Annotated in this window: 55 protein-coding genes; 25 read left to right on the top strand and 30 right to left on the bottom strand. The window is 66.9% G+C overall.

The genetic code is table 11. From position 1 onward, the window contains the following. Positions 1-406: 406 nt before the first annotated feature. The 5 genes from hisI to ACFWCF_RS23940 form a co-directional block, all read right to left on the bottom strand. Entirely contained in the window at positions 407-748 is a 342-nt protein-coding gene (hisI, locus tag ACFWCF_RS23960) for a phosphoribosyl-AMP cyclohydrolase (protein WP_378566980.1), read from the bottom strand. Next, positions 745-1,518, bottom strand: a complete 774-nt coding sequence (gene hisF / locus ACFWCF_RS23955) for an imidazole glycerol phosphate synthase subunit HisF (protein WP_378566977.1) — start codon at positions 1,516-1,518, stop codon at positions 745-747. The genes hisI and hisF overlap by 4 nt, the downstream gene beginning before the upstream one ends. Beyond that, positions 1,515-2,342: an inositol monophosphatase family protein gene (locus tag ACFWCF_RS23950; protein ID WP_378566974.1), complete on the bottom strand. Its 828-nt coding sequence runs from the start codon at positions 2,340-2,342 to the stop codon at positions 1,515-1,517. Before ACFWCF_RS23950 ends, hisF begins: the two co-directional genes overlap by 4 nt. 5 nt (positions 2,343-2,347) lie before the next feature. Then, positions 2,348-3,082 (bottom strand): bifunctional 1-(5-phosphoribosyl)-5-((5-phosphoribosylamino)methylideneamino)imidazole-4-carboxamide isomerase/phosphoribosylanthranilate isomerase PriA, encoded by a 735-nt coding sequence (gene priA / locus ACFWCF_RS23945; RefSeq protein WP_378566971.1) that lies wholly within the window; start codon positions 3,080-3,082, stop codon positions 2,348-2,350. A gap of 76 nt (positions 3,083-3,158) precedes the next feature. After that, on the bottom strand, positions 3,159-5,408 hold the full coding sequence (locus ACFWCF_RS23940; protein WP_378566968.1) for an ATP-binding cassette domain-containing protein: 2,250 nt from the start codon (positions 5,406-5,408) through the stop codon (positions 3,159-3,161). A 61-nt stretch (positions 5,409-5,469) separates the two neighbouring features. Here ACFWCF_RS23940 and ACFWCF_RS23935 point away from each other — a divergent pair, with 61 nt between their 5' ends. Genes ACFWCF_RS23935 through ACFWCF_RS23925 form a run of 3 tightly spaced genes read left to right on the top strand, consistent with a single transcriptional unit; the run spans position 5,470 to position 7,345 of the window. Then, positions 5,470-6,477, top strand: coding sequence for a helix-turn-helix transcriptional regulator (locus ACFWCF_RS23935; protein ID WP_378566965.1), 1,008 nt, complete (start codon positions 5,470-5,472; stop codon positions 6,475-6,477). Beyond that, on the top strand, positions 6,465-6,911 hold the full coding sequence (locus tag ACFWCF_RS23930; protein WP_378566962.1) for a MaoC family dehydratase N-terminal domain-containing protein: 447 nt from the start codon (positions 6,465-6,467) through the stop codon (positions 6,909-6,911). The genes ACFWCF_RS23935 and ACFWCF_RS23930 overlap by 13 nt, the downstream gene beginning before the upstream one ends. Beyond that, positions 6,908-7,345, top strand: coding sequence for a MaoC/PaaZ C-terminal domain-containing protein (locus tag ACFWCF_RS23925; protein WP_378566959.1), 438 nt, complete (start codon positions 6,908-6,910; stop codon positions 7,343-7,345). The genes ACFWCF_RS23930 and ACFWCF_RS23925 overlap by 4 nt, the downstream gene beginning before the upstream one ends. Positions 7,346-7,363: 18 nt before the next feature. Here the strand turns inward: ACFWCF_RS23925 and helR are convergent, their stop codons facing one another. The 8 genes from helR to hisD all read right to left on the bottom strand — a co-directional run bounded on the left by helR (position 7,364) and on the right by hisD (position 15,004). After that, positions 7,364-9,562: an RNA polymerase recycling motor ATPase HelR gene (helR, locus tag ACFWCF_RS23920; RefSeq protein ID WP_378566957.1), complete on the bottom strand. Its 2,199-nt coding sequence runs from the start codon at positions 9,560-9,562 to the stop codon at positions 7,364-7,366. A 151-nt stretch (positions 9,563-9,713) separates the two neighbouring features. Next, on the bottom strand, positions 9,714-9,956 hold the full coding sequence (locus ACFWCF_RS23915) for a hypothetical protein (RefSeq protein ID WP_378566955.1): 243 nt from the start codon (positions 9,954-9,956) through the stop codon (positions 9,714-9,716). A gap of 19 nt (positions 9,957-9,975) precedes the next feature. Continuing rightward, positions 9,976-10,611 carry an imidazole glycerol phosphate synthase subunit HisH gene (gene hisH, locus ACFWCF_RS23910; protein WP_378566953.1) on the bottom strand — a complete coding sequence of 212 codons (636 nt, stop codon included), beginning with the start codon at positions 10,609-10,611 and terminating at the stop codon, positions 9,976-9,978. Between the two features lie 11 nt (positions 10,612-10,622). Then, positions 10,623-11,753 carry an MFS transporter gene (locus ACFWCF_RS23905; protein ID WP_378567043.1) on the bottom strand — a complete coding sequence of 377 codons (1,131 nt, stop codon included), beginning with the start codon at positions 11,751-11,753 and terminating at the stop codon, positions 10,623-10,625. Between the two features lie 31 nt (positions 11,754-11,784). Next, complete coding sequence (locus tag ACFWCF_RS23900) at positions 11,785-11,940, bottom strand: hypothetical protein (RefSeq protein WP_378566950.1); 156 nt, start codon at positions 11,938-11,940, stop codon at positions 11,785-11,787. A 3-nt stretch (positions 11,941-11,943) separates the two neighbouring features. Then, the gene (gene hisB, locus ACFWCF_RS23895; protein ID WP_378566947.1) at positions 11,944-12,558 is read right to left on the bottom strand and encodes an imidazoleglycerol-phosphate dehydratase HisB; all 615 of its coding nucleotides are present in this window, start codon (positions 12,556-12,558) and stop codon (positions 11,944-11,946) included. Next, complete coding sequence (locus tag ACFWCF_RS23890) at positions 12,555-13,685, bottom strand: histidinol-phosphate transaminase (RefSeq protein ID WP_378566944.1); 1,131 nt, start codon at positions 13,683-13,685, stop codon at positions 12,555-12,557. Before ACFWCF_RS23890 ends, hisB begins: the two co-directional genes overlap by 4 nt. After that, positions 13,682-15,004 carry a histidinol dehydrogenase gene (gene hisD, locus ACFWCF_RS23885; RefSeq protein ID WP_378566941.1) on the bottom strand — a complete coding sequence of 441 codons (1,323 nt, stop codon included), beginning with the start codon at positions 15,002-15,004 and terminating at the stop codon, positions 13,682-13,684. The genes ACFWCF_RS23890 and hisD overlap by 4 nt, the downstream gene beginning before the upstream one ends. Before the next feature lie 152 nt (positions 15,005-15,156). Between hisD and ACFWCF_RS23880 the strand changes: the two genes are divergently transcribed. From ACFWCF_RS23880 to ACFWCF_RS23860, 5 genes are all read left to right on the top strand, one after another. Continuing rightward, entirely contained in the window at positions 15,157-15,543 is a 387-nt protein-coding gene (locus tag ACFWCF_RS23880) for a helix-turn-helix domain-containing protein (RefSeq protein WP_378566938.1), read from the top strand. 176 nt (positions 15,544-15,719) lie between these two features. Further along, entirely contained in the window at positions 15,720-17,408 is a 1,689-nt protein-coding gene (locus ACFWCF_RS23875; RefSeq protein WP_378566935.1) for a PHA/PHB synthase family protein, read from the top strand. Between the two features lie 105 nt (positions 17,409-17,513). Continuing rightward, positions 17,514-17,954 (top strand): hypothetical protein, encoded by a 441-nt coding sequence (locus ACFWCF_RS23870; RefSeq protein ID WP_378566932.1) that lies wholly within the window; start codon positions 17,514-17,516, stop codon positions 17,952-17,954. A 67-nt stretch (positions 17,955-18,021) separates the two neighbouring features. Continuing rightward, positions 18,022-19,143, top strand: coding sequence for an alpha/beta fold hydrolase (locus ACFWCF_RS23865; protein WP_378566929.1), 1,122 nt, complete (start codon positions 18,022-18,024; stop codon positions 19,141-19,143). Positions 19,144-19,150: 7 nt separating this feature from the next. Next, complete coding sequence (locus tag ACFWCF_RS23860; protein ID WP_378566926.1) at positions 19,151-20,344, top strand: glycoside hydrolase family 1 protein; 1,194 nt, start codon at positions 19,151-19,153, stop codon at positions 20,342-20,344. Positions 20,345-20,378: 34 nt separating this feature from the next. Here the strand turns inward: ACFWCF_RS23860 and ACFWCF_RS23855 are convergent, their stop codons facing one another. Then, the gene (locus ACFWCF_RS23855; RefSeq protein ID WP_378566923.1) at positions 20,379-20,825 is read right to left on the bottom strand and encodes an ArsI/CadI family heavy metal resistance metalloenzyme; all 447 of its coding nucleotides are present in this window, start codon (positions 20,823-20,825) and stop codon (positions 20,379-20,381) included. 94 nt (positions 20,826-20,919) lie between these two features. Between ACFWCF_RS23855 and ACFWCF_RS23850 the strand changes: the two genes are divergently transcribed. Beyond that, the gene (locus ACFWCF_RS23850) at positions 20,920-21,279 is read left to right on the top strand and encodes an Rv2640c family ArsR-like transcriptional regulator (protein ID WP_378566920.1); all 360 of its coding nucleotides are present in this window, start codon (positions 20,920-20,922) and stop codon (positions 21,277-21,279) included. Between the two features lie 9 nt (positions 21,280-21,288). Here the strand turns inward: ACFWCF_RS23850 and ACFWCF_RS23845 are convergent, their stop codons facing one another. The 4 genes from ACFWCF_RS23845 to nadA form a co-directional block, all read right to left on the bottom strand. Next, positions 21,289-22,713, bottom strand: a complete 1,425-nt coding sequence (locus ACFWCF_RS23845; RefSeq protein ID WP_378566917.1) for a wax ester/triacylglycerol synthase family O-acyltransferase — start codon at positions 22,711-22,713, stop codon at positions 21,289-21,291. Between the two features lie 215 nt (positions 22,714-22,928). Beyond that, complete coding sequence (nadC, locus tag ACFWCF_RS23840; RefSeq protein WP_378566914.1) at positions 22,929-23,795, bottom strand: carboxylating nicotinate-nucleotide diphosphorylase; 867 nt, start codon at positions 23,793-23,795, stop codon at positions 22,929-22,931. Position 23,796: 1 nt separating this feature from the next. Then, on the bottom strand, positions 23,797-25,371 hold the full coding sequence (locus ACFWCF_RS23835; RefSeq protein WP_378566911.1) for an L-aspartate oxidase: 1,575 nt from the start codon (positions 25,369-25,371) through the stop codon (positions 23,797-23,799). Continuing rightward, positions 25,368-26,399, bottom strand: a complete 1,032-nt coding sequence (gene nadA, locus ACFWCF_RS23830) for a quinolinate synthase NadA (RefSeq protein WP_378566908.1) — start codon at positions 26,397-26,399, stop codon at positions 25,368-25,370. The genes ACFWCF_RS23835 and nadA overlap by 4 nt, the downstream gene beginning before the upstream one ends. Before the next feature lie 83 nt (positions 26,400-26,482). On the opposite strand from nadA, the gene ACFWCF_RS23825 reads away from it, so the two are divergent. The 5 genes from ACFWCF_RS23825 (at position 26,483) to ACFWCF_RS23805 (ending at position 30,617) form a co-directional block, all read left to right on the top strand. Next, positions 26,483-27,193 carry an NUDIX domain-containing protein gene (locus tag ACFWCF_RS23825; RefSeq protein ID WP_378566905.1) on the top strand — a complete coding sequence of 237 codons (711 nt, stop codon included), beginning with the start codon at positions 26,483-26,485 and terminating at the stop codon, positions 27,191-27,193. A gap of 67 nt (positions 27,194-27,260) precedes the next feature. After that, positions 27,261-28,208, top strand: coding sequence for an aldo/keto reductase (locus ACFWCF_RS23820; RefSeq protein ID WP_378566902.1), 948 nt, complete (start codon positions 27,261-27,263; stop codon positions 28,206-28,208). A 339-nt stretch (positions 28,209-28,547) separates the two neighbouring features. Then, the gene (locus tag ACFWCF_RS23815; RefSeq protein ID WP_378566899.1) at positions 28,548-28,982 is read left to right on the top strand and encodes a nuclear transport factor 2 family protein; all 435 of its coding nucleotides are present in this window, start codon (positions 28,548-28,550) and stop codon (positions 28,980-28,982) included. Between the two features lie 208 nt (positions 28,983-29,190). After that, the gene (locus ACFWCF_RS23810) at positions 29,191-30,102 is read left to right on the top strand and encodes a TIGR03619 family F420-dependent LLM class oxidoreductase (RefSeq protein ID WP_378566896.1); all 912 of its coding nucleotides are present in this window, start codon (positions 29,191-29,193) and stop codon (positions 30,100-30,102) included. Further along, positions 30,099-30,617 carry a nuclear transport factor 2 family protein gene (locus ACFWCF_RS23805; protein ID WP_378491492.1) on the top strand — a complete coding sequence of 173 codons (519 nt, stop codon included), beginning with the start codon at positions 30,099-30,101 and terminating at the stop codon, positions 30,615-30,617. Before ACFWCF_RS23810 ends, ACFWCF_RS23805 begins: the two co-directional genes overlap by 4 nt. 48 nt (positions 30,618-30,665) lie before the next feature. Here ACFWCF_RS23805 and ACFWCF_RS23800 read toward each other — a convergent pair whose 3' ends face one another. Then, positions 30,666-30,866 (bottom strand): hypothetical protein, encoded by a 201-nt coding sequence (locus ACFWCF_RS23800; protein ID WP_378566893.1) that lies wholly within the window; start codon positions 30,864-30,866, stop codon positions 30,666-30,668. A 2-nt stretch (positions 30,867-30,868) separates the two neighbouring features. After that, positions 30,869-31,882, bottom strand: a complete 1,014-nt coding sequence (gene bioB, locus ACFWCF_RS23795; protein WP_378491494.1) for a biotin synthase BioB — start codon at positions 31,880-31,882, stop codon at positions 30,869-30,871. A gap of 113 nt (positions 31,883-31,995) precedes the next feature. On the opposite strand from bioB, the gene ACFWCF_RS23790 reads away from it, so the two are divergent. The 7 genes from ACFWCF_RS23790 to ACFWCF_RS23760 all read left to right on the top strand — a co-directional run bounded on the left by ACFWCF_RS23790 (position 31,996) and on the right by ACFWCF_RS23760 (position 40,986). Continuing rightward, the gene (locus tag ACFWCF_RS23790; protein ID WP_378566890.1) at positions 31,996-32,622 is read left to right on the top strand and encodes a TetR/AcrR family transcriptional regulator C-terminal domain-containing protein; all 627 of its coding nucleotides are present in this window, start codon (positions 31,996-31,998) and stop codon (positions 32,620-32,622) included. Between the two features lie 43 nt (positions 32,623-32,665). After that, positions 32,666-33,997: an SWIM zinc finger family protein gene (locus ACFWCF_RS23785; protein ID WP_378566887.1), complete on the top strand. Its 1,332-nt coding sequence runs from the start codon at positions 32,666-32,668 to the stop codon at positions 33,995-33,997. Then, positions 33,994-35,427, top strand: a complete 1,434-nt coding sequence (locus ACFWCF_RS23780; protein WP_378566884.1) for a DUF5691 domain-containing protein — start codon at positions 33,994-33,996, stop codon at positions 35,425-35,427. Before ACFWCF_RS23785 ends, ACFWCF_RS23780 begins: the two co-directional genes overlap by 4 nt. Beyond that, on the top strand, positions 35,424-36,527 hold the full coding sequence (locus tag ACFWCF_RS23775; protein WP_378566881.1) for an AAA family ATPase: 1,104 nt from the start codon (positions 35,424-35,426) through the stop codon (positions 36,525-36,527). The genes ACFWCF_RS23780 and ACFWCF_RS23775 overlap by 4 nt, the downstream gene beginning before the upstream one ends. After that, positions 36,506-38,719 (top strand): DUF5682 family protein, encoded by a 2,214-nt coding sequence (locus tag ACFWCF_RS23770; RefSeq protein WP_378567040.1) that lies wholly within the window; start codon positions 36,506-36,508, stop codon positions 38,717-38,719. The genes ACFWCF_RS23775 and ACFWCF_RS23770 overlap by 22 nt, the downstream gene beginning before the upstream one ends. Before the next feature lie 71 nt (positions 38,720-38,790). Then, positions 38,791-39,921 (top strand): VWA domain-containing protein, encoded by a 1,131-nt coding sequence (locus ACFWCF_RS23765; RefSeq protein ID WP_378567037.1) that lies wholly within the window; start codon positions 38,791-38,793, stop codon positions 39,919-39,921. Positions 39,922-40,002: 81 nt separating this feature from the next. Continuing rightward, positions 40,003-40,986, top strand: a complete 984-nt coding sequence (locus ACFWCF_RS23760) for an iron-siderophore ABC transporter substrate-binding protein (RefSeq protein ID WP_378566878.1) — start codon at positions 40,003-40,005, stop codon at positions 40,984-40,986. A 13-nt stretch (positions 40,987-40,999) separates the two neighbouring features. Here the strand turns inward: ACFWCF_RS23760 and ACFWCF_RS23755 are convergent, their stop codons facing one another. The 5 genes from ACFWCF_RS23755 to ACFWCF_RS23735 all read right to left on the bottom strand — a co-directional run bounded on the left by ACFWCF_RS23755 (position 41,000) and on the right by ACFWCF_RS23735 (position 45,513). Next, a complete protein-coding gene (locus tag ACFWCF_RS23755) occupies positions 41,000-41,638 on the bottom strand; it encodes an MSMEG_1061 family FMN-dependent PPOX-type flavoprotein (RefSeq protein ID WP_378566875.1) in 639 nt (212 codons plus the stop codon). Between the two features lie 61 nt (positions 41,639-41,699). After that, complete coding sequence (locus tag ACFWCF_RS23750; RefSeq protein ID WP_378566872.1) at positions 41,700-42,446, bottom strand: succinate dehydrogenase/fumarate reductase iron-sulfur subunit; 747 nt, start codon at positions 42,444-42,446, stop codon at positions 41,700-41,702. Between the two features lies 1 nt (position 42,447). Beyond that, entirely contained in the window at positions 42,448-44,379 is a 1,932-nt protein-coding gene (locus ACFWCF_RS23745; protein WP_378566869.1) for a fumarate reductase/succinate dehydrogenase flavoprotein subunit, read from the bottom strand. Between the two features lie 40 nt (positions 44,380-44,419). Next, a complete protein-coding gene (locus ACFWCF_RS23740; protein ID WP_378566866.1) occupies positions 44,420-45,229 on the bottom strand; it encodes a hypothetical protein in 810 nt (269 codons plus the stop codon). Beyond that, positions 45,226-45,513: a hypothetical protein gene (locus ACFWCF_RS23735; protein ID WP_378566863.1), complete on the bottom strand. Its 288-nt coding sequence runs from the start codon at positions 45,511-45,513 to the stop codon at positions 45,226-45,228. Before ACFWCF_RS23735 ends, ACFWCF_RS23740 begins: the two co-directional genes overlap by 4 nt. 121 nt (positions 45,514-45,634) lie before the next feature. Here ACFWCF_RS23735 and ACFWCF_RS23730 point away from each other — a divergent pair, with 121 nt between their 5' ends. Further along, positions 45,635-46,267 (top strand): class I SAM-dependent methyltransferase, encoded by a 633-nt coding sequence (locus ACFWCF_RS23730; protein ID WP_378566860.1) that lies wholly within the window; start codon positions 45,635-45,637, stop codon positions 46,265-46,267. Positions 46,268-46,282: 15 nt separating this feature from the next. Here ACFWCF_RS23730 and bioD read toward each other — a convergent pair whose 3' ends face one another. From bioD to ACFWCF_RS23715, 3 genes are all read right to left on the bottom strand, one after another. After that, the gene (bioD, locus tag ACFWCF_RS23725) at positions 46,283-46,987 is read right to left on the bottom strand and encodes a dethiobiotin synthase (RefSeq protein ID WP_378566857.1); all 705 of its coding nucleotides are present in this window, start codon (positions 46,985-46,987) and stop codon (positions 46,283-46,285) included. Further along, on the bottom strand, positions 46,984-48,123 hold the full coding sequence (locus ACFWCF_RS23720) for an 8-amino-7-oxononanoate synthase (protein ID WP_378566854.1): 1,140 nt from the start codon (positions 48,121-48,123) through the stop codon (positions 46,984-46,986). Before ACFWCF_RS23720 ends, bioD begins: the two co-directional genes overlap by 4 nt. A gap of 79 nt (positions 48,124-48,202) precedes the next feature. Beyond that, positions 48,203-49,477: an adenosylmethionine--8-amino-7-oxononanoate transaminase gene (locus ACFWCF_RS23715; protein WP_378567034.1), complete on the bottom strand. Its 1,275-nt coding sequence runs from the start codon at positions 49,475-49,477 to the stop codon at positions 48,203-48,205. Positions 49,478-49,625: 148 nt separating this feature from the next. Here ACFWCF_RS23715 and ACFWCF_RS23710 point away from each other — a divergent pair, with 148 nt between their 5' ends. From ACFWCF_RS23710 to treY, 3 genes are read left to right on the top strand one after another with little or no spacing between them, the layout of a single operon-like run. Then, a complete protein-coding gene (locus tag ACFWCF_RS23710; protein WP_378566851.1) occupies positions 49,626-51,692 on the top strand; it encodes an acyltransferase family protein in 2,067 nt (688 codons plus the stop codon). 53 nt (positions 51,693-51,745) lie between these two features. Then, entirely contained in the window at positions 51,746-54,052 is a 2,307-nt protein-coding gene (gene glgX / locus ACFWCF_RS23705; protein ID WP_378566848.1) for a glycogen debranching protein GlgX, read from the top strand. Next, the gene (gene treY / locus ACFWCF_RS23700; protein ID WP_378566845.1) at positions 54,049-56,415 is read left to right on the top strand and encodes a malto-oligosyltrehalose synthase; all 2,367 of its coding nucleotides are present in this window, start codon (positions 54,049-54,051) and stop codon (positions 56,413-56,415) included. Before glgX ends, treY begins: the two co-directional genes overlap by 4 nt. Before the next feature lie 4 nt (positions 56,416-56,419). On the opposite strand, the gene ACFWCF_RS23695 is transcribed toward treY, so the two are convergent. Then, complete coding sequence (locus ACFWCF_RS23695; protein WP_378566842.1) at positions 56,420-56,923, bottom strand: DUF2029 domain-containing protein; 504 nt, start codon at positions 56,921-56,923, stop codon at positions 56,420-56,422. Next, positions 56,923-57,141, bottom strand: a complete 219-nt coding sequence (locus ACFWCF_RS23690; protein WP_378566839.1) for a helix-turn-helix transcriptional regulator — start codon at positions 57,139-57,141, stop codon at positions 56,923-56,925. The genes ACFWCF_RS23695 and ACFWCF_RS23690 overlap by 1 nt, the downstream gene beginning before the upstream one ends. Between the last annotated feature and the right edge of the window lie 530 nt (positions 57,142-57,671).

Below are 57,671 nucleotides of genomic sequence, written 5' to 3'. Positions count from 1 at the left end.
GACTTCGGCAGCATCGTCCTCCGATCCCTGCCGCGGCAATCCTGCGCACCCGCACATCTGCACGGTATCGACTGAACCGAAGCGGGATATCGGCTGCACTACAACATGATTCAGAGTCAATTCCGGACGCGCCGGGACTTCCCGAGAGTCGGCCGCCGGGGTAATCCCGGAACGTTTCGCATACCGGCCCATCCAGCAAGAACTCCGACACCGCCGAGCCCCCTGTGGCGATATCGCGACTGGCCTGTGTCACATCACACAGATCAAGTACACATAACCATGATCCGTCACCACCGGAGGTATGACGTGCGGCGCGCCGGCTCAGCGGGCCGCCGCGCACGACGAACACGCCCGACCACCGCAGTGCGGACGGTCGGGCGTGATTCGCCGAGAAATCCTTCTCCGACTACAGCAGCACGTCGGTGTCGAAGCACGTATGCGTACCCGTGTGGCATGCCGCACCGACCTGGTCGACGACGAGCAACACGGTGTCGCCGTCGCAGTCGAGGCGCACCTCGTGCACGTATTGGGTGTGTCCCGATGTCTCGCCCTTGACCCAGTACTGGTTGCGGGACCGCGAGAAGTAGGTGGCCTTGCGGGTCGCGAGGGTGCGCGCGAGCGCCTCGTCGTCCATCCACGCCATCATCAGAACCGCGCCGGTGGCCTTCTCCTGCACGACCGCGGCGAACAGTCCGTCCTCGTTACGCTTGAGTCGGGCTGCGATCTCCGGCTTCAGGATGTTACTCATCGAACCACAATTCCTTCCGCGCGCATCGCGTCCTTGACCTGCCCGATCGTGAGTTCACGGAAGTGGAACACGCTCGCCGCGAGCACGGCGTCCGCACCTGCCTTCACTGCCGGCGCGAAGTGCTCCACGGCGCCGGCTCCGCCCGAGGCGATCACGGGGACATCTACCGCGGCGCGCACGGATTCGATCATCTTCAGGTCGAAACCGGCTTTGGTGCCGTCGGCATCCATCGAATTGAGAAGGATCTCCCCCACTCCGAGTTCCGCACCGCGTCGCGCCCATTCGACCGCGTCGATACCTGTACCGCGGCGACCACCGTGGGTGGTGACCTCCCAACCCGACGGGGTGGCTTCCTGCCCGTCCGGAACCGTGCGGGCGTCGACGGACAACACGATGCACTGGGAGCCGAACCGCTCCGACATCTCGCGCAGCACTTCGGGGCGCGCGATCGCGGCGGTGTTCACCGAGACCTTGTCGGCGCCCGCGCGCAGCAGCCGGTCGACGTCGTCGACGGTGCGAACCCCGCCGCCGACGGTGAGCGGGATGAAGACCTGCTCAGCAGTACGGGTGACGACGTCGAGCATCGTGCCGCGATCACCGCTCGAGGCGGTCACGTCGAGGAAGGTCAGTTCGTCGGCGCCCTGAGCGTCGTAGAGGGCAGCGAGCTCGACGGGGTCGCCGGCGTCGCGGAGGTTTTCGAAGTTGACTCCCTTGACGACCCGTCCGGCGTCGACGTCGAGGCAGGGGATCACTCGCACGGCGAGCGTCATCGGGATTCTCCTTCTGAACGAGACTCCGTCCTCACGGATCTCAGAATGTCCAATATTTCATCGTGGATTCCGGGCGCTGCAGCGAGTACGGATCCGCACCCGATACGCCACGGCTTGCCTTCGAAGTCGGTGGCGATCCCACCGGCTGCACGGACGAGCGCAACCCCCGCACAATTGTCCCAGGGATGGTGACCGAACACGACCGCGCCGCCGAGTGCCCCCGACGCGGTGTAGGCGAGGTCGATGCCTGTCGAGCCGTGCATGCGTAGCCGCGCAACCCGCCGGCTCAGTTCGGTGATCACGGACAAGCGGGTACGGCCGGGGACGCGGCCGCGACTGTCGACGTCGAAACTGCCGACGGCGACCATGTGGTCTTCGAGCCGCTGGGGCTCGAGCCGCTTGCGGGGCTCACCGTTGAACAACAGCGGACCGTCGACCACTGCGGAGAACTTGTGACCGATCAGCGGCATCCATGTCAGTCCCACCACCGGTTCGCCGTCCTGGACGAGCGAGAGCAGGATGCCCGCCGTCGGGAGTCCGGCCGAATAGTTGATGGTGCCGTCGATGGGGTCGAGCAGCCACACGGCTCCGCTGCTCGCCGACGGTCCTCCGAACTCTTCCCCGTGCACGGGGATACCTGTGCGGTCGGAGAGTTCACCGCCGATGCGACGTTCGAGTTCGAGGTCGAGTTCGGTGGCGAAGTCGTTGCGCCCCTTGTCTACCGACCGTGGCGCTCCGTGACCGGTGACGAACCGTTCGGACACACCGTCGAGTACCTCGCTCGCCACAGCGAGGAGGTGTTCGCGGTCCGTGTTCGCGGCCATCGACGTCAGCGTGAGACCGCGTCGAGTGCTTCGGGAAGAGTGAAACGGCCTGCGTAGAGGGCTTTGCCGATGATTGCGCCTTCGATGCCTTCGTCGACGAGCGTGGCGATCGCGCGCAGATCGTCGACGGTCGAGACGCCACCGGAGGCCACGACAGGGGCGTCGGTGGCGTTGCACACCGAGCCGAGCAGATCGAGGTTCGGTCCGCTGAGGGTGCCGTCCTTGGTGACGTCCGTGACGACGTAGCGGGAGCATCCTTCGCTGTTGAGGCGTTCGAGGGTCTCCCACAGGTCGCCGCCGTCGGACACCCAGCCGCGCCCGCGGAGGCGCCATTCGCCGTCGATGAGCTTGACGTCGAGGCCGACGGCGATGCGGTCGCCGTACTCGCCGATGACGCGTGCGCACCACTCGGGGTTCTCGATGGCGGCGGTGCCGAGATTCACCCGCGCGCAGCCGGTCGCGAGGGCCGCAGCGAGGGTGGCGTCGTCGCGGATGCCACCGGACAGTTCGACCTTGACGTCGAGTTCACCGACCACCTGCGCGATGAGTTCACGGTTGTCGCCGCGACCGAAGGCCGCGTCGAGATCGACCATATGTACCCATTCGGCACCGGCGTTCTGCCATTCGAAGGCGGCGTCGCGCGGGGAACCGTAGCCGGTTTCACTGCCCGCCTCTCCCTGGACGAGGCGAACTGCTTCACCGTTGGCAACGTCGACTGCAGGCAAAAGGACCAGGCTCACTGGGCCTACAGTAGTGCCTGCCTCGACGATGCCCGAAAACGGTGTCGTTCGCGCGGCGGGTCGGCGTGGTGCGGACTCACTCCACGCCGGCGTCGGCCAGCGCGCGACACGTGGGTGTGTCGTATCCGGTGTAGTCGGCGACACGTCCCTCGAACAGGATCGTCCCGCCGTGTCGGCCGGGTCCGGGGCCGAGATCGATCAGCCAGTCCGCTCGGCGGATGACGTCGAGGTTGTGCTCGATGACCACCACATCGTTCCCCTGTTCGACGAGTCTGTCGAGGACGTGCAGGAGCGCGTCGATGTCGCTCATGTGCAGCCCGGTGGTTGGTTCGTCGAGGACATAGGTGGTGGTCTGTTCCACCTGCCGCAGTTCCTTGGCGATCTTGACTCGCTGGCATTCTCCACCCGAGAGCGTGCTCAACGACTGTCCCAGACGCAGATAGTCCAGGCCGACCGCCGCGAGCTGCTCCAGCGCGCGGGCGATGCCCTTGTCGGGCAACCGGGCAACTGCCTGCTCGACGGTCAGATCGTCCACGTCCGCGATGGACAGCCCGTCGACGGTGCGCGCGAGGACCTCGGGTGTGAATCGACGTCCGTGGCACGTCTCGCACATGACTTCGCGCCCCTCCATGAACGCGAGGTCGGTGTAGATGACGCCGGTGCCCTTGCACTCCGGGCACCCGCCGTCGGAGTTGGCGCTGAACAGACTCGCCGGCACGTCGTTACGGCGCGCGAACAGTCTCCGGATCGCGGGTGCGATTCCGGTGTAGGTGATCGGGGTGGAGCGACGGTTGGTGCTCACCGGTTTCTGGTCGATGACGATGGCCTCGTGCTGTTCGACGAGTTCCGCAGCGAGACTGGACTTCCCGGACCCTGCAACACCCGTGAGCACCGTCATCACGCTCCTGGGGATCTGCACGGTGAGATGCTGCAGGTTGTTGCGTCGTGCGTCGGCGACGGTGAGATACCCGGTCTCGGGGCGGGGTGCACGCTCGGGCAGTGCGCGCCGACGCAGGGCACGTCCGGTCGGAGTGTCGCCGCGGCGCAGGTCGTCGAATGTCCCTTGGAACACGAGTCGACCACCGGCGGCGCCGGCGCCCGGGCCGATCTCGATCACCTCGTCTGCCCGGGCCATCACCGCGGGGTCGTGTTCGACGACCAGCACGCTGTTACCACTGCTACAGAGGTGTTCGAGCAATTCGACCATCGATTCGACATCACTCGGGTGCAGCCCCACCGTCGGTTCGTCGACCACGTAGGTCATCTCGGTCAGGCTCGATCCGAGATGCCGGACCGTCTTGATGCGCTGGGATTCGCCGCCGGACAGGCTCGTGGTCGGGCGGGCGAGCGTCAGGTATCCGAGTCCGATCCTCACCATCGCGTCGAGCCGTTCCGTCAGCGCGGCGACGACCGGCGCGACGCGGGCGGAGTCGAGCGTGCGGACGACGTCGAGGAGTTCGGCGATTTCGAGACGAGACATCTCACCGGGTGTGCGGCCGAGCACGACCGCGGTGCGGGCGGCTTTGTTCAGCCGGTCGCCGTCGCACTCGGGACAGGTCTGCGCGCTCGTGAAGCGGCGGATGGTGTCCTGTTTGCGTTCGGACAGATGGTCGGAGGTGTGCAGGTAGATGCGTTCGAATCGCGGGACGACGCCCTCGTACTCCTTCGGCGTCCTGCGGCCCAGTTTCGCCGCGGCCTCACCGCCGTACAAGAGTGCGTCGCGTTCGGCCTCGCTCCATTGCCGGAGCGGGGTATGAGCGTCGAACGTGCCGATGTCGGCGTACAACGAGTACCAGTATCCGCCGTGGCCGAAGCCCGGGAGCACGATGGCGCCGTCGGCAAGCGACTTGTCGAGGTCCAGGAAACGTTCGACTGCACTGGCGACGACTTCGCCCAGGCCCGAGCAGGTGGGGCACATTCCCGCGGGGTCGTTGAACGAGAAGCAATTCGATTCGCCCACGTGCGGTGTCCCGATGCGCGAGTACAGCAATCTCAGGTAGGTCCAGGTATCGGTGATGGTGCCGACGGTCGAACGGGCGTTTCCGCCGATCCTGCGCTGATCGATGACGATGACGGGGGTCAGACCCGCGATGCGTTCGGCGTCGGGCCGGCTCCATTTCGGCAGTCGGTTCCTGGTGAACGGCGGGAACGTCTCGCCCAGCTGGTAACCCGCCTCGGCCGCGATCGTGTCGAATACCAGCGACGATTTGCCCGAGCCGGACACCCCGACGACGACGACCAGCCGGTGGCGCGGGATGTCGAGGTCGAGGTCGACCAGGTTGTTGGTGTGTGCCCGGCGGACGGTGATGTGTCGCGTTGGTGCCATACGTCGACGGTATGGCCGGATGCGGCCGGATCCTGACCGCATTTTCGGGAAGAATCGGGGCATGGCCGATGTGACGGAACGGATGCTCGTGCTGTTGTCTGTCCTGCAGACCGGCCGCGCGATCGGTGGCGACGAACTCGCACGCCGGCTCGAAGTCGGTCCGCGGACGGTGCGCCGCGACATCGACCGTCTTCGCAGGTACGGGTACCCGGTCGAGACGCAGCCCGGCCCCGGCGGTTTCTACCGACTCGCCGCCGGGCGAACGATGCCACCGCTCGTTCTCGACGACGACGAGGCCGTCGCCACACTGCTGGCACTCGCCGCACTCGCCGCTTCGGGGCCCGCAGAAGGTGGCATCGACGATGCGGCGACCCGGGCGTACGGCAAACTCGACCAGTTCCTGCCCACCCGTCTCCGCCCGCTGCTCACCGCGATCCGTGCCGGACTGGAGACCAGCCCCCAGCAGGCACCGACGGTGACCGCACAGCACCTGAGCACCATCGCCGAGGCGATCGCGCACCGGGAGACGATCACCTTCCGCTATGTCGACGCAGCGGGGAACACCACCGAGCGACGCGTCGACCCGTACCGCCAGATCCACCACCTCCTGCGCTGGTACCTGATGGGCTGGGACACCCACCGCAAGGACTGGCGCGTCTTCCGGGTCGACCGCGTGCACGAACCGGTCCGTACCGGGCACCGCTACCCGGTACGGGATCTGCCTGCCGACTCGGCGTCGGCTTACCTTCGTCAGAACCTCCGCCGAGGCAAGGAACCGGTGGATCTGCTGGTCGACGCGCCGGTCGAGCACGTAGTCGACGCGCTGAAGTTCCAGGACGCCCGGATCCGCTCCGCGAACGACGATCGCACAGCTGTCGGCCTCGATGTGGACTCGTGGCAGTGGCTCGTCCTCATCCTCGCCTTCGTCGATGCCGACTTCAGGATCGATGGCAGCGAGGCGCTTCTACGTTCGTGCCGGCTGTTCGCGCAGCGATTGTCGGCCGCAACGGACGATTCCGGCACCGGCCCGGACTCACACCCCGATAAGCTCTGCGGATGGCACCCCTGAACCCTGATCTCGCAGGTCGGGTCTTCCCACCGACGAACTATCTCGTCGGCCGCGAGAAGATCCGTGAATTCGCCCGCGCCGTACGCTCGACGAACCCGCTCCATCACGACGTCGAGGCGTCCCGCGCAGCCGGGTTCACCGACGTGGTGGCACCACCGACCTTCAGCACCGTGGTATTGGGTCCTGCTGTGACCCAACTGATGGAGTCCCCCGACACCGGCATCGAGCTGCACCGGGTGGTCCACGGCTCGGAGAAGATCGAGTACTGCAGGCCCATCGTTGCCGGCGACGATCTGTCGACGACGTTGACCATCGTCGACGTCTCGGAGCGCGCGGGAAATTCGTTCCTCTCGACGATCTGTGAGGTCTGCGACGAGACCGGCGCGCTGGTTGCGACAGTGACCTCCAGTTTCCTGCATCGGGGTGACGCATGAGCCCGTTCCCCCGCTGCGAATTCGGCGACCTCGAGATCGGCGCGGTCGTCGCGAAGGCCCAGCCGAAGATCACCCGCGACGATCTGGTCCGCTACGCGGGTGCATCGGTCGACTTGAACCCGATCCACTACAACGACGTCACTGCCGCCGAGGTCGGCCTCCCAGGAGTGCTCGCGCACGGGATGCTCACCGCAGCCCTGGCACTGGAAGTCGTCGTGGAGTGGATCGGCGATCCCACCGCGGTGATCTCGTACGAGACGCGGTTCACCCGACCCGTCGTCGTCGATGCGGTCGACGGCGCGACCCTGTCGATCTCCGCCAAGGTCGCCCGCCTCGACCCCGCCGAGCGCACCGCACGGATCGACATCACGGTGAGCTACGAGGGACGCACCGTTCTCGGGAAGACCCAGGCGCAGGTCCGGTTCCCGTCCTGACCCGAGCGTCGGTCGCGGTCATGGCGTGAGTGGAGTCCTGTCCGCGAGTCCGGACAGAGCTTCCGGTAGCGGTCCGCGGTGCAGGACGCCGAGACGGTGGGTGGCTCGGGTCAGCGCGACATACAGTTCCGCTGGCCCGCGCGGACCGTCGGCGAGGATGCGGTCGGGTTCGACGACGAGGACCGCGTCGAACTCGAGGCCCTTGGTCTCCGATGGGGGCACCGCGCCGACGACGTCCGCTGGCCCGATCACGATGCTCGTGCCGTCCCGGCCGGCTTCGTCTCGCACGAACTCTTCTACAGCGGACCTCATTTCGCTGCCGCTCACGGACCTCGACCACGGCGTCACCCCTGATGCGCGCACCGATTCGGGCGGGACGATGCCGGGCGCGAACCCGGCGAGCACCCCGGCGGCGACCGCCATGATCTCGGCGGGCGTCCGGTAGTTGACGGTCAACGAGCGGTACATCCACCGACCGGGTACGTACGGGTCGAGCATCTCGCCCCACGATGCCGCGCCCGCAGCGGAGCGACGCTGCGCGAGATCGCCGACGATCGTGAAGGATCGTCCCGGGCAGCGCCGCATCAGCACGCGCCAGTCCATCTCGGACAGTTCCTGGGCTTCGTCGACGACGACGTGCCGGTAGGTCCACTCCCGGTCGGTGGCAGCACGCTCGGCGAGAGTCCGGGTGTCGCGCTCGACGAAGCGCCCCGCCAGGTCGGATCCGAAGAGCATGTCCTGGGCAAACAGGTGGTCCTCGTCGTCCATGTGGTCTTCGCGGTTCACCAGAACGTCCAGCACGCCCGCGGCGTACGCGGACTCGGCCGCGAGTTCGCGTTCCGCGGTGTCGTCGACGGGCCCGGTGCGTCCCAGCAGATCGACGAGTTCGTCGAGCAGGGGGACATCGGAGACCGTCCACGCGTCGCCGTCCGCCCGCCACAGGGCGGGCTCGGCGCCGGCCGCGCCGAGCCGTTCGCGCGAGGTGTAGAGCTGGGACAGCAATTCCTCCGGTGTCAGGATCGGCCAGAGTTCGTCGAGCGCCGCCGTGAATCGGTCGTGCTCGTCGAGTTCCGCGCTCAGGTCCGAGCGCATGTCCTCCCACGCCTGCGTGTCCGATCGATCCAGCCACCCGCGACCGATCCGTGCGATTGCCCGCTCGGTGAGTACCCACGTGATGATCTCGGTGAAGACCTCACGTGCCTCGTTGTGCGGGAGTCCACTCGCCCGGGCTTCCTCGATCGCCCATCGGACGGTCTCGGCATCGATCCGCACCGTGATGTCGGTCAACTCGATCCTGATCGGGTCGCGTGGCTGCCGCTGCCGGTCGGCGATCGCTGCCGCGAGCACATCGAGGATTGTCGATGCTCCCTTGAGCCGCGCCACGTCCGGCGCTTCCTCTGCCGTGACGTGCAACCCGGGGACGAGGTCGCCCGTGGTCGTGAACACCACATCGGTCTCACCGAGCGACGGCAGCACACGCCCGATGTGCTGCAAGAACGCCGAGTTGGGGCCGACGACGAGCACACCGTGGCGTTCCATCTGTTCACGCTGGGTGTAGAGAAGGTAGGCGACTCGGTGTAGCGCCACCACGGTCTTGCCGGTTCCGGGACCACCCTCGATCACCAGCACGCCCGCATGGTCGAGGCGGATGATCTCGTCCTGTTCGGCCTGGATGGTCGCCACGATGTCGCGCATGCCGTCGCCGCGCGGCGCGGTGACCGCGGCGAGCAGGGCCGCGTCTCGGGTCTCGTGGTCCGATGGCCGGCCGAGTGATTCATCGGTGAAGTCGACGAGATTCCTTCCACGGGTGTGGAACTGGCGGCGTCGGCTCATACCTTCGGGATTCGCGGCGGTGGCGACGTAGAACGGTCGCGCCGCCGGTGCACGCCAGTCGAGCAACAGCGACTCGTAGTCGTTCGCCTCGTCGAGGAGCCCTATCCGCCCGATGTAGGAGCATTCGCCCGAAGTCGCATCCAACCGCCCGAAACACAACCCGCTGTCGGCCACGTCCAGCCGCTCGACCGCTCGCGCCTGCAATCGCACCTCGATGTCGCGTTCCATCGGGGAGGTCCCGTTTCCGCGCATTGCCGCGACATAGCGGGCCTTCGCATCACTGCGCTCGGCGTCGAGCCGTGTGTAGAGGCTCGCGACGTAGCGTCGTTCGACCTCGAGTTCTTCCTCGTGCCGCTGATCAGTGTGTGGTCCGTCGACCGACATGTATCTCGCCCCTCTCCCGGCCGAACGATGCCGTGAGGTGCACAGCTTCGGCCCAGGACGACGAGTGTGGAGCATGCACGGGGGCTTGCCGCAAGCCCCGGTGTCGGATATACGTTGAAGGTGGAAGGAGCCGTTGACCTTCTCACGGCCGTCACTTCGAGCCCGGACCGAACGCCTTCCGGGTCATCCTCTTGGACACGATTCCCATCGCGACGATCGCGCCCACGACCCCGGCCAGTGCGACGATCAGGCCGATCACCGGTTCCGGTCGCAGCACCACGATGACGAGAGTCGCGACGAGCAGCACTGCCGCGGCCGAGCCGAGCGACGCCAGTGCAAGCTTGCCGATCGAGAGGTCCCCGGTCGGCTCATCCCTGTCCTCGGGTCTACTCACAAGCTCCCCTCGGGCTTGCTCACAAGGAGTCCACCCAATTCCTCAACAGGACAGCGCCGGCGTCACCGGACTTCTCGGGGTGGAACTGGGTCGCCGAGAGCGGTCCGTTCTCGACCGCGGCAAGGAACCGGCTGCCGTGTTCGGCCCAGGTCAGCCGAGGCGGAGCGATCCGTTCGGGTTCGGGCAGCTCCCAGGTCTGCGCCGCGTAGGTGTGGACGAAGTAGAAACGCGCATCGTCGTTCATTCCTCCGAACAGGACCGAGTCCTTCGGCGCCTCGACGGTGTTCCAGCCCATGTGGGGCAGGACGGACGCGTCGAGACGGTCGACGGTTCCGGGCCACTCACCGCAGCCTTCGGTCTCGATGCCGTGTTCGACGCCCTTCTCGAACAGGATCTGCATGCCGACGCAGATTCCGAGGACCGGGCGGCCACCGGCGAGCCGGGTGCCGATGATCTTCTCGCCGCCGACGCTGCGCAGGCCGCGCATGCACGCGTCGAATGCGCCCACACCGGGGACGACGAGGCCGTCCGCGGCGAGCGCGATCTTCGGATCGGACGTGACTTCGACGTGCGCGCCGGTGCGAGCAAGAGCCCGGGTCGCGGAGTGGAGATTGCCCGAGCCGTAGTCGAGGACGGCCACCGTGGTTGCGCTCATGGTTGTCGATTCTATGTGGAGGGACGGGGACGCTCGGATGGGCCGGCGAGCCGCGCGAGCAACGGAAGTGTGGGGACGAGCAGCGCCGCGACCGCGAAGGCCGCCGGATATCCGGCCGCAGCCGCGACGGCGCCGAGCGCGAAGGATCCGATGCCGGTGCCTGCGTCGAAGCCGATGTTCCAGGTTGCACTCGCAGACCCGATGTGCCCGGAACCTGCGCGGCGGAAGGCGATGAGCAGCGCTTCGTTCTGCACGATGCCGAAGCCGAGACCGAAGCACACCGAGGCGCCGAGCAGGGCACCGGTGCCTGCCCGGCCGTCGGCGATGAGTGCGAACGGCACCATCGCCACAGCGGCGAGACCGAGACCGACCGGCAGCATCCGGCCTGCACCGAACCGGTCGGCGAGAGCACCTGCACCGAAGCGCCCGACGAGGGTGGACGCGCTGAGCACGGCCAGTGCGGTCGGGACGGGAAGGTCGGCGACCGCAATGCGCAGGAGCGAGGTCAGTCCGCCGTAGGCGATCGCCCCTGCTCCGACCGCCACCATGGGGAACAGCAGCACCCGGATCGGGATGCGACCGGGCGGCGCGGCTGCTCTCGCGTGCGTCGCCGGGAGCCTGAAGGCGGCGACGAGGCCGACCGATGTGACGATCGCGCCGAGAACGAACACCGGCGTGGTCGAGAAACGCTCGGCGATGGCAAGCCCCGCGGGCAGTCCGATCATCTGCGCTGCGGCGATGCTCACGCCCAGCGCCCCCGTGGCATGACCGAGCAGACGCGGAGGTGCCAGTTCACCCACGAGCGCCGCCGCAGCGACGGTGATCATGCCGAATCCGATCCCGCGCACCGCGGAGATTCCGAGGACCGCCGCTGGAGCCATCGACAGCAGGAACAGCAACGACGGCGGGCCGAGGAAAAGGCAGCCCGCGATCAACGTCGCGCGGTGACCGTAGGCGCGGATCAGTCGCGGCATCGCGATCTGAGTGAGGACTGTGGTGAGCATGAACACCGCTGTCACGGACCCCGCGAGCGCGTCGGACCCGCCGGCTTCGGCGATGGCCCACGGCACGACGGGCAGCAGCAGGGAGAAACCGCCGAACGCCGCCCCGGACAGCGACCACGCCGCGGGAAGCCCGCGCACGCTCAGCAGTGGCGGACTGTCCTGCGCCACGTCAGAGCAACCTGAGCACACCCGCGATCGCGGCGAGCACCGTGATCGCGGCGAGCACACCTGCGAAGAGGAGATTGCGGGACTTCCACATCGACCAGGTGCCGCCGGCGGTGATCCCCGCTGCGAGGAAGCAGGCGTAGGTGAGAAGAACGTCCATCGACTACAGGCTGCCCTTGGTCGACGGCACACCGCTCACGCGCGGATCCGGTTCGACGGCCTCACGCAATGCGCGCGCGACGGCCTTGAACTCGGCTTCGGTGATGTGGTGCGGATCGCGGCCGTAGAGCACGCGGACGTGCAGCGCGATGCGCGCGTGGAAGGCGAACGATTCGAACACGTGCCGGTTGATCACAGTCGAATAGGGCACACCCGGGTAGCCGCCGATCACCGAGTGCGCCATGTAGTCGGGTTCACCGGTGAACACGCAGTACGGGCGGCCGGAGACGTCGACGGAGGCGTGCGCGAGCGTTTCGTCCATCGGAATGAAGCAGTCGCCGAATCGACGGATGCCACGCTTGTCGCCGAGGGCCTGGTTGAACGCCTGACCGAGCACGATGGCGGTGTCCTCGACGGTGTGGTGTGCCTCGATCTCGACATCGCCCTCGGCGTGCACGGTCAGGTCGAACGAGCCGTGCTGACCGAGCGCGGTGAGCATGTGGTCGTAGAACGGAATGCCAGTCGCGATGTCGGTGCGTCCACTGCCGTCGAGGTTCACCTCGACGGTGATGCTCGACTCCCTCGTGGTGCGTTCGACCTTGGCGATGCGATCGCTCATCGGGTTTCCTCGATTTCGGTTGCGGCGAGTAGCTCACTGACCCGCAGAAGTTCGTCGTTCTCGTGGGCGAGTCCGATTGTGGTGCGCAGATGGCCGGGGATGCCGACGTCCCGGATCAGGACGCCGTGGTCGAGGTACCGCTGCCAGGTGGCAGCGGCGTCGGCGAAGCGTCCGAACAGGATGAAGTTGGAATCCGACGGGATCACCTCGTAGCCGAACCGGGTGAGCGCGGCTGCGACGCGGTCGCGTTGCGCGGCCAGTTCGGCAACGGAGCCGAGCGTGGCGTCGGCGTGCCGCAATGCCGCCCGCGCAGCGGCCTGCGTGATCACCGACAGGTGGTACGGCAGCCGGACCAGCAGCAGCGCGTCGATCATGGCCGGGGCTGCCGCGAGATACCCGAGCCGGCCTCCGGCGAAGGCGAAGGCCTTGCTCATGGTGCGGGAGACGATGATCTTCGCCGGGTATTCGTCGATCAGTGCGAGCGCGCTCGGCACTGCCGAGAACTCGGCGTATGCCTCGTCGACGATCACGATGCCGGGGGCGGCGTCGAGTATCGTGCGGAGCTGGTCGAGTGGGATGCTGTGGCCCGTCGGGTTGTTGGGGCTCGTGACGAACACGACGTCGGGCTGCCGGTCGCGGATCGCGGCGACGGAGGCTTCGATGTCGAGGGTGAAGTCGTCGCGCCGGTAAGTGGGCAGCCACTCGGTCTGCGTCCCGTCGGCGATGATGGGGTGCATCGAGTACGACGGAACGAATCCCATTGCGCTGCGGCCCGGTCCGCCGAACGCCTGTGAGACCTGCTGCAGCACTTCGTTGGATCCGTTTGCCGCCCAGACGTTCTCGAGCGCCACAGTGATGCCGGTCTGCCGAGTGAGGTAGGCGGCGAGATCGGTGCGCAGGGCGACGGCGTCGCGATCGGGATAGCGGTGCAGTTGTGTCGCTGCCTCGCGAACCGATTCTGCGACGTCGTCGACGAGTGCCTTCGTCGGCGGGTGCGGGTTCTCGTTCGTGTTGAGTTGGACCGGCACCGTCAGCTGCGGAGCGCCGTAGGGCGATTTGCCCCGCAGGTTCTCACGCAGCGGCAGGTCGTCGAGTGTGATCGCGCCGCCCGGGATCGCCGCGCTCACTTCAGTGCCTCGAAGCGCAGTCGGACTGCTTCTCCGTGTGCGGGCAGATCCTCTGCGTTCGCGAGGGTGATGACGTGGCCGGAGACGTCCTTCAGGGCTGCCTCGTTGTACTCGACGACGTGGATTCCGCGCAGGAAGGTCTGGACGCTCAGCCCGGACTGGTGACGCGCGCAGCCCGCGGTGGGGAGCACGTGATTCGAGCCCGCGCAGTAGTCGCCGAGCGAGACCGGAGCCCATGGACCGACGAAGATCGCTCCGGCCGCCCGGACCTGCGCGGCGACGGCGGACGCGTTCTCGGTCTGGATCTCGAGGTGTTCGGCCGCGTAGGCGTTGACGACGTTCAGGCCCTGCGCGAGGTCGTCGACCAGCACCGTGCCGGACTGGCTTCCGGACAGTGCGGTGGCGACGCGTTCGCGGTGTTTGGTGAGTTCGAGCTGTGCGGCGAGCGCGGTGTCGACGGCGTCGGCGAGTTCTGGACTCGTGGTCACGAGGACGGACGCGGCCATGACGTCGTGTTCGGCCTGGCTGATCATGTCGGCGGCGACGTGCACGGCGTCGGCCGTGTGGTCGGCGAGGATCGCGATCTCGGTGGGGCCCGCTTCGGCGTCGATGCCGACCACCGAGCGGCACAGCCGTTTGGCGGCGGTGACGTAGATGTTGCCGGGGCCGGTGATCATGTCGACGGGCGCGAGTTCGGCGCCGTCGGTGTCGGTGCCGCCGTAGGACAGCAGCGCGATGCCCTGGCCGCCGCCGACCGCCCACACTTCGTCGACGCCGAGCAGTGCGGCTGCCGCGAGGATGGTCGGGTGGGGCAGTCCGCCGAAGTCCTTCTGGGGTGGCGAGGCGATCACGAGCGACTCGACGCCTGCCGCCTGCGCCGGGACGACGTTCATGACGACGGACGACGGGTAGACCGCGTTTCCGCCGGGCACGTACAGACCTACCCGGTCGACCGGCACCCAGCGTTCGGTGACGGTGCCGCCGGGCACCACCTCGGTGACGGTGTCGGTGCGTCGCTGGTCGGCGTGCACCTTGCGGGTGCGTTCGATGGCGACTTCGAGGGCCGCGCGCACTGCAGGATCGATCTCGGCGAGGGCACGTTCGAGTTCGGCGGCCGGTACGCGAACACTGTCGGGCCGGACTCCGTCGAACTTCTCGCAGTAGTCGAGCGCCGCGTCGGCGCCGCGATCGCGGATGTCCTCGACGACGGGACGAACATGATGCAGCACCGCGTCCACGTCCACTCCGCCGCGGGGCAATGCGCCCCTCAGCTCCGCAGTGGTGGGAGTACGACCGCGCAGGTCGGTGCGGGCAAGCATGAGTTGTCCTCTCTCGCTGATCAGGGAACGTCTCCCATTATCCGCAATAAGAGATGGTTGACCACACGCGGGTGCGCCCCGGCCGTGTCGCTGTCGCGCTCCTCTCATCCGACGGGGCCGGTTCGGGGCGGCACCGACCTTATGCTGGCCACATGAAGCAGGACGACGAGCGCCCGACGACCCTGGGTGAACTCATCCGACGCCAGCGCGAACTCGCGGAACTTCCGATGCGCCAGCTGGCGTCGATGGTGGGTATCTCGAATCCGTATCTGTCGCAGATCGAGCGGAATCTGCGGGCGCCGAGCGATCGCGTCCTCCATGCGATTGCGGAGCAGTTGCACGTGTCGGCCGACGCGCTGGTGTCACAGGTGACTCCGGAGACCGACGGGGAGTCGGCGGTGGCCAAGGCACTTCGCGAGGACCCGGATCTGACAAATGCCCAGCGGCGGTCTCTGGAGGAGATGTACGAGGCATTCCGGGAGGTCACGGTCGCAAAGCGACGACGCGGTGGCGGCTCCTCACATTCCGACACCGAGTGAGCAGACTCACATTCATGCAGGTCAGGCGTTTTACTCACGGTGGGCGGCAGGTCAGGGCGGTGTAGGTCGCGCACAACCCAACGTGCACTCGGCATGTACCTTGCGGTAAGGTGCGCGCCCCGAGCGGAGGTGTCAGCCTCGAGGTAACCAACCGACCCAGTTCTGGAGTTGCCCCGGTGCTCAACAATCTGCAGAAGAAGATCTCCTCGTCGCTCGACCCCATCGGGTGGGGTCCGGCCGTGGCGTCCGTCGCCGGCCGCGCCGCGAAGAATCCGCGCGCCGTCGCCGAGGCGACCACGGAGTACGCCAACCGTCTCGCACACATCCCTGCGGCGGCGACCCGAGTGTGGAACGCGAGCGACCCTCAGTCCCCCATGCCACAGGACCCGAAGGATCGCCGGTTCTCCGATGCGGCCTGGAAAGAAAACCCCGCGTACTTCTCGCTGCTGCAGAGCTACCTCGCGACCCGCGAGTACGTCGACGAGCTCGTCGACGCAGGCGAGGGCGATGCGATGGCCGATGCCAAGGCCCGCCAGTTCGCGAATCTGATGTTCGATGCGCTCGCACCGTCGAACTTCCTGATCAATCCGGGTGTCCTCGTGCGTGCCCTCGACACGGGTGGCGCAAGCCTGTTCCGTGGCGCGAAATTCGCTCTCGACGACCTGGTGCACCGCAAGGGGATTCCGCTGAAGGTGGACCGCGACGCATTCACCCTCGGCGAGAACATGGCGGCAACCCCGGGCAAGGTCGTGTTCCGCAACGATCTGATCGAGGTCATCCAGTACGCACCACAGACCGAGAAGGTCCACGAGATCCCGATCCTGGCGGCGCCGCCGTGGATCAACAAGTACTACATCCTCGATCTGGCCCCGGGCCGGAGCCTGGCGGAGTGGGCGATCCAGCGCAATCGCACGGTGTTCATGATCTCGTACCGCAACCCGGACGAAACGATGCAGGACATCACGATGGACGACTACTACCGGCAGGGCATCGCCACTGCCTTGGACGTGGTCGAAGAGATCACCGGCGCCCCGCGGATCGAGGTGCTCTCGATCTGCCTCGGCGGCGCAGTGGCCGCGATGGCCGCAGCGAAACTGGGCGCAATCGGCGACAAGCGGATCAGCGCGTTCACGATGCTCAACACCCTCCTCGACTACAGCGAGGTCGGCGAACTGGCACTGCTGACCGACCCCGCGACGCTCGACAAGGTCGAGTACCGCATGAGCAGGCAGGGGTTCCTGTCCGGGTCCGAAATGGGCGGCACCTTCGACATGATCCGAGCGAAGGACCTGATCTTCAACTACTGGGTGTCGCGGTGGATGAAGGGCGAGAAGCCGGCCGCGTTCGACATCCTCGCGTGGAACGAGGACAGCACTCGGATGCCTGCTGCGATGCACTCGCATTACCTGCGAACCCTGTACGGGCGCAACGAACTCGCCGAGAAGAAGTATCTGCTGGACGGATCGGTGCTCGACCTTTCCGACGTCACCTGCGACACCTACATCGTGGGTGCGATCAACGACCACATCGTTCCGTGGACGTCGTCGTACAAGGCCGTGAACTTGCTGGGTGGCGACGTGCGGTATGTACTCACCAGCGGCGGACACGTTGCCGGTGCCGTCAACCCGCCGAGCCCCAAGGCCTGGTTCGAAGCTGTCGGCGCTCCCGACGACGAGCCGGCCGAGCTTCCCTCGGATCCGAAGTCGTGGCACGAGAAGGCGACTCGCCACACGGCGGCGTCGTGGTGGGAGGACTGGACGGTGTGGTCGACGAAGCGTGCGGGCGCGCTGGTTACACCTCCGTCCCTCGGCAGTGAGGCGCATCCGGTCCTCGAGAATGCCCCCGGGACATACGTCTTCAGCTGAACCGTTGCCAATTAGCACTGATTCTGCTAACCTGCTAACAGCGTCGTTCGCGACGTACCGGACTCATACCGCGCTACACCCCCGCGCTCAACGAAGGGAAACACCATGACTGCTCCCACCAAGCCCACCGCGCCCAAGCCCACCGACGCAGCCGCCAAGGCTTCCGAGGCCGCCGCCAACGCCACCGACGCAGCCACCAAGGCCGCCGCCGACGCCACTGCGAACGCACAGAAGACCGCCGAGAAGCTCACGGCGAGCGCCACTGCTGCTGCCGACAAGGCCGCTGCCGACCTGACCAAGGCAGTCGACGAGACCACCGAGCGCGTCAACGAGTTCAACGCCAAGTTCGTCGAGGCTGCCAAGCAGAGCGGCAACCTCGGTGTCGACACCTACGAGAAGGCCGTCGGCAGCATCCTGGACATGCAGGAGAAGTTCGCCGAGGCCACCCCGATCGAGTGGGTCGCCGACATCACCAAGGCGCAGGTCTCCTTTGCCCGCGAGCTCACCAGCACGGTCACCACCACGGCACGCGACCTTCTCAAGTAGGACACGATCGCGACATGAGAACCCTGATTCCGCCCGCGCGCCCGAAAGGCGCTCTACGGTGCGGTACATGGCTCCGGTGACGCATACACAGATCGCCGCGACTCCGATTCGACTCGGAGTCGCGGCGATCGCCGGTTGGAGCTCATACCTCCTCGGCCTGGCGCGCCGGGGCCCCGCACCCTGGACCATCGCATCGGACATCGGCCGCTACTACGGGGTCCTGACCGACAACACACCGCCGACCTGGGCACACACATGGCCGGTCCCCCGCCGATGGCCACTCGCGAACCTTCGCGACTGCAGCGCACCCGATGCCGTCGACCGCGAAACCGTGCCGACCCTGCTGCTCCCACCGCAGGCAGGCACCCACTCCTGCATCGTCGACCACTCGCGCGGCCGCAGCCAGATCGAAGCGCTGCGAGCAGGCGGGCTCAGCCGGTTGTACTGCCTCGAGTGGACTCCCGCGAACGCCGATACCGACTCGGCCTCGATCGATGAGCATCTCGCCGTGATCGCGGCCGCCGTCGATCATCTCGGCGGCCGGGTGAACATCATCGGTGACAGTCAGGGTGGCTGGCTCGGCACGATCTACGCTGCGCTGCACCCCGAAGCCGTGCACACACTCACCGTGGCCGGAGCCCCCATCGACTTCCACGCCGAGCAGCCTGCCCTCGCGGCACTCGCGCACGCACCGACCAGCGCTGCGACATCGGTGGTCGATCTCCTCTATGGCACCGCGCGCGCCGCGGGAGTACTGTCCACCGACCCGGTCGGCGAGATCGAACGGGCGATGGCCCTGCTCGGCGCACTCGACGACCCGGACGAGGTGTCCCGCATGGAAGCCGAACGGCGATGGTTCACCTGGAGGCAGGAGATCCCCGCCACGTTCCGGGAGTGGATCATGCGGCGCCTGTTCGTCCGCAACGAGCTCGTCGCAGGCACCCTCGAGGCCGACGGACGTGTCGTCGATCTGTCGAAGATCGACTGCCCATTACACCTGATCGCCGGCAGATCGGACATGATCGCGACACCCACTCAGGTCACGGTGCTCGCAGACCACGTTTCCACCCCGGCGTCGAAGATCGTGACGACGATCGCCGACACAGGCCACATCGGGTTGTTCATCGGGCGTCGGGCCCTGACCGACGTGTGGACCCCCTTCGCGCGATCGCTCACCGCGGTCTCGTGAGGTCGCGATGAGAGCGGCACTCGCGGTGCTCGCTCTCATCGCAGCACTCGGCGGACCGGGCGCCACCCCCGCTCACGCACACACGGACGAGTTCCTCTGGGGTGTGTCGAGTTCCGGCTTCCAGTCCGAGGGTTCGTCGCCCGACAGCAATTGGTTGCGGTACTCGAACGGTACGCGCCACGAACCGGTCGGATCGTCCGTCGACTTCCGCCACCGTTACCACGAGGACATCGCCCGCGCCGCGGAACTCGGAGTCGACGTCTACCGGATCTCGGTGGAGTGGGCCAGGATCCAGCCCACTCCGTACGGGTGGAACGACACCGAACTCGACTACTACGACGACGTCGTGCGAGAGATCCGCGCCGACGGCATGACGCCGATGCTCACACTCGATCACTGGGTGTATCCGGGCTGGATCGCCGACCGTGGTGGCTGGTCCGACCCCGGTACCGTCCGCTCCTGGCTCGCCAACGCCGAGACGGTCGCCGCGCGCTACGCCGACGCCGACGCCCTGTGGGTGACGCTGAACGAGCCCAGCCAGTATGTGTGGCAGGAGGTGGCGAACGGCGGTCTCGCACCGCCCGAGGTGCCGGTGATGTTCGATCGACTGGTCGAAGCGCATCGCGGAGCATACGAGACGATCCACCGGCTCGACCCGGATGCGCGGGTGACGTCGAACGCCGCGTACATCCCCGGGGCGCAGCCGTATCTCGACACCTGGTTCCTCGATCGGGTCCGCGACCGTCTCGATTTCGTAGGTGTCGACTACTACTACGGTGTGACGGTGCAGAACCCCACGGCGATCCACGCTGCCGTCGGCGACTATGCGTCGGTCGTGCCGCACCCGCAGGGTATGTACGACGCCCTCATGGATTACACCCGGCGCTACCCGGGTGTCCCGCTGTACGTGGTGGAGAACGGGATGGCCACGGCCGACGGCACCCCACGCACCGACGGCTGGACCCGGTCGCGGCACCTGCGCGAGCACGTCGACGAGATGGGACGCGCGATCGCCGACGGCGCCCCGGTGTTCGGATACAACTACTGGTCGCTCACCGACAACTACGAGTGGGGCGACTACACAGCACGGTTCGGGCTGTACACGGTCGATGTGCAGACCGATCCGAGTCTTACCCGCAGGCCCACCGATGCGGTCGAGACCTACCGGGCGATCATCGCCGAGACCCGGTTTCCATCATAGCCTCGCCGGCAACACCGAGTGGGCGAGCAGTGACCTACGTTGCGCTGGAGGTGCAGCACGTACCGTCGCCTGCCGTAGCCGGGCCGTCGAGGTGTTGCGGATTCGAACCGAACGTGTCGGAATCGGCCAACACCGTGTACACCTCCCATTTCTCGCCCGCAGGCCCGGTGACCCACACCTTGTCCTGGGTGGCGAAGCAACAGGTGGTACCGATCTCCTCGTCGGTGAACAGTCCCTCGCCGGTGAGCCGCGCAATCTCGTCGTGGACCTTCTCGCTGGACTCCACCTCGACGCCGAGGTGATTGATCGTGCCACCCTTGCCAGGGTTCTCGAGTAGCACCAGCTTGAGCGGAGGTTCGGTGATCGCGAAGTTCGCGTATCCCGGCTTCACTTTCGCGGGTTCGACATTGAACAGTTTCGAGTAGAAGATGACGGCCTGCTGCAGGTCGTCGACGTTGAGGGCGAGCTGGGCTCGAGACATGACGATCACCTTTGCTACATATATCGAATTACTGACGGAACTCAGGGTGCGCCCCTTTTCGATATAAGTCAAGAAGCTGCGTAGAGTGGGCGCCATGCCGAAAGCACTGCCCGTCGTCGATGTCAGCGCACCCATCTGCTGCACACCGGTCTCCGCCGCGCCGATGAGCGACGAAGCAGCCCTCCAGGTCGCGCTACGACTGAAGGCACTCGCCGATCCGACCCGGATCAAACTCATGTCGATCCTGCTCACCGCCGACACCGGTGAGGTCTGTACGTGCGACCTCGCCACCGGAGTGGACCTCGCGGAATCGACCGTCAGTCACCACCTGGGTCAGCTCAAGAAGGCAGGCATGGTCGTCGCCGAGCGCCGCGGAATGAACGTCTACTACCGTGCCCGAGTCGAATCTCTCGACGCACTCCGCGTGGTCCTCGACCCGAACTGTTGCACATGACGGACACGATCATGCCCGGGTCTCCACGTCGGTAATATTCCCCGCGACCGGGATCCCGACGGCGTGTTCGAGCGCGACGAGTTCGGCGTCGAGGTGATCGAGCAGCCTTCCCAGATCCGGTACGGTACGTCGGCACGCGGTGAGCCCGAACGCAATCCGATCGTCCGTGCTGGTGCACGTGATGTTCAGCGCCTGCCCGTCCAGCGGAACGGAGAGCGGATACACCGCGTCGACGCGTGCACCGTTCCAATAGAGCGGAGTGTCGGGGCCGGGCACGTTCGAGATGATGACATTGAACGCCGGACGCGACAGCACACGGTTCCCGGTCAATACACCCACCGCCAACGGAGCCATACCGACTGCACTGGCGGCCAAGCGGGACAGTGTCGACATCCCGCTCATGGACTTCTTCCCCGCGGCCATCGAGGCGCGCACCCCGGAAAGCCGCTCCGCCGCCTCCGGCCGGTCGGTTCCGAGCGAACACATGAGGACACCGAGGTCGTTCCCCGTGTTCTTGTCGTTCCGTAGCGCGACAGGAACCATCGCGACGAGCGATTCGTCAGGAAGCGAATCCTGTTCGGCGAGGAACGTGCGCAGCGCCCCCGAGCACATCGCGAGAACCACATCGTTGATGGTCGACTCGGATGCCGTGGCCACCGACCGGAGGCGTTCGAGGGGCCACGCGCGCGCGGCGAACCGTCGCGAACCCGCGATGGGCACGTTGAGGATCGTCTGCGGCGCCGCGAGCGACAACGATCCGCCCCGATCGTGCAGTGCACGGTCGACGGTCCCGACGATCGCGGGCACGAGACCGAACGCCTCCGAGATCACGCCGCGGGCAGCACGCACCGCGGTGCTCGGCAGTTCGATGGCGGCACCGACGACGGAGCGCTTCGGATCCGAGCTGTCGGGGGCAGCCCACGGCGCAGGCATTTCCGTCTCGTGGGGGTCCGTGCTCAAGGCACGGCGCAGCAGCCGCATCGCGCCGACACCGTCGGCGAGGGCATGATGCACTTTCATGTAGAGCCCGTACCGGCCGTCGTCGAGTCCTTCGATCAGGTGCATCTCCCACAGCGGGCGGCTGCGGTCGAGCAGCGGCGCATGCAGGCGCGAGACCAGTTCGCGTAATTCGGTGGTGGATCCCGGACGCGGCAGCGCGTTGAATCGCACGTGGTAGTCGAGATCGAACGCCGGATCGTCCTCCCAGGCCCACTGACCGAAGGTGGTCAGGGAACGAACGGCTCTCTTGCGCCACAGCGGTGCGACATCCTCGTCCTCGCTGCGGCCGATCGCGTCGACGAACATCTGTCGCAGGTCGCTCGCCGTGTGTCCCTCCGGCGGCTCGAACATGACGAGCCCACCGACATGCATCGGATGTTCGCGGGTCTCACCGAGCAGGAACATCGAATCGGTCGGTGACATCGGCAGCCGCATGTGTCGTCCTTCTACTCCCCTACACTGCGGGCCCCCTGACCCGACGATGACTCCGCTGAGCGCTCTCGCAGGGTCACTCGTAGTTCTACGCCATGACCTCGCGCTTCGCCACCGGAAACACACATGTCCGAGCCGTCACATGTCCGAGCCGTCACATGTCCGAGCCGTCACATGTCCGAGCCGTCACATGTCCGAGCCGTCACATGTCCGAGCCGTCACATGTCCAAGCCCAAGTCGAGCACCGTGACCGAATGCGTCAACGCGCCGACCGCGAGGTAGTCGACGCCTGTGCGCGCATAGTCGGTGGCCACCTCGAGGGTGAGCCCACCCGACGATTCCAGCCGGGTGCCCGGAGCATGGGTGTTGCGACGCTGCACCGCGATCTGCGTCTGCCACAGAGGGAAGTTGTCGAGCAGGATCAGCTCCACGTTCTCGGCCAGGACCTCGTCGAACTGCTCGAGGCTGTCGACCTCGACCTCGCACGCGATGTCCGGGGCGTGCGCACGCACCGCGCGCAGTGCCGCGACCACCGACCCGGCAGCGGCAACGTGGTTGTCCTTGATGAGGGCCTCGTCGCCGAGCCCCATGCGGTGGTTGACGCCGCCGCCGACGCGTACGGCGTACTTCTGCAGTGCCCGCAGACCGGGGAGCGTCTTGCGACTGTCGCGGATCTTCGCCTCGGTTCCTGCGACCGCGTCGACCCAATGCGATGTGGTGGTGGCGATCCCCGACAGGTGGCACACGAGGTTGAGCATGGTTCGTTCGGCGGTGAGCAGACCGCGGGTGGGTGCTTCGAGGGTGAGTACGGGTTCGCCTGCGACCACGCGATGCCCGTCCTCGAACCGGCTTCGCACCGTGTAGTGGTCGGCGCCGAGGACCTCGTCGAGCACGAGCAACGCCACGTCCAGACCGGCGACGGTGCCGGCCTGTCGCGGCGCCATGGTCGCGACGGTGACCGCGTCGGCAGGAACGGTCGCGTCGGTGGTGACGTCCGGTCCGTACCGCAGGTCCTCGTCGAGAGCCTGCCGCACGAGGGCGCGGGTCTCGTCGAGGTCGAGTCCGGCGGGCAGCACGGTGGCCATGTCAGTTCGCTCCTGTGAGTTGAGGGGTGGTCACGACGAGTTCTCCGTCGTCGTCCAGACGCTGGTCGAGGGAGTACGCCTGGTCGGGATCCGGGGTCGGGTGGTCCCGCCGGGTGTGGCATCCGCGGGATTCGGTTCGGCGCAGTGCCGCACCGACGAGGGCGCGGGCCGCGAGGGTGAGGGTGGCGTCCTCGAGGTCGGTGACCTCATCGCATGCACGCATGCGTGCGCCCGCCAAGATCGTCTCTGCGGCAGCAAGACCGGTCTCGTCGCGGACGACGAGCGCATCGTGGGTCATCACGTACTGCAATTCCGTGCGATCGAGACGGGGAAGCATCGGCACCGTCGCGTCGAGCGCTTCGACACGAAGGCCACCGCGTTCCGCAGCCGCCGCCGCGCCGGCCCGCTCCCCCACCACGAGACCTTCGAGCAGGCTGTTGGATGCGAGGCGGTTCGCGCCGTGCAGTCCTGTGCGCGCGACCTCACCGGCCGCATACAGTCCGGGAACCTCGGTTCGGCCGTGCTCGTCGGTGATGATCCCGCCGCACGAATAGTGCGCCGCCGGCGCCACCGGCAGCAGGTCCTGCGCGGGGTCGAGTCCGGCCTCCGCGCAGGATGCGGTGATGGTCGGGAAGCGCTGCGCGAAGCCCTCGAGGTGGCGGGCGTCGAGAAACACGTGGTCGTCGCCGAGCTCGGCGACGCGTTCGGCGATCGCGCGCGACACCACGTCGCGCGGGGCGAGGTCGCCGAGTGGGTGCACGCCGTCGGTGACGGACCGGCCGCGGGAATCCACCAGGGTTGCACCTTCCCCACGGACCGCTTCGCTGATGAGCGGGCGTCGCCCGAGGCCTTCGGCGGCGAACAGCACCGTGGGGTGGAACTGCACGAACTCGATGTCGGCAACGCGGGCGCCGGCGTGCAATGCGAGGGCGAGGCCGTCGGCGGTCGCGCCTACGGGGTTGGTGCTGCACGCGTACAGCTGTCCGAGCCCACCGGTCGCGAGCAGGACCGAGGGAGCGTGGATGACACCGAAGCCGCGCTCGTCGCGGATCAGCACTCCGGTGACGCCGCGCGCGTCGGTGAGTACGCGGGCGACGGCGGCACCGAAGAGCACCGGGAGGCCGGCAGCACCGAGGGCCCGCTGAACTTCTGCGCCGGTGGCGTCGCCGCCGGAGTGGATGATCCGACGGGTGCTGTGCCCTCCTTCTCTGGTTCGGGAGACGTCGCCGTCGCGCCCGCGATCGAACACCGCTCCAAGATCGGTCAGGGCAGCGATCGCGTCGGGGCCTGCGGCCACGATCGAGCGGACGACGTTCTCGTTGCAGAGTCCGCCGCCAGCGGCGAGGGTGTCCGCAACGTGGGATCCGACGCTGTCGCCGGTCGGTGCGACGACGGCAATGCCACCTTGCGCGTACTGCGTCGCGGTGTCGGTGGGACCGCCTTTGCTCACCGTGAGCACCTGCATGCCCCGCAGTGAGGCGGCACGCGCTGCGGTGAGCCCGGCGACGCCTCCGCCCACCACGACGAGATCGGTGTGCGCTTCCCAGCTCACCCCGGCGCTCACGGTGGACGTCACTCTCCGCTACCGGGATTGCCGATGGAGATCATCCGCTGCACCGACAGGCGGGCACGTTCGGCGACCGCCGGGTCGACGTGGACCTCGTCCTTGCGCTCACGGAGGCAGCGCAGCAGGGCAGCCGGGGTGATCATCTTCATGTAGGGGCACGACGCACGGTCGTTGACCGCCTGGAAGTCGATGCCGGGCGCGGCCTTCCGCAGCTGGTGCAGCATGCCGACCTCGGTGGCCACCAGTACCTGCTTGGCGCCGGTCTTGCGCGCGGCGTCGATCATGCCACCGGTCGAGAGGATCTTGACCTTGTCGTCGGGCACGAAGCCCTCACCGGCGAGATAGAGCGCCGACGTGGCGCAGCCGCACTCGGGGTGGACGAACAGGTCGGCATCGGGGTGCGACCTGGCCTGCGCGGCGAGTTCCTCACCGTTGATGCCTGCGTGCACGTGGCATTCGCCTGCCCAGATGTGGATGTTGTCCCGGCCGGTCACGCGCTTGACGTGCGCGCCGAGGAATTGGTCGGGGAGGAACAGCACTTCGCGGTCGGGGTCGATGGACGCCACGACGTCGACGGCGTTCGACGACGTGCAGCAGATGTCGGTCAGGCCCTTCACTTCGGCCGTGGTGTTGACGTACGAGACGACGACGGCGTCGGGGTGGTCCGCTTTCCACTCACGCAACTGATCCGCGTCGATGGAGTCGGCGAGCGAGCAGCCGGCGCGCTCGTCGGGGATCAGCACGGTCTTGTTCGGGCTGAGGATCTTGGCGGTCTCGGCCATGAAGTGCACACCGCAGAACACGATGGTGCCTTCTTCGGCCTCCGCGGCGATCCGCGAGAGTGCCAGGGAGTCACCGACGTGATCGGCGATGTCCTGGATGGCCGGCAACTGATAGTTGTGCGCCAGCAGTGTCGCGTTCTGCTCGCGGGCGAGCCGGCGAACCTCGTCGGCCCACTCCGGCGTCGCCTCGATGCCGGAGTAGCCACCCGGTCCGTCGACGATTGCGGCGGTTCCTGCCCACTCGGTCGTGGTCATGGCGTTGCTCCTTCGTGGAGTGCAATCCGGGCGGGCTGTGCTCGGATTTCCGTTCTCGGGGTTTTCGACTTAGGGTCGAAAACATGCCATATAGTAACACCGGTCACGAAGTGCTCATCGTGGTGTTCCAGATTCGCCACTTCACCGACACCTCGGGCACGCCCCGATCCGCTCCCGAACTCGGCGTTCTGCTATGGCAACGCGCACTCGACCCCCAGTCGGGCACCTGGTCGCTTCCCGGCGGCCGGCTCCGCGACGACGAGGACCTCATGTCCTCCGCACGACGCCAACTCGCCGAGAAGGTCGACGTACGCGAGGTGGCCCATCTCGAACAGCTCTCGGTCTTCTCCGCCCCCGATCGGGTGCCCGGCGCCCGCACCATCGCGTCGACCTACCTCGGCCTGGTGCCGATCACCTCCGACCCGCAGTTACCCGGCGACACGTCATGGCATCCGGTCGCAGACCTACCCGAGATGTCGTTCGATCACCGGATCATGGTCACCAACGCACACGCTCGCCTTGCCGCGAAACTGTCATACACCAACATCGCGTACGGACTCGCGCCCGCGGAGTTCTCGATGTCGACGCTGCGCGAGATATATTGCGCAGCAATCGGCTACCAGGTCGATGCCACCAATCTCCAACGGGTACTCGCCCGCCGGAGGGTCCTCACCCGAACCGGCACGACCGCACCGTCCGGCAAGAGCGGCGGCCGACCTCCGGCGCTGTATCGATTCACCGATTCCCGCCTGCGTGTCACCGACGAATTCGCAGCGCTTCGCCCGCCGGGATGACCGACCAGGTGTTTTCCTCTCCGGGAGTAGGGTGCGCGTGGAACATCACGCCGACGACAGGAGTGCAGTGGCAACAATCGGAAATTCCGAGCTCGATATCTACCCTCTTGCATTGGGCGGCAACACGCTCGGCTGGACAGCCGACGAGACCACGTCGTTCGAGATCCTCGATGCATTCATGGCCGCAGGCGGTAATTTCGTCGATACCGCCGACTCGTACTCCGCCTTCGCCCCCGGCAACTCCGGTGGCGAATCCGAGACCATCCTCGGAAACTGGAAAGCCGCTCGCGGTATCGGCTCCGAGATGATGGTGGCAACCAAGGTCGCCCATCACCCCGAATTCACAGGTTTGGCACCGGAGAATGTTGCGGCCGCCGCCGACGCGTCCCTCAAGCGCCTACAGTCCGATCACATCGACCTGTATTTCGCGCACTCCGACGATCCCGAGACGCCACTGGCGGAGACGGTGGCGGCGTTCGATGCGCTCGTCCAGAGCGGGAAGGTCCGTTACGTCGGCCTGTCGAACTACTCCCCCGCGCGCATCGCCGAGTGGCTCGCGATTGCAGACGAGGGCGGCTACGCCCGGCCCGTGTCGCTGCAACCGCACTACAACCTCGTGCATCGCGCAGAGTACGAACAGGGATACGCCCCGCTCGTCGCCGAGCACAATCTGGGTGTACTGCCCTACTACGGACTCGCCGCAGGTTTCCTCACCGGCAAGTACCGGACGTCGGAGGATCTCGAGGCAGGCATTCGCGGGCGGATGGCCTCGCAATACTTCTCCGAGGGCGGGCTCGCGGTGATCGATGCGCTCGCCGAGATCGCGACCGCCCACGCCGTCGAGATTCCCACGGTTGCACTCGCATGGCTGTCACAGCGTCCCGGCATCGCCGCGCCGATCGCGAGCGCAAGCCGCATCGAGCAACTCCCCGCATTGCTCGACTCGACGAGGCTGGTTCTCACCGATCTCGAGGCCGACCGTCTCACTTCGTTGTCGAACGCCGTCGAGGCATAGCCCTACGACGTCCCGGCGGTGATTCATTCGAGTCGCTCCACGAACCGTCCCCCGGTGCCGGCACTCGAGACCGGCCCCGTCCGCTGACCCTCGATCGAGTGCGCAGTTGTTGTCTCTCCCTCTCGAAGAATGCGACAACAACTGCACACTCGACGCGGAAAATCGGTTGCGCCGGCGACTCCCTCAACTTCATCGGTGTTCTCCCATTCCTCGCCATCCGCGGAACTCGGACGCTGAAGAGGTCTCCGCATCTGGTCTTGCCTGATCTCACTGAGCGGCAGATTCCAGTGAGCGGGCACAGTAGCCGGTGACAGATCCGAAGGCTGCATACTCGTCGCCATGGACACCCCGTCGGATCTCGCCGGCCGCTACGCGCTCGCGGTCGATGAGCGAGACCGTGCCGCTCTGGCCTACCTGTTCACCGAGGACGCCGAATTCGTGCAACCTCCCGCAGTGACCCGCGGCACCGAGAATGTGGTCACAGTAGGTGCCGGGGCGATCGTCGCGGTCGTGCTCGACGGCACCGCACACCTGCACGCCACCCACCATGCCGTGCACCAGCAGGTCCTCGATGTGGAAGGCGACAGCGCCACCGGGACGGTGTACTGCCTGGCGCATCACCTGTATCGCGGTCGCGACGGTATGCGCGACAACGCGTTCGCCATCCGGTACCGCGACGAGTACAAGCGGGTGAAGGGCAGCTGGAAGATCGCGCGGCGGGAACTCGTCGTCGACTACATCGAGGACCACGCCGTCACCGTCCCGGGACTCTGACCACCCCGGCACCGCGACACAGTGCGCCGTACGCAGCACCCACCCGGGATGTCCGTGCGAGTCCCGTTCAGTGGAAACAACTTCCGCGCGTCACGGCCCCCGTGTGATCCTTCGCAGAAATCCCCAGAACGTGAGAAGGGTCTTACATGAGCATCTCCACCGATCCACAGGTACAGTCCGGCGGTCACGCGCAGCGGATGCTCGGCCGGTGACCGCGTTGGAGGTCGGACTCAACGTCCTCGGCGCGGAGGCACTCTACGAAGGCCGGATCCGGTCGGTGCTGGATCTGGCCGCCGAAGCCGACCGAGTGGGAGTCGATCTGATCTCCACCGGAGATCACGTCGGCTTCACCGCGGCTGCGCACGCCGAGCGGGTCGCCACCCACGGGTTCACCTTCGCACTGGAACATCCGTGGTTCGAGCCGATCTCGCTGCTGTCGTCGGTCGCGGCGGTGACCCGGCGCGCCCGACTCGGGGTCTCGGTGCTCATCGCGACCCTGCGTCCCCCCGTCCTACTGGCCAAGCAACTCGCCACCCTGGACGCGCTCTCGGACGGGCGCGTCGCGATCGGAATGGGTGTCGGCTGGCAGGAGGACGAGTACACCGCAACGGGGATGCCGTTCGACGCTCGATTCGGCCGCATGGAACAGACCGTCGCGGCATGCCGGGAACTGTGGGGAACGCCGCCGGCCTCGTTCAGCGGACGTGGCTACTCGTTCGAGGACTTCCACTCGTATCCGCTTCCGGTACAACCCCGCGTGCCGGTGCTGTTCGGATTCGGCCCGAGCCGGCGCAATTTCGAACGGATCGCCCGGGTGGCCGACGGCTGGACGGTCAACCCGACCGACATGACGACCTTCCCCGAGTCTGTCGCCCTGCTCCGGCAATGCTTCTCCGAGCAGGGTCGCGACCCCGACTCCATCAGGATCCAGGTGTCGGTGACACCGGTCCGCGACAGTTCCGGCTCAGTCGATCTGTCGGCCACTGCGGATCGGGCCCGCGAGTGGCACGCGCAAGGCGCGACCGTCGTGGTGTTCCGGCCGGTGGCATTCGGCATCACATCCGACGGTATTCCGTCTCTGCTCGACTGGATGGTCGGACTCAAGGAGGGCACAGCGTGACCGACACGTCGCGAGCACTACAGGATCTCCTCGACAAGCAGGACATCCGAGAGGTGGTGCTGCGGTACTGCCGCGGCATCGACCGACTCGACTTCGATCTGGTGCGGGACTGTTACCACCTGGACGGCATCGACCACCACACCGGATTCGACGGCAACGTGGACGAATACATCGCTTGGGTGAAGCCGCGGCTGGAGTTGCTCGGCGGCACGATGCACCATGTCGGCAACCATCTCGTCGAACTGTTCGGCGATGTCGCGATCAGCGAGGCCTATTCCACCAACACGCATTGGGGACATCCCGACCGCGACGATTTCACCAGTGGCGCGCGGTTCATCGATCTGATGGAGCGGCGGGACGGACGCTGGGCGATCACCGAACGGTGGGCGGTCCGGGAATGGACCCGCTCCGATGCGGGCCGGATGACGACGCCGGAAGGACACGGCCCGCGCGGAAGCCGGGACGGATCCGACCTGCTGGCACATCTGCGGGCCCGAATTGCAGACCGGATGTGACTCGTCCCGCGCCCTCGCGCGGTCGTGGTGCGGCCGGCCACGGCGCTCTCAGCGCTGGTCGTCTTGCCAGGAATCGATCGTTCCGTGCCGTGAGCAGCGGGCCCACCATCCGTCGGGTGCGATCTGCACGATCATCCGACGGCCGCAATGGGCGCAGAACCGTGGCGGTTCCAGGCCTTTCACGACCGCAGAGGATCGGCCCGGGTCGATCCCGTCGACGCTCTCGGCGCCGGTGTACGCATCGAACACCGTCAGATGCTCTCGCCGAGAGCCTTGATCGGCATCTTCAGTTCGTCGAGGAGGTCGAGGTCCGTCTCGGCGCGCCGACCGAGCGTCGTCAGGTAGTTGCCGACGATCACGGCGTTGATGCCGCCGAGGATGCCCTGTTTCGCCCCGAGATCGCCGAGGGTGATCTCACGGCCGCCGGCGAACCGGAGAATCGTGCGCGGCAACGCGAGACGGAAGGCCGCGACGGCCGCGAGCGCCTCCGACGCGGGCAGCACGTCGAGGTCGCCGAACGGGGTTCCGGGCCTCGGATTGAGGAAGTTGAGCGGAACCTCGTCGGGTTCGAGGGCGGCGAGGTCAGCGGCGAACTCGGCACGCTGTTCGAGGGTCTCACCCATACCGAGGATGCCGCCGCAGCAGACCTCCATCCCGGCTTCGCGGACCATGCGCAGCGTCTCCCATCGTTCTTCCCACGTGTGCGTGGTGACAACCTGGGGGAAGAAGGATTTCGCGGTCTCGAGGTTGTGGTTGTAGCGGTGCACGCCCAGTGCGGCGAGCTGATCCACCTGATCTTGGGTGAGCATGCCGAGCGAACACGCGACCTGGATGTCGACCTCCCCGCGGATGGCCTCGACGCCCGCCGCGACCTGCGCCATCAGCCTGGCGTCGGGCCCGCGGACCGCAGCGACGATGCAGAACTCGGTCGCTCCGGTCTTCGCAGTCTGCTTGGCGGCCTCGACCAGGGCGGGGATGTCGAGCCAGGCCGAGCGGACGGGTGAGGCGAACAGTCCGGACTGGGAACAGAAGTGGCAGTCCTCGGGGCACCCGCCGGTCTTGAGGCTGATGATGCCCTCGACCTCGACCTCTGGCCCACACCAGGCCATCCGCACCTCGTGGGCGAGCGAGAGCAGGTCTTCGAGCCGATCGTCGGGCAGGCGAAGGACCTCGAGGGTCTGGGCGCGGTCGAGCCCCTCGCCGCGTCGGAGTACCTGGTCACGTGCGAGCTCGAGGATGTCGACTCGGGCGGGGGCGTGTGTCACTGCGAACTCCTGAGGATCGAAACTTGAACACCGTTCACTTGAACAGCGTTCAGGTTAGGGTCGAGGTCCGATAGTGTCAACGCAGACCGACCACGAGAGAGGGAGCGAAGACCGTGCAGTTGCGACGCGGCGACGTCCTCGACGGCGCCATGGCGATACTCGACGAGTACGGCCTGGGCGACCTGACCATGCGCAAACTCGCGACCTCGCTCGGTGTGCAGCCGGGCGCGCTGTACTGGCACTTCCCCAACAAGCAGACCCTGCTCGGCGCGATGGCCGACCGAATCCTCGACGGCGTCGACGCACCACCGTCCGCCGACACATGGGACGCCGCACTCACCCAGCTCGCCTATCGCCTTCGCGGCGCACTGCTCGCCCACCGCGACGGCGCCGAACTGGTCGCCGCGACCTACGCCTCACGCCTGACGACCTCCCCCGCCCGCGACAGCCTCGTCACGGCCGCGCAGCGCGCGGGGCTCTCCCGCGCGCACGCCGAACTCACCGGCTACGCGCTGCTGCACTATGTCCTCGGCCACACCGTCGACGAGCAATCCCGCCTCCAACTCGCCGAACTCGGGGCACTCACCCGGTCGCCGATCTCTCCCGATACCGCGACCGAGAACGTCGCGACGTCGGACGACGACCTGCTCGACGGCGACCCGGCGGTCCGATTCGACTTCGGATTGACCCTGTTCGTCGACGGGATCCGCCGCCGCCTCACCGAACACGCATCGTCCTGATCGTTTACGGATCTGTCGGAGTGCTGCCGTACGTTTCTTCACCGTGACACCCCCCTGGACCCTCGAACAGATCAGCGCGACAGCCCCGGATCCGGCGTCGATGGCGGCTGCCCGCCGGCTCTCGTCCGCATGGTCCGACACCGGATACTCCGAGCGGTCACTCTGGGGACTGTGCCGCGGTAGCGGGTCCGAGCCCTACGCCACCACAGTCGACCTCACCGGTCCCGCATTCCACTGTTCGTGCCCGAGCCGGAAGTTCCCGTGCAAGCACGCGCTGAGTCTGCTGACACTGTGGGCGGCGGGAAACATTGCGGAGGGCGCCGAACCGACCTTCGCAGCCGACTGGCTCGACAGCCGATCCGAGAAGGCCGAACAAGCCGCCACCACGATCGGCGGCACTGCCACCGACTCCGAATCCGCAGCGAAGACACCCGACCCCGCGACGGCACAACGACGCGCCGAACGTGTCGCGGCGGGGCTCGACGACCTCGAACGCTGGCTCACCGACCGCGTCCGCAGCGGACTCGGGTCGATCACCCACGACTACAGCACCTACGACGCGGTGGCCTCCCGCATGATCGACGCACAGGCACCGGGCATCGCCTCGATGCTCCGCAGTCTCCCAGGTGTCGCCTCCTCCGGAATCGGCTGGCCCACAAGACTTCTGTCCGAGTACGGCCGGATCTACCTGCTCATCCGGGCATACCGCGACGTGACCTCGCTGCCCGAGCCTCTCGCCCGGTCCGTGCACACCCACCTCGGCTTCCCGACGAAGGTCGACGATGTCCGCCGCGAACCCGCCGTCCGCGATCACTGGCAGGTACTTGCCACCCGCATCACCGAGGACAATCGCATATACACCCGAAAAGTGTGGCTCCGCGGACGCACCTGCAGGCGCTGGGCGATCCTGCTCGACTTCGCTCACGGCACACAGCGGTTCCCGGACGCAGCGCCGATGGTCGGCACCGCCATCGACGCCGACCTGCACTTCTACCCGGCCGCCGCACCACTGCGCGCCCAGCTCGGAACTCAGCACGGCCCTCCGGCGCAGATCTCGTCGCTGCCGGGAACGGACCTCGACGATGCACTGACCGACTACGCCGATGCGCTGGCATCCGACCCGTGGACGCGGTCGTGGCCCATGCTCCTCGACGCAGTGACACCCGTCCGCGCCGACGACGGCTGGTATCTCGTCGACGAAGACGGCCGGGCACTGCCCCTCGGAGGTGACGACGACGACCGGTGGCGGCTACTCGCGGTCGCCGGCGGACGTTCGGCGACGGTGTGCGGCGACTGGGACGGCCGCGCCGTCACTCCCGCCGCACTGTTCACCGCTGCCGACTTGTCCACCACAGCCGAAGGGTCGTCGCAGTGAGCAATACCGGTATCGACACACTCACCACCGCGGCACTTCTCGGGACAGCTCGCGCGACACCGACCTTCGATTCTCTGCACACCGCCGACACCGCCGCCGCCACGATCGGCACCGCCGAGCATCGCCTGCTCGCCGCGGCAGCCCTCGAATCGGTGTTCCTCGCAGGAGGAACTGTCCCCACTCCTCATCCCCGCCCCGGCGTCGCCCCCCACGACACCCGCCCCGAACTTCCTCCCGCCGCGACGGAGAGATTCCTCGGACTCCTCACCGTCGGATCCGATCTCCTGGACGAATGGTTCCGTGCCGCAGCGCGATTCAAGGCTCCTGCCGAGCTGATCGTGAACCTACTGGACCGGGCGACACCCACCGGAAGCACGCACCGCGCGGCACTGATCGCACTCGCCGGGCCACGCGGCCAGTGGGTCGCGGCGCAGAATCCGCGGTGGACACCGTTGGTAGAACCCGATCCGGCCGACGACGACATGTGGCTGCACGGCACACCGGCAAGGCGACGCGCATGGTTCGAGAACCTGCGTGCCGCCGACCCTGCCGCCGCGACCGCGCGACTGGCAGCGGTATGGGCATCGGAGAACGCGGCAACGCGACTCCCCCTCCTCGAGGCACTCTCCCCCGGGCTCGGCACCCACGACGAAGAACTGCTCGAGCGAGCCCTCGACGATCGCAGCGGCAGAATCCGCGAGGTCGCCGTACGGTTCCTGCGCCGCCTCCCCGAGTCTGCGTTCGGCCGACGCATGGCACAGCGGGTACAGGACTGGACACGAGTCGACGGATCCACCCTGTCCATATCGCTACCCGGCACGCTCGATGCCGCCGCCCTGCGTGACGGCCTCGAGGTCCGGGGCCCGAGCCGGCTGGGCACGGTCGAGGCGCACCGCGCGTGGTCGCTCGCCGCCTCTGCACCGCTCGCCGCGTGGTGCGACGCCGACCGCACCCCCGGCGACGTCCTCGCCTTGGAGGTCTCCGAGGGGCTCGGCGATCCCCTGCGACGGGGGTGGGACACCGCCACCGCCTGTCACCACGACGAACAGTGGGCGAGCGCAATGCTCCGCCGCGACGGGAGGGTGGACGATCTCGTCGCCGGCGCGCTCCCCCGCGCCGTCCTCGTCGAGCACCTGCGCCGAGCGTCGGACACACAGTTGCTCGACACGATCCTGCTCGACGCACTGACGGCGCCGTGGCCTGCCGACGTCGCCGAGAGAGTGCTCTCGGCGCTCTACACCGCCGCAGCACCGAAGTCGAACACGTTCCGTTCGCTGACCACCTTGCTCGCGCACCGCGCACCGTACGAGGTGGGCGACCTGTTCGCCGACGCCGCTACCCGCACCGACAATCTCGACCGGCTGAACCGCTTCGCCACCGCCGCAGACATCCTGAATCAACGCCGTACCCTTCACGAGGAGTTGAGTTGACCGACAACGTCATCGACGAGCAGACACTGCTGCGCCCCCACGCGGAACAGCAGTATGCAGACGAGCTCGCCGTGCTCGCCCGACTCGACGACCGTCCGCGCCCACCGTCGTGGCAGCTGTCCCCGTGGGCAGTCGTGACCTATCTCCTCGGCGGCGAGCTGTCCGACGGCACGGTGATCTCGCCGAAGTACGTCGGGCCACGCCGCCTCATGGAAGTGGCCGTGGCAACCCTCGCTACCGATCGCGCGTTGCTGCTGCTCGGCGTTCCCGGCACGGCGAAGACCTGGGTCTCGGAGCATCTCGCGGCTGCGGTCTCCGGTTCCTCGACCCGGCTGGTGCAGGGCACCGCAGGCACCCCGGAGGAAGCGATCCGATACGGCTGGAACTACGCGCGTCTGCTCGCGGAGGGTCCGTCACCGGCGGCGCTCGTTTCGTCACCGATCATGACCGCGATGCGCGACGGCGCGATTGCGCGTGTCGAGGAGCTCACCCGTATCCCGGCCGATGTGCAGGACGCGCTGATCACCGTGCTGTCGGAGAAGACGTTGCCGGTGCCGGAGCTGAACATGGAAGTGCAGGCGGCGAAGGGGTTCAACGTCATCGCGACCGCCAACGACCGCGATCGCGGGGTCAACGATCTGTCCTCCGCGTTGCGCAGGCGCTTCAACACCGTGGTGCTACCGCTGCCCGCCAGCGAGGAGGACGAGGTCGCGATCGTCGCGCGTCGGGTGGAGCAACTCGGGAGATCCCTCGAGCTTCCACAGGTGCCTGCCGCCGCAGAGGAGATCCGCCGTGTCGTGACGGTATTCCGGGAGTTGCGGTCGGGCGTGACCACCGACGGGCGGACCAAGCTCAAGTCTCCATCGGGCACGCTGTCCACGGCCGAGGCGATCTCGGTGGTCACCAACGGTCTGGCGCTGTCGGCGCATTTCGGCGACGGTGTGCTGCGTGCGTCCGATGTCGCGGCCGGGATTCTCGGTGCGGTCGTGAAGGACCCCACGGCCGACCGGCAGGTGTGGATCGAGTACCTCGAGGCCGTGGTGCGTGAGCGCGCCGACTGGGCCGACTTCTACCGGTCCTGCCGCGAGGTCACCGGGTGACGGAGTTCTCTCAGGTACGGGTATTCGGGATCCGGCATCACGGCCCCGGTTCCGCCCGTGCGGTACTGCGTGCCCTCACCGAGTTCGAACCCGATACCGTCCTCATCGAGGGTCCGTCCGACGCCGACCCGCTCGTCGCACTGGCCGCCTCCGACGATCTGCAACCGCCGGTGGCGCTGCTCGCGTACGCCGCCGGCGAACCCGCGACCGCGGCGTTCTGGCCGCTCGCCGCGTTCTCGCCGGAATGGCAGGCACTGCGCTGGGCGATCCTGCACGACGCCGACGTGCGGTTCTGCGACCTACCCGCGGCGCAGATGCTCGCTGCAGACAAGGCCCCCGAGCAGGATCGACCGGATCCGCTCGTCGCACTCGCTGCCGCGGGTGGGTACGACGATTTCGAGCAGTGGTGGGACACGGTCGTCGAGTCGGGGACGCCGGACGACGGCCACGATCATATGGCCGATTTCGACGCGATCACCGCGGCGATGGCGGCGCTTCGGGAAGACACCGCACTCGACGACCACACCGCACAGCGCGAGGCACACATGCGTCAGGTGCTGCGTAGCACCATCAAGGCCGGCGCGCTGAAGATCGCGGTGGTCTGCGGCGCGATGCACGCTCCCGCACTGACGGGCAAGCTCGGTCCGGCGGCGCCGGATGCGCGGCTGCTCAAGGGTCTTCCGAAGGTCAAGACGTCGCTGACGTGGGTGCCCTGGACGCATTCGCGGTTGGCATCGGCCTCGGGGTACGGCGCGGGAATCACCTCTCCCGGTTGGTATCACCACCTGTTCACCGAGCAGCAGGACACGATCACGCGGTGGTTCACCCGGGTCGCACGGACACTGCGGGAACGCGACCTTCCGGTGTCGAGCGCTCATGTGATCGAAGCGACCCGACTCGCCGACACCCTGGCCGCGTTGCGCACTCGCCCGCTGGCCGGGCTCGCCGAGGTCACCGAGGCCACCCGCGCGGTGCTGTGCGACGGCGACGATGTACTCCTCGAGTTCGTCACCCGCGCCCTCGTCGTCGGCGAAGCCCTCGGCAGTGTCCCCGACGACACTCCCACGGTGCCGCTCGACGCCGACCTGCAGGCCACGTCGAAGACGCTGCGGCTCAAACGCTCTGCGCAGAACAAGGCTCTCGATCTCGACCTGCGCAAGCAGATCGATGTGGGGCGCTCACGGTTGCTGCACCGCCTGCGGCTCCTCGGTATCTCCTGGGGCGCGCCGCGCGCCGGCGACGTGCGATCGACGGGTACGTTCCGGGAGACCTGGGCTCTGCAGTGGGATCCCGAGTTGTCGGTCGCGATCGTGGAGGCGTCCCGCTGGGGCACGACCGTCGAATCTGCCGCCCGTGCGCTCATCCTCGAGCGGGCCCGCGATGGCGACGCCACTCTGGCGCAGGTCGTCGATCTCCTCGAGGAGGCGCTGCTCGCCGATCTGCGCGACGCGGTCCCCGAATTGCTCCGATCGATCGACACCGCCGCCGCACTCGATCACGACGTCGCCCATCTGATGGCGGCGCTGCCCACGTTGATCCGCACTCTGCGGTACGGCGATGTGCGCGGCACCGACCTGTCGTCGCTCACACACGTCGTTGATGCCCTACTGGTACGCATCTGCGCAGGTCTGCCCGCTGCAGCGGCAGGTCTCGACACCGACGCGGCCGATGCGCTGCGTCGCGAGGTCGACGCCGTTCACGCAGCGCTCGCTCTGCGCGACGATGCCGGGTCCACGCAGCGGTGGCTCGACGTCCTCACCGTCATCGCCGATCGCGACGAGATCGACGGCATCCTCACCGGCCGGACCGTGCGGTTGCTCCACGACATGGGTCGCATCGACGAACAGGACACCGCGGTGCGTGTGTCCCGGGCCTTGTCGATCGGCAGCGAACCCGCGGCGAAGGCACGCTGGATCGACGGGTTCGTCGGCGACGGCGCGCTGCTGCTCATCCACGATCGGGCACTGCTGACCCTGATCGACCGCTGGGTGTCGGGGCTGCACGGGCAGGACTTCGTCGACGTCCTGCCGGTACTGCGCCGCACGTTCGGCGGATTCGAGGCGACCGAGCGGGCGACGCTCGGTGCCGTCCTCCGTGGCGGTGCGGCGGTCCGCACCGCCATCCCCGTCGATGACGAACGCGGCCGTCGCGCCACAGCTGCAACGGCTCTGATTCTGGGAGTGCCTGTATGACAATGGCTTCGAGCCACACAGCGTCGACCGACACCGAAGCGGTGGATGCAGAGCCCGCACACCAGGAGCGAATGCGACGCTGGCGACTACTCCTCGGTGAGGCCGCGGAAGAGTCGACGTGTTCTCTCGCCTCTGCGAGCGACACCTCGATGGACGGAGCTCTCGCCGCGCTCTACGACCGTCGCGGTTCCGCCGACGGAGGCGGTCCGCGGAGTGCGGGTCTCGGTTCGTCGGCGCCGCGTGTCGCGCGGTGGCTCGGCGATATCCGAACGTACTTCCCCACCTCGGTCGTGCAGGTGATGCAGCGCGACGCGATGGACCGGCTCGGTTTGACCCAGCTGCTGCTCGAGCCGGAGATGCTCGACGCCGTCGAACCGGACGTCCATCTCGTGGGAACGCTGCTGAGTCTGAATCGGGTGATGCCCGAGACCACGAAGGCCACCGCTCGGATGGTCGTCGAGAAGGTGGTCCGCGAGATCGAGGAGCGGATCGCCCAACACACCCGCGCCGCGGTGACGGGAGCACTGAACCGCTCGGCGCGCACATCCACTCCGAAGCTGCGCGACATCGACTGGAACCGCACGATCCGCGCGAACCTGGCCCACTACCTGCCTGAGCATCGGACGGTGGTGCCGGAACGGCTCATCGGATACGGACGGCGATCGCAGGCGGTACAGCGCGACGTGGTGCTGGCGATCGATCAGTCGGGGTCGATGGCGTCGAGTGTGGTGTACGCATCGGTGTTCGGTGCTGTGCTCGCGTCGATGCGGGCGCTGCGCACGTCACTGGTCGTGTTCGACACGGCCGTGGTGGATCTGACCGACAAGCTGGCCGATCCGGTCGATGTACTGTTCGGGACGCAACTCGGTGGCGGTACCGATATCAATCGGGCGATCGCGTACAGCCGGTCGTTGATCACGCGTCCCACCGAATCGATGTTCGTGCTCATCTCCGACCTGTACGAAGGTGGTATCCGCGCGGAGATGCTCACGCGGATGGCGGCAATGAAGGACGCGGGCGTGCAGGTGGTGGTGCTGCTGGCGTTGTCGGACGACGGTGCACCGTCGTTCGACCGCGACAACGCCGCCGCCCTTGCCGGACTCGGCATCCCGGCGTTCGCCTGCACACCCGACAAGTTCCCGGAACTGTTGGCCCTGGCGCTCGAGCGTGGCGACATCGGCCGGTGGGCGCAGTCTCTCTGACCTTCCGCAACCACACCTGTCGCAGAGTTAGGATGTCCTGACCTAATCCACACTCACGTGGTCAACGGAACGAGGACACCTGTGAAAATTCGAAGTGCGGCCTTCATCGCCGCCGCGGCTCTGGTCGTGGCCGGCTGCGGTTCCAGCAGCGACGAGCCCTCCGGCGACACCGGCGCGGCCGGCGACGGCGCCTTCCCCGCCACCGTCGAGACCATGTTCGGTGAGGTCACCGTCGAGTCCGCGCCCGAGCGGGTGGCGGCACTCGGATGGGGCGACGCGGAAACCGCGCTCGCGCTCGGTGTGCAACCGGTGGCGGCGAGCGACTGGCTCGGATTCGGAGGCGACGGCGTCGGTCCGTGGGCCGAAGGGATGTACACCGAGTCACCGCAGATCATCGGCACCATGGAGCCGTCGTTCGAGCAGATCGCTACTCTCGCGCCGGATCTGATTCTCGATACGGCAAGTTCGGGAGAACAAGCACGATACGACACGCTCTCCCAGATCGCCCCGACGGTAGGCCCGCCGGAGGGCGCCACCGCGTACCTCACACCGCGCAACGACCAGATCACGATGGTCGCGACCGCGCTCGGCGTTCCTGAGAAGGGCGACGAACTGGTGAGCGACATCGACGCACAGTTCGCACAGGCCGCTGCCGACCACCCGGAGTTCGAGGGGAAGACCGTGACGGTCGCGTCGTACACGGCCGACGGGTGGGGCGCCTACGTTTCCCGCGACGCCCGCGTGCAGTTCATGCAGGATCTCGGGTTCGTGAACAATCCGGAGGTCGAGGCCACCGCATCCGAGAACTTCTTCATCCCGATCTCGGACGAGAACCTCGGAATGCTCGACGCCGATCTGCTCATCGTGATGCCGATCTACGTCGACTCCGCCGAGGTCATCGACAATCCGTTGTTCCAGCAGATCCCGGCAGTACGTGACGGACGAGCACTCGTGCTCGACAGCGGATCCGACATCGCCAATGCCATGTCGGTGAACACGGCGCTGTCGGTTCCGTTCGCGCTCGAAGCAGTGCTGCCGCAGGTGTCCGAGCGCGTCACCCCCTGACGCCCGGCAGGCGTCAGTACAAGAGCTCGCGGTACGACTCCTGCCGGGCCGGTTCGAGTTCGGAGACGTCGAGGTGGTGCTGCTGCGCGATCATGTCCCGGATCGCCGGGACGGAGCGCTGATCAGGCCACGTCGACGGCTCCCACAACTTCGCGCGGAGCAGCGCGCGTGCACAGTGCAGATAGGCCTCGTCGACGCGCACGATCACGGCGAGCTGTGCGGGTTTGCCGGACATCGCCAGTTCGGCGAGGAGTTCCGGATCCGTGGACAACGACGCAGTGCCGTTGACGCGGACGACCTCTTCGTTGCCCGGCACGATGAACAGAATTCCGACGTGCGGATTCTCCAGGATGTTGCGGTACGAATCTGCGCGCCGGTTCCCGGGCCGATCCGGCAGGATCAGAGTCTTCTCGTCGGGGAAGAGCACTGTGCTGACCAGGTCGCCGCGAGGTGAGCTGTCGCAGTGCCCGGCAGCATCGGATGTTGCGAGCACGAAAAACCGTGCCTGTGCGATGAATTCGCGCATCAGCGGTGTCGTGAACGGCGTGGTCTTCTCTTTCATCGCCGGGAACGGCTCGCCGACTGCCGCCTCCAGTTGGTCGATCGTGTCGATCCTCGCGCGGACGAGATCGTCGATCCTGCTTGCCTCCACGGGCTCCACCTCCGCCCGGGACGATACCCAACAGCTCGGGGCGCGGATCCCGCGCAGTACCTCAGCGCCGGAACAGTGCGTTGCCGAGCCACACGATCGGGTCGTACCGGCGCCCGGCGACGCGTTCCTTCATCGGGATGATCGCGTTGTCGGTGATGTGGATGTTCTCCGGGCACACCTCGGTACAGCACTTGGTGATGTTGCACAGGCCGAGTCCGTCCTCGTCCTGCGCGGCCTCTCGGCGATCGGCCACATCGAGTGGATGCATTTCGAGTTCCGCGAGCCGGATGAAGAACCGCGGGCCGGCGAAGGCGTCCTTGTTCTCCTCGTGGTCGCGGACGACGTGGCACACGTTCTGGCACAGGAAGCATTCGATGCACTTGCGGAATTCCTGGGATCGCTGCACATCGATCTGCTGCATGCGGTACTCCCCCGGCTCCAGGTCGGTGGGCGGAGTGAACGAGCGGATCTGCCGCGCTTTCGCATAGTTGAACGACACGTCGGTCACGAGGTCGCGGATGATCGGGAAAGTCCGCATCGGGGTCACGGTCACGGTCTCGTCCGGGTCGAACACCGACATGCGCGTCATGCACGTGAGGCGGGGCCTGCCGTTGATCTCGGCCGAACACGAACCGCATTTACCTGCCTTGCAGTTCCATCGCACCGCGAGGTCCGGGGTCTGGGTGGCTTGGAGCCGGTGCAGGATGTCGAGCACGACCTCGCCTTCGTTCACTTCGACGGTGTAGTCGTGCAGGTCTCCGCCGTCGACGTCACCCCGCCATATCCTGAATGCGGCTCGGTAGCCCATGTCAGCCCTTCCGTCCCGGATGGTCCGCGAGTTCCTCGTCGGTGTAGTACTTGCCGAGTTCGTCGATGTCGAACAGTTCGAGCAGTTCAGGGCGCATCGGTTCCTGCCGATGCGCGGTCACCGACACATCGGGGATCACGGGGTCGCCGCCATTCGTGCGACACGCCAGGAGGGTGCGACGCCACTCCGGGTCCATCGACGGATGGTCATCGCGGGTGTGGCCACCGCGACTCTCGGTGCGCTGCAACGCCGCTTGTGCGACGCATTCGCACACCAGCAGCATGTTGCGCAGGTCGATGGCGAGATGCCAGCCCGGATTGAACTGGCGGTGGCCTTCCACTGCGACGCGGCGGATCCGGGTGCGTAATCTCTGCAGTTCGTCCAGTGCGCGTTCGATCTCGTCGGCGCGGCGAATGATGCCCACGAGGTCGTGCATCGACTGTTGCAGTTCGGTGTGCAGGGTGTATGGGTTCTCGACGGGACCGGAATCGTCGGGCCCGGTATCGGCCGCGTCGAACGGGGACAACGCGATGCGTGCGGCCGCCACGACGTCGTCCTCGGCGACTGCGGGGCGCGTCCTCAGACCCAGCACGTAGTCGGCGGCGCCGAGGCCCGCGCGCCGACCGAACACCAGCAGGTCCGACAGCGAGTTCCCGCCGAGCCGGTTCGACCCGTGCATCCCGCCGGAGCATTCTCCGGCGGCGAACAGACCCGGGACCGACGCCGCACCGGTGTCGGGGTCGACCTCGATCCCACCCATGACGTAGTGGCAGGTGGGCCCGACTTCCATGGCCTCAGCGGTGATGTCGACGTCGGCGAGTTCTTTGAACTGGTGGTGCATGGACGGCAGTCGCCGCATGATCTCTGCGGCGGGCATCCGGGATGCGATATCGAGGAAGACACCGCCGTGAGGGGTGCCCCTTCCCTCTTTGACCTCCGAGTTGATGGCGCGCGCCACCTCGTCACGCGGCAGCAGGTCGGGGGTGCGGCGATTGTTCTCCTGGTCCTCGTACCAGCGGTCGGCTTCCTCTGCCGTTTCGGCGTATTGGCCTTTGAACACCGGTGGGATGTACGAGAACATGAACCTGTCGCCGTCGGTGTTCTTGAGGACGCCGCCGTCGCCTCGCACACCTTCGGTGACGAGGATGCCTTTCACGCTGGGTGGCCAGATCATTCCGGTGGGATGGAATTGGACGAACTCCATATTGATCAGCGAGGCGCCGGCCCGCAGCGCGAGGGCATGCCCGTCGCCTGTGTACTCCCACGAATTCGACGTCACCTTCCAGGATTTGCCGATACCGCCGGTCGCCACGACGACGGCGGGAGTCTCGAACAGCACGAACCGGCCGGTTTCGCGCCAGTATCCGAATGCCCCGGCGATCCGCCCGTCGGAATCCTTCAGCAGTTCGGTGATCGTGCATTCGGCGAAGACTCTCACCCGCGCCTCGTAGTCGCCGTGTTGGGCGTGGTCCTCCTGCTGCAGCGACACGATCTTCTGCTGCATGGTGCGGATCAGTTCGAGTCCGGTGCGATCGCCGACGTGCGCGAGCCGCGGGTAGGTGTGCCCGCCGAAATTGCGCTGGCTGATGCGTCCGTCGGGCGTGCGGTCGAACAATGCGCCGTAGGTTTCCAGTTCCCACACCCGGTCGGGGGATTCTTGCGCGTGCAGTTCGGCCATTCGCCAGTTGTTGAGGAACTTTCCGCCGCGCATCGTGTCCTGGTAGTGCACCTGCCACGAATCGTTCGGGTTGGCGTTGCCCATCGCGGCAGCGCACCCACCCTCGGCCATCACCGTATGGGCCTTGCCGAACAGCGACTTGCAGACAACCGCGACGGAGAGTCCGCGTTGCCTGGCCTCGATGACAGCACGCAGACCCGCTCCGCCGGCCCCGATCACCACCACGTCGACCCTGTGCCGTTCGACTTCCGCCATCCGTGACCTCCCCTGTGTCGCTGTGTTCCCTGAAAAATCGTCAGCCGATGAACCGCAGATCCGAGATGGTGCCACTCGCCACGAGCATGATGTAGAAGTCGGTGATCATCAGAGTGCCCAGCGTGATCCACGCAAACTGCATATGCCTCGTGTTGAGCTTCGATACGAATGTCCAGATCCTGTATCGGATCGGGTGTTTCGAGAAATGCTTGAGACGCCCTCCGGTGACGTGCCGGCATGAGTGGCACGACACTGTGTATCCCCACAGCAGGATCACGTTGATCAGCAGGATCACGTTGCCGAGCCCGAACCCGAACCCGCTCGGACTCCGGAACGCCACGATCATGTCGTACGTGTTGATCAGCGAGATGACGACTCCCGCGTAGAAGAAGTAACGATGCAGGTTCTGCAGGATCAGCGGCAGCCGGGTCTCGCCGGTGTAGCGGACGTGCGGTTCGGCCACTGCGCACGCGGCCGGGGCCAGCCAGAACGACCGGTAGTAGGCCTTGCGGTAGTAGTAGCAGGTCAGCCGGAAGCCGAGCAGGAACGGCAGCGACAGGAATGCGAGCGGCATCCACATCGGGAGTTCCCCGACCCAGGTGCCGAAGTGCCGGGCGCCCTCGACACACGATTCACTCACGCACGGTGAGTAGAACGGCGTCAGATAGTGGTAGTCCTCGACGTAGTAGTCGGAACGAACGAACGAACGGACTGTGGCATAGACGATGAAGGCAAGGAGTCCGAGGACGGTGAACAGTGGTGTCTGCCACCAACGGTCGGTGCGCAGGGTGCGGGCCGCGATCCGTGCGCGGGTCGCGGACCGCACACCGGCGCCCGCGGGGGCGCTCACCGATCTCCGTGTAGACCGCCGAGGCCCTCGTCGTCCACATCCGATCCGCGGAACAACGATTCGTCGTACGGCTCGTTGGGAACCTGAATGCGTTCACCCGAATGCGCATGGACCTCGACCGGCGGCCTCTCGGCGAGATCGCGCGCGTCGATGTCCAGTCGTTCGAGGTCGTTCGAGAGCCGCTGCACGGCGACGGCGTCGCCGTAGCGTGAACGCAACGAACCTACGCATTGCCGCAGATGACCGATAGTGCGTTGCAGATCCTGCATTTCGGTGGTGGACATCCGTACCTCCGGACCCAGCGGTCGGCACGTCGACGCCGGCCGACACGATGTGACACCATTCACAGTACGATAGATCCGCTGTCACCGAGCGTGGTTTCGCACCACCGAGTGGAGGATCCCTGTGGCTCTACCCGACAACGCCCGCATCGCCCAGGTCTTCGACACCATGGCACCGCACTACGACAGACAGATCGGATTCGCGGAACGCCGGTTGCTCGGCAACCCGCGCGACTGGGCCGCCGGACACGCGTCGGGCCGCGTCCTCGAGATCGCGGTGGGCACCGGCCTGAATCTTCCGCTGTACGGACCTGCGGTGAGCGCGGTGACGGGAATCGACCTGTCCGAGGGGATGCTCGCACTGGCCCGGCAGCGCATCACGGATCGCCACCTCGCACACTGCGAGGTTCGACGCGGGGACGTCCAAGCACTCGATCTTCCGGACGAATCGGTCGACACCATCGTCTCCACGTTGACCTATTGCACGATCCCGGACCCCGCGCGGGCCAGCGCCGAAGCTCTACGAGTGCTCGTACCCGGAGGCCGATTCGTGCTCGCAGAGCACGGGCCCTCCACCAACCGGGCCCTGTCGTGGTTCATGCGGACGGTCGAGCCGTTGACACTGAAGTTCGAGGCCGACCATCTCGTTCGCAATCCTGTTCCCTACCTCGAGGACACGGGTTTCGTGATCGACAGCGTTGATCGAACCGGCCTGGGAGGCAACTGTTTCCGGATTCTCGCACACAAGCCGGGGTGAACGGATTCGTCACGATCACCGGCGCAGACCGACGCTCGACACCGGCAGAAGACGGCCGGCGAACCATGTCTGCGCCCCTGCGAGGAACTCGGCAGGCGTGAGCATGCCGCTCCCCTCGGGGATGCGGCCGAGGACCGATACACCCGCCACATCGGGAAGATCGTCGAGGTTGCAGCACTCCGCGAGATCCGGCTCGGCAGGCCAGGACCCGACGATCACACCCGCACAAGTCACCTTCGCGGCCTGCAGCGCCGCGACGGTGAGCGCCGTGTGATTGAGAGTGCCGAGGCCGGAGGCCGCCACGACCAGTGTTGGCGCGTTCAACGCGGCTGCGACGTCGGCGAGGGTGAATCCGTGGGCGCCGAGTCGTACGAGCACTCCCCCGGCTCCTTCGACGAGGGTGAGATCATGGGTCGCGGCGAGATCCCGGATCGCGCGGACGACATCGGCGAGATCGAGGAGCGAGCGACCGCTTCGCCGTGCGGCGGTGTCGGGTGCGAGCGGTTCCGGATAACGCGCGAGTTCGAGGAAATCGACACGCGATCCGGTGAGCCGGTCGATCTCCTGCAGATCTCCGGGCGCGCCGTCGTCGACGCCGGTCTGGGCCGGTTTGCACACCGCCACCGTTTTTCCCGACGAGAGCGCGAGCGCCGCCAGGGCGGCCGTTGCAACGGTCTTGCCGACGTCGGTCGAGGTGCCTGTCACGCACACGATGCTCACGAGCGCGCTGCGGTGAGGACGTCGGTGAGCACCCGATCGATCAACTCGAGGTCGCCCGCGGTGAGATTCGCGCGCGCGGTCAACCGCAAGCGCGACGTTCCGGCCGGTACCGACGGCGGGCGGAAGCAGCCGACGTGCACACCGCGGTCGCGGCATTCGCCGGCGGCTCCGACCGCGACGTGTGGGTCGCCGAGGATGACCGACACGACAGCCGATTCGGGCGTTGCCGCGCCCGTTGTGGCAGCGAGGTGACAGGCCCGGTCGAGGACGGCGCGCGCACGTTCCGGTTCGGTGCGGAGCACCTTCAGTGCGCCCCGTGCGGCGCCGACGGCGGCAGGCGCGAGACCGGTGTCGAAGATGAAGGTGCGCGCGGTGTCGATGAGGTGTTCCCGCACGCGGGCGTCGGCGAGCACGATGCCGCCCTGCGAAGCAAGGGATTTCGACAGGGTTGCCGTGACGATCACGTCCGGCTCGCCGGCGAGGCCCACTTCGTGGACGAGTCCGCGGCCCCCTGCACCGCGAACACCGACACCGTGGGCCTCGTCGACGAGCAGCAACGCACCGTGCTCACGGCACACCCTGTGCAGCGCGAGCAGCGGCGCGAGATCTCCTTCCGCGCTGAACACCGAGTCGGTGAGGACCAGCGCGCGCGGTTCGGTGCGCGCGGCGAGGGCGGTGGCCACGGCTTCGACATCGCTGTGCGGAGCCACATGGATGCGCGAACGCGACAACCTGCACGCATCGACGAGTGAGGCGTGGCAGCCGGCGTCGGACACGACGAGGGTGTCCTTCCCCGCGAGCGCCGTAACCGCACCGAGGTTGGCGGCGTAGCCGCTGGAGAACACCAGGCCGGTGTCGGCGCCGACGAATTCGGCGAGTTCACGCTCGAGGAGGTCGTGTTCGGCGGTGGTGCCGGTGACCAGCCTGGATCCGGTGGCGCCGCCGCCCCAGCGACGCAGCGCTGCCGTGGCACCTGCGAGCACCTCTGGGTGGCGGACCAGCCCGAGATAATCGTTGGACGCAAGGTCGACGACCGGCGCCGACGGCGTGCGCGGAAGCAGCTCTCTGTGCAGGCCGGCGCGGCGCCGAGTGTCGGCGGCGGCGTCGAGCCATGCGAGCGCAGCGGATGCAGTCATGATCGGCACCATACTTGAACATCGTTCAAGTCGTCGAGCGGAGGCCGCGCTCGCGCAGCTCTTCGCTCCGGACGCGCACTCAGCGTCCGCTGCGGGCGGCCGCGACCATGCCTTCACAGATCCGGGCCACGTCGTCGGCGGTGCACACGTACGGCGGCATCGCGTAGACGAGGTTGCGGAAGGGGCGCAGCCAGACCCCGGCGCCGACCGCCGCATCGGTCGCCGCACGCATGTCGACCGGCTCCGCGAGCTCGAGCACGCCGATACCCCCGAGCACCCGGACATCGACAACCCCGGGCAGATCCCGCGCCGGCTCGAGGCCGGCTTCGAGGCCCGAGGTGAGCGCGGCGACCTCGCCACGCCAGTCCCGTGAGAGCAACAGTTCGGTCGACGCGACCGCCACCGCGCACGCGAGCGGATTGCCCATGAAGGTCGGGCCGTGCATCACACCGCCGCCTTCACCAGCGCTGATCGTCTCAGCGATCGCCGACGTACACAACACCGCAGCGAGGGTCAGATAACCACCGGTGAGGGCCTTGCCGACGCACGTGACGTCCGGCGACACGCCCGCGTGGTCCGCGGCGAACAGTTCCCCGGTACGACCGAATCCGGTGGCGATCTCGTCGAAGATCAGCAGCAGTCCGTGCTCGTCGCACATGCGGCGCAGTTCCCGCAGGTAGGCGGGATCGTGGAAGCGCATGCCGCCGGCACCTTGCACGACAGGTTCGACGATCACCGCGGCGAGCTCGTCGGCGTGCGCGGTGAGGATCTCCTCGAAGGTCTCGACATAGGCCGGGTCGAACCCGGCCGGTGGTGCAGGGGCAAATACCTGCTGCGCGAGCACGTCCGTCCACAGCGAATGCATCCCGCCTTCGGGATCGCACACGCTCATCGGGGCGAACGTGTCGCCGTGGTAGCCGCCGCGCCACGTGAGCAGACGGTGTCGCTCCGGCTTCCCGACGGCCCGCTGATACTGCAACGCGATCTTGATCGCGACCTCGACCGACACCGAACCCGAGTCGGCGAGGAACACCTTGTCGAGTCCGACCGGGGTGATCTCGACCAGCAGTTCGGCCAGACGCGCCGCGGGCGCATGTGTCAGCCCTCCGAACATCACATGGCTCATCTTCGACAACTGCTCGGTGACAGCACGGTCGAGTACCGGGTGCTGGTAGCCGTGCACCGCCGCCCACCAGGAGCTCATGCCGTCGATCAACTCGCGGCCGTCGGCCAGCACCAGCCGCGTACCGTGGGCACTGTCGACCACGAGCGGTTCTGTCGACGGAGGGAATGCACCGTACGGATGCCACAGGTGCGCCGCGTCGAGAGAGGAGATTCTGGCAGCAGACGGCATGGTGAAAGACACGCACCGACTGTAAGCGGTTGGTGATCACGGAGTGCCACCCCGTAGTCTGCCTAGGTTCATGTGAAGCTTCCTCACACGAACAGCTCGACGGATGTCGGCCGCCGAGCCCGAACGCACCAGAGGTACTGCCAGTTCTATGCCCGGCCCTACGTCGCCTCCAGCCGTGAGCACTGCACTTCCTGCGCAGGCTCGCCCCGGCCATCGCACCGATCTCGACGGCGTCCGCGGACTCGCAATCGCGCTGGTGGTGGTCTTCCACGTCTGGTTCGGACGGGTATCCGGCGGCGTCGACGTGTTCCTCGCGCTGTCCGGCTTCTTCTTCGTCGGCTCGTTGCTCCGGGTCGCGGAATCGGGCGCACCCCTCGACCCCCGGCCTGTACTGAAACGAGTCGGACGCCGACTACTCGCGCCACTCGTTCTGGTTCTCGCGGGCACGACGCTCGCCGCACTCATCCTGCTTCCGTTCCCTCAGTGGGATCGGGTCGCAGAACAGACACGCGCGTCGCTGCTGTTCATGCAGAACTGGGAGCTCGCGCGCACCGCGGCCGATTACCTCGCCGCCGATCCCATGGTCAGCCCTCTGCAACACCTGTGGTCGATCGCGGTACAGGGACAGTTCTATCTCGCGGCACTGATCGTGGTGTTCGCCTCGGCGTGGTTGCTACGTCGGGTACAGATCCCCGTCCGGGTGCCACTGACCGTACTTCTCGCGTTGATCACCGTCGCGTCGCTGGCGTATGCGTCGTTCTCCACCACGCCGCAATCGTGGCTGTACTACGACAGCGCTGCGCGCGTATGGGAGCTGACCCTCGGTGCGCTTCTGATGTGCGTCTCGCCGTGGCTGCGCGTGCCGAGACCCGCTCGGTTCGTTCTGGGTATCGCGGGCCTGGTCATCCTGTTCACGTGTGGGATCGTCCTCGACGGCGGAGTGCTCTTCCCGGGACCGTGGGCCCTGGTTCCGGTGGGCGCCGCGATGGCCTTGGTCGTAGCGGGAGCCACCCCCACCGGACCCGACACCCCCACGGCGAAATTCCTGTCCTCGGCGCCGTTGATCCGGCTGGGGTCCATCGCGTATGCGCTCTACCTGTGGCACTGGCCCGTGCTGATCGGCTATCTGATCCTGCGGGACCGCCCCTCGGTCGGGCTCGTCGGTGGTCTCGTCGTCATCGGCATCTCGCTCGTCCTCGCCGATGCCACGACCCGGTTCATCGAAACCCCGATCAGGCGGTCGGTCCAGGGACGGTGGCGCACCACCGTCGTCGCAGGTCTCGCACTGACCGGTGTGGCGCTCACCGCGGGCACGACCGGGTGGATCTCCCACGTCGATCGCACGGTGAGGCACTTCTCCCATTCGGCCCTGCCGGACCCAGGCCTCTACCCGGGCGCGGCAGCGATCGGACTCCCCGAGATCGAGCAGCGGCCCGTATACCCGCCGCTGCTCGTGGCCGCCGACGACCTTCCGCCCGCCACCATCGACGGCTGCATTGCGCAGCACACCAATCGTGAAGCTTTGACCTGTGTTTACGGCGACCCGACGTCCACCCGTCGCATGGTGCTCGCAGGTGGTTCGCACTCCGAACACTGGCTCGCGGCGCTCGACGCACTCGGCCGGGAGCACGGCTTCCGCATCGACACCTACCTCAAGGTCGGGTGTCCGTTGTCCGATCCCACGGCCGACCTGACCGAGGACTCGCCGACCATAGAATGCGACTCCTGGTCGGTGAAGGTCCTCGCCGAACTCGCGGCCTATCCGCCCGACGTGCTGTTCACCACCTCGACCAGGACGAAGGACCCGGGCGAAGGGCCCGGCGACTTCACACCGTTCTGGTATGTCGAGTTGTGGGAGACACTCGCCGACTACGGCATCCCGGTGATTGCGATCCGCGACAACCCGTGGCTCATCGACAACGAAGTCCAATACAACGCTTCGGACTGTCTGGCTTCGGGCGGCACTGCGGAATCCTGCGGAGTGGACCGCGCCGCCGCGCTCGACCCGACCGACCCTGCCACTACTGCCGCCGCGCATCTTCCGTCGGTGACCCTGCTGGATCTGACCGATTCGTTGTGCCGACAGGACGTGTGCCGAGTCATCGAGGGCAATGTGCTCGTCTACCGTGACGACGACCACCTCACGACGACATACGTCCGGACGCTGACCCCGGACCTGGGCCGTCAACTCGGCCCCGCGACCGGATGGTGGTGAGCGAACTCGCTCCGGCGAGAGAGCAGCACCCGCTGCCGTTACGCTGAGCATCCATGGAGCCCAGCGAGCGCAGCACATCCCAGGATGAGACGGAGCCGATTCCGGTGTGGCCCGGCCACCCGTATCCGCTGGGAGCCACCTACGACGGCGCCGGAACCAACTTCTCGCTGTTCTCCGAGGTCGCAGAGAAGGTGGAACTGTGCCTGATCGACCGGGACGGAGGCGAGACACGGGTCGCGCTCGACGAGGTCGACGGATACGTGTGGCACGCATACCTTCCGACGGTGTCACCGGGTCAGCGCTACGGATACCGCGTGTACGGCCCGTTCGATCCTGCAGGCGGACACCGGTGCGACCCGAGCAAACTGCTCCTCGACCCCTACGGCAAGGCATTCGACGGCGGTTTCGACGGCGACCCGTCGTTGTACTCGTACCCGCTGCCCGAGCAGACCCCGGACGGCAACGACCCCGACCCCGACTCCGACTCCGAACCCGAACCTGCACCCGAACCCGTCGAGGCCACGGACACGTCGATCCGAGCCGACGATGGTACTCCGTCGGACGAACCCGCGGACGACAGACCGGAGCACGAGGCGATCGGCGAACTCCCCCATCTGGATTCGCTCGGCCACACGATGACCACCGTCGTGATCAATCCGTACTTCGATTGGGCAACCGACCGGCACCCGCGTCGCCCTTACCACGAGACGGTCATCTACGAAGCCCACGTCAAGGGCATGACCGCCACCCACCCCGAGGTTCCCGACTACCTGCGCGGCACCTACGCCGGCCTGGCACACCCGGCGGTCATAGAGCATCTGCTCCTGCTCGGCGTCACCGCAATCGAACTGATGCCGGTACACCAGTTCATGCACGACCAGACCCTCCGCGACCAAGGGCTGAGCAACTACTGGGGATACAACACCTTCGGGTTCTTCGCCCCGCATTCCGCGTACTCGTCGGCATCGAAACCGAGTGAGGTGGTCGCCGAGTTCAAGGCGATGGTGCGGACCTTCCATGAAGCCGGTATCGAGGTCATTCTCGACGTCGTCTACAACCACACCGCCGAAGGCAACCATCTCGGCCCGACCATCTCGTTCCGCGGCATCGACAACGCCGCCTACTACCGGCTCGTCGAAGACGACAAAGCCCACTACATGGACTACACGGGCACCGGAAACAGTCTCAATGCCCGGAACCCCCACACTCTCCAGCTGATCATGGATTCCCTTCGGTACTGGGTCACCGAAATGCACGTGGACGGATTCCGGTTCGATCTGGCGTCCACGCTGGCCCGCGAGTTGCACGACGTCGACCGTCTGTCCGCATTCTTCGACCTGGTCCAGCAAGATCCGGTGGTGTCGCAGGTCAAGCTCATCGCCGAGCCGTGGGACGTCGGCGAAGGCGGTTACCAGGTCGGGAACTTTCCGGGATTGTGGACCGAGTGGAACGGTAAATACCGCGACACGGTCCGCGACTACTGGCGCGGTGAGCCGGCCACACTGGGCGAGTTCGCGTCGCGGCTGACCGGCTCCTCCGACCTCTACGAGGACACCGGACGGCGGCCGAGCGCGTCGATCAACTTCGTCACCGCCCACGACGGATTCACACTCGCAGATCTCGTGTCGTACAACGAGAAACACAATCACGCGAACGGCGAGGACAATCGCGACGGCGAGTCGCACAATCGCTCGTGGAACTGTGGAGCGGAAGGCCCGACGGACGACCCCGACATCCTCGCACTCCGAGCACGCCAGCAGCGCAACATCCTCGCAACGTTGATGTTGTCGCAGGGGACTCCCATGATCGCGCACGGCGACGAGATCGGCCGCACCCAGAACGGCAACAACAACGTGTACTGCCAGGACAACGAATTGTCCTGGGTGGACTGGTCACTCGCCGAAACCAACGCGGACCTGCTGGAATTCACTCGCAATGTCATCACGCTGCGCGCGGAGCACCCGGTGTTCCGGCGTCGCAGGTTCTTCGAAGGCCATCCGATCCGCAGCGGCGACCAGTCCCGCGACATCGCCTGGCTGACCCCGGGCGGCGGCGAGATGACGCCCAAGGACTGGGACAGCGGATTCGGGAAGTCACTGTCGGTGTTTCTCAACGGCGAGGGCATCCCCGAACCGGATCAGCGAGGCCAGCGAGTCGTCGACGACTCGTTCCTCCTGTGCTTCAACGCCCATGACGAGCCGATCGACTTCGTCACTCCGGACGGCCCGCACGCGCAGGAATGGACGCCGACCCTCGACACCGATATCGCGGACGGCCGGTGCGACGCGGCGACGATTCCGGCCGGATCCGCGGTGACCGTGCAGGCCCGCTCGGTGCTCGTTCTGAGGAAGACGGCGTGACCTCTGCAGCGGACCGGGTCCCGGTGACGGCAACCTACCGGCTGCAGATGCGTACCGACGCGTTCACCTTCGCCGACGCGGTGGATCTGGTCGACTATCTCGACGAACTCGGAGTCTCGCATCTGTACCTGTCGCCGGTGCTCACCGCAGTGGACGGATCCACACACGGATACGACGTGGCGGACCCGAGCACGGTGTCGGCCGGGCTCGGCGGACGTTCCGGACTCGAGGCGCTGGCCGACGCCGTTCGCGAACGCGGCATGGGGTTGGTCGTCGACATCGTCCCCAACCACGTCGGGGTCGCCGACGCACGTCAGAACGCATGGTGGTGGGATGCTCTCCGCCACGGCCGCAACTCCGAGTACGCGAATTTCTTCGACTTCGATACCGCCGCCGACAACGGTGCTGACGGAAAATGTGCGTTGCCCGTACTTGCCTCGGGTTCCGACGGGCGCGAACTCACGGTCGACCGATCCGGCGCCGAACCGACGCTCGCCTACTACGACAAGCGGTTTCCCATCGCACCGGACACCGATGCCGGTACCGCAGCCGACATTCACGACCGGCAGTCGTACCGGCTGGTGCCGTGGGATTCGGGCCTGATCGGGTACCGGCGGTTCTTCACCGTCAATGACCTCGCGGCCGTCCGAGTGGAGGATCCCCGAGTGTTCGATGCGGTGCATTCCCAGGTCGCGTCGTGGATCTCGGACGATCTCGTCGACGGTATTCGAGTCGACCACCCCGACGGGCTGGCACGGCCTTCGGAGTATCTCAGTCGTCTGCGCACACTGATCGGGCCTCACCGTTGGCTCGTCGTGGAGAAGATCCTCGCCGAGGATGAACCACTCGACGCGACCCTTCCGGTGGACGGCACCACCGGGTACGACGCCCTCAACGAACTCGCCGCAGTGTTCCTCGACCCTCGCGGCGAGGAAGTGCTCAGTGCGCTCTCGCGCACCTTCACCGGCGCCGACGGTGACGCGGAGTGGCTGCACGCGCAGGAACATCTACTCGGACAGCAGGTACTCGAAACGGGTCTCGCACCGGAGGTCCGTCGCCTCGTGCGGGTGATCCGGCAGGCCACCGGCGGCAACCCACCGACAAGTCCTGCACTCACCGAGACCGTGCTACGCGACGCGGTGATCGCGGTCGTCACCCGGATACCGGTGTACCGAACCGACTATGCGCCGCTGAGTACGATGCTGCCGCGCATCATCGGCCGGGTGGAACGCAGCGATCCCGCGCTGGCGCCCGCACTCGAGGTCCTGGTGCGGGCATTGGCCACAGACTCCGAATCCGCTGCGAGGTTCGGGCAGGTGTGCGGCGCTGCGACCGCGAAGACTGTGGAGGACAGCCTGTTCTATCGCGCTGCACGCCTGATCTCCCTGCAGGAGGTGGGTGGGAGCCCCGGACGGTTCGGTCTCACTCCGAACGAATTCCACCTCTCGTGGGCGGAGCGCGCACGCTCGTGGCCACAGACTATGACGACGTTGTCCACGCACGACACCAAGCGGAGCGAAGACGTCCGCGCACGCATCGGAGTGCTCTCGCAGGTATCGCATGTATGGGCCGACTGCGTGACGGAATGGGAATCCGCGGCGCCGAGTCCAGACCCCGCGATCGGTGCTTTCCTCTGGCAGACGCTGTTCGGAGCTTGGCCCGTCGACGGTGTCGTCACCGACGTGCTCCGAACGCGACTGCAGAACTACATCCGAAAGGCACTGCGGGAAAACGGCACCCGGACCACCTGGACCGAAGTCGACGAAGAGTTCGAAAATGCCGTCCTGACCTGGATCGACACCGTGTGCGACGGCCCATGCGGCGCAGGGATGTCCGAGTTCGTCGCAGGTCTCGAACCGCACTTCACGTCGGATGCGCTGGGCCAGAAGCTTCTCCAGCTTCTCGGACCCGGTATCCCGGATGTTTATCAGGGCACCGAACTGTGGGACGACTCGCTGGTCGACCCCGACAACCGCCGGCTCGTCGACTACGCCGAGCGTCGACGCCTGCTGGGCGCCGACGACGTGCCAGCGAAGTTCGCGGTCGTTCGTGCCGCGCTGCAATTACGACGGGAGCGGCCGGCCAGTTTCGTCGGTGGCGTCTACGTGCCGCTGCGCGCCACCGGACCGGCGGCACACCATGTGCTCGCGTACGGCCGTGGTCCGGGGGTCGACGAAGTCGATGTGGTGGCGGCGGCCTCGCGACACACCGTCTCACTCGGCGCGGACGGATGGGGCGATACAGTGCTCGCTCTGCCGCCGGGCGAGTGGATCGACCGGCTGACCCGGCGACAATTTACGGGTCGAGTCCGCCTCGGCGACTTGGTTGCCGAGCTTCCGGTCGCTGTGCTGAGCCGGCTCTGATCGGCTAGAGGTCCGCCTGGTCGCGAGCGTCTTCCTCCTCACGGCGACGGCGTTCACGGCGTCGGTACCACGCGATGACGGCGGCGGCGGCGCCGCCGCCGACCAGCCCCCCGACGATTCGGCCCGCCCACGTCGCCGGATCCTGATCGAGCGGGGTCGACAACTGCGCGTAGATTCCGACGATCCCGGCGAAATAGACGAGGCACGCCATGACCACCCGTGGACGCCATGTCTTCACGCTGGCGTAGATGTCGACGTCGCAGGCGCGCGCGTACATGATCACCGCCATCGAGGTCACGAACCACACCGCGAGAACGCCTATCGCAATCTGCGCACCGATCCGACCTGCGACCCAGGGAAGCAGTGCCCCACCGATGAGGGCAGCCCACTGTGCCAGTTGGAATCCCACCGCCGACGCCTCGTTCCACACGTCACGCTGACGTTCATCGTGGTAGAACTCGTCGTCCAGGTCGCCGATGGTGCGGGCAGCTTTCATGAACACGGCCATCACGGCCCCTCCTCGGTCAGTGGAAACAGTTCTTCGACGGTGGTGCCGAGACTCCGCGCGAGGCGTAATGCGAGGTAGACGCTGGGCGCGTAGTCGCCCTTCTCCGTCGACACGATGCTCTGTCGACTGACTCCCACCTGCGCGCCGAGCTCGGCCTGCGTGATCCGCGACTTCTTGCGAAACTCACGGACCCGGTTTTCCCTCGGCGTACCCGTCACACCGAAAAGACAAGCATCCTTGACATCCAATGTCAAGAACACTTGTCTTTTCTCCGCCGGTCGTACTTGATGCCGCGCGACGACATTCCCAGCCGGACCGACGGCCGCGACGAGTACGTCCGATCTTGCAGAGGGGCCTTGACGAGATTAGTATTCTCGTAATAGAGAAAGGAGATTCTCGCCACACTCGGTAGCGCACCATGTTCGGTCCACTCGTCGATCGAGTGGACCAATAGTCCGCATCCGTGGCGCGACTCCAGGACCCGCCGAACGCATCCCATCGAAGTTCTCAGCACCGCCCGAATTCCGCCCGGCCCCGCGCTACCGGGACGCCTCGTCTCGCAAGCGCACGAGAGGATCTCAATGAACATCGACGACATGGTGATGGTCAGCATCGACGACCACGTAGTGGAACCCCGCGACATCTTCGAAAAACACTTCCCGAAGAGCCTCATGGACCACGCCCCGACACTGACCACCCACCCCCGCAACCCCGACGTCGAAGCATGGCTGTTCCAAGGCTCCGTCGT

It is taken from the genome of Rhodococcus sp. NPDC060090, from assembly GCF_042729855.1.
Lineage (GTDB): Bacteria > Actinomycetota > Actinomycetes > Mycobacteriales > Mycobacteriaceae > Rhodococcus.
Note: the sequence above shows the minus strand (reverse complement) of the source record. Positions and strands in the feature narration are given on the sequence as shown.

Excerpts from the sequence above, each read along its gene's own strand:
- ACFWCF_RS23735 (WP_378566863.1), bottom strand. The coding sequence starts at position 45,513 with ATGTCCACCACCGAAATGCAGGATCTGCAACGCACTATCGGTCATCTG.
- hisD (WP_378566941.1), bottom strand. The coding sequence starts at position 15,004 with ATGCTTGCCCGCACCGACCTGCGCGGTCGTACTCCCACCACTGCGGAG.
- ACFWCF_RS23900 (WP_378566950.1), bottom strand. The coding sequence starts at position 11,940 with ATGGACGTTCTTCTCACCTACGCCTGCTTCCTCGCAGCGGGGATCACC.
- ACFWCF_RS23715 (WP_378567034.1), bottom strand. The coding sequence starts at position 49,477 with ATGCCGTCTGCTGCCAGAATCTCCTCTCTCGACGCGGCGCACCTGTGG.
- ACFWCF_RS23930 (WP_378566962.1), top strand. The coding sequence starts at position 6,465 with ATGGCACCCCTGAACCCTGATCTCGCAGGTCGGGTCTTCCCACCGACG.
- ACFWCF_RS23940 (WP_378566968.1), bottom strand. The coding sequence starts at position 5,408 with ATGGCACCAACGCGACACATCACCGTCCGCCGGGCACACACCAACAAC.
- ACFWCF_RS23745 (WP_378566869.1), bottom strand. The coding sequence starts at position 44,379 with ATGGCGGAAGTCGAACGGCACAGGGTCGACGTGGTGGTGATCGGGGCC.
- ACFWCF_RS23710 (WP_378566851.1), top strand. The coding sequence starts at position 49,626 with ATGCCCGGCCCTACGTCGCCTCCAGCCGTGAGCACTGCACTTCCTGCG.
- ACFWCF_RS23695 (WP_378566842.1), bottom strand. The coding sequence starts at position 56,923 with ATGGCCGTGTTCATGAAAGCTGCCCGCACCATCGGCGACCTGGACGAC.
- glgX (WP_378566848.1), top strand. The coding sequence starts at position 51,746 with ATGGAGCCCAGCGAGCGCAGCACATCCCAGGATGAGACGGAGCCGATT.
- ACFWCF_RS23935 (WP_378566965.1), top strand. The coding sequence starts at position 5,470 with ATGGCCGATGTGACGGAACGGATGCTCGTGCTGTTGTCTGTCCTGCAG.
- nadA (WP_378566908.1), bottom strand. The coding sequence starts at position 26,399 with ATGACCACGACCGAGTGGGCAGGAACCGCCGCAATCGTCGACGGACCG.
- ACFWCF_RS23855 (WP_378566923.1), bottom strand. The coding sequence starts at position 20,825 with ATGTCTCGAGCCCAGCTCGCCCTCAACGTCGACGACCTGCAGCAGGCC.
- ACFWCF_RS23880 (WP_378566938.1), top strand. The coding sequence starts at position 15,157 with ATGAAGCAGGACGACGAGCGCCCGACGACCCTGGGTGAACTCATCCGA.
- hisB (WP_378566947.1), bottom strand. The coding sequence starts at position 12,558 with ATGAGCGATCGCATCGCCAAGGTCGAACGCACCACGAGGGAGTCGAGC.
- hisI (WP_378566980.1), bottom strand. The coding sequence starts at position 748 with ATGAGTAACATCCTGAAGCCGGAGATCGCAGCCCGACTCAAGCGTAAC.
- ACFWCF_RS23950 (WP_378566974.1), bottom strand. The coding sequence starts at position 2,342 with ATGGCCGCGAACACGGACCGCGAACACCTCCTCGCTGTGGCGAGCGAG.
- ACFWCF_RS23845 (WP_378566917.1), bottom strand. The coding sequence starts at position 22,713 with ATGCGGCTGCCGATGTCACCGACCGATTCGATGTTCCTGCTCGGTGAG.
- hisF (WP_378566977.1), bottom strand. The coding sequence starts at position 1,518 with ATGACGCTCGCCGTGCGAGTGATCCCCTGCCTCGACGTCGACGCCGGA.
- ACFWCF_RS23850 (WP_378566920.1), top strand. The coding sequence starts at position 20,920 with ATGCCGAAAGCACTGCCCGTCGTCGATGTCAGCGCACCCATCTGCTGC.
- ACFWCF_RS23860 (WP_378566926.1), top strand. The coding sequence starts at position 19,151 with ATGAGAGCGGCACTCGCGGTGCTCGCTCTCATCGCAGCACTCGGCGGA.
- ACFWCF_RS23870 (WP_378566932.1), top strand. The coding sequence starts at position 17,514 with ATGACTGCTCCCACCAAGCCCACCGCGCCCAAGCCCACCGACGCAGCC.
- ACFWCF_RS23865 (WP_378566929.1), top strand. The coding sequence starts at position 18,022 with ATGGCTCCGGTGACGCATACACAGATCGCCGCGACTCCGATTCGACTC.
- ACFWCF_RS23815 (WP_378566899.1), top strand. The coding sequence starts at position 28,548 with ATGGACACCCCGTCGGATCTCGCCGGCCGCTACGCGCTCGCGGTCGAT.
- helR (WP_378566957.1), bottom strand. The coding sequence starts at position 9,562 with ATGTCGGTCGACGGACCACACACTGATCAGCGGCACGAGGAAGAACTC.
- ACFWCF_RS23765 (WP_378567037.1), top strand. The coding sequence starts at position 38,791 with ATGCGACGCTGGCGACTACTCCTCGGTGAGGCCGCGGAAGAGTCGACG.
- ACFWCF_RS23925 (WP_378566959.1), top strand. The coding sequence starts at position 6,908 with ATGAGCCCGTTCCCCCGCTGCGAATTCGGCGACCTCGAGATCGGCGCG.
- ACFWCF_RS23825 (WP_378566905.1), top strand. The coding sequence starts at position 26,483 with ATGCCATATAGTAACACCGGTCACGAAGTGCTCATCGTGGTGTTCCAG.
- nadC (WP_378566914.1), bottom strand. The coding sequence starts at position 23,795 with ATGGCCACCGTGCTGCCCGCCGGACTCGACCTCGACGAGACCCGCGCC.
- ACFWCF_RS23750 (WP_378566872.1), bottom strand. The coding sequence starts at position 42,446 with ATGGGCTACCGAGCCGCATTCAGGATATGGCGGGGTGACGTCGACGGC.
- hisH (WP_378566953.1), bottom strand. The coding sequence starts at position 10,611 with ATGAGCGCAACCACGGTGGCCGTCCTCGACTACGGCTCGGGCAATCTC.
- ACFWCF_RS23720 (WP_378566854.1), bottom strand. The coding sequence starts at position 48,123 with ATGACTGCATCCGCTGCGCTCGCATGGCTCGACGCCGCCGCCGACACT.